This is a genomic window from Candidatus Dormiibacterota bacterium (assembly GCA_035544955.1).
In the GTDB taxonomy this organism is placed as follows: Bacteria; Chloroflexota; Dormibacteria; order CF-121; family CF-121; genus CF-13.
In genome coordinates, this window is sequence record DASZZN010000002.1 from 1 (window position 1) to 57,671 (window position 57,671).

Annotated in this window: 57 protein-coding genes and 2 tRNA genes (1 of these 59 running past the window's edge); 41 read left to right on the plus strand and 18 right to left on the minus strand. The window is 65.7% G+C overall.

Annotated elements, in window-relative coordinates:
* Positions 1-181 precede the first annotated feature (181 nt).
* The 9 genes from VHK65_00020 to VHK65_00060 form a co-directional block, all read right to left on the minus strand.
* Positions 182-865 carry a hypothetical protein gene (locus VHK65_00020; GenBank protein HVS04541.1) on the minus strand — a complete coding sequence of 228 codons (684 nt, stop codon included), beginning with the start codon at positions 863-865 and terminating at the stop codon, positions 182-184.
* Positions 866-953: 88 nt separating this feature from the next.
* A complete protein-coding gene (locus VHK65_00025; GenBank protein ID HVS04542.1) occupies positions 954-2,420 on the minus strand; it encodes an aldehyde dehydrogenase family protein in 1,467 nt (488 codons plus the stop codon).
* 18 nt (positions 2,421-2,438) lie between these two features.
* Positions 2,439-3,893: a trimethylamine methyltransferase family protein gene (locus VHK65_00030; protein HVS04543.1), complete on the minus strand. Its 1,455-nt coding sequence runs from the start codon at positions 3,891-3,893 to the stop codon at positions 2,439-2,441.
* Positions 3,894-3,897: 4 nt separating this feature from the next.
* Complete coding sequence (locus tag VHK65_00035; GenBank protein HVS04544.1) at positions 3,898-5,070, minus strand: iron-containing alcohol dehydrogenase; 1,173 nt, start codon at positions 5,068-5,070, stop codon at positions 3,898-3,900.
* A gap of 136 nt (positions 5,071-5,206) precedes the next feature.
* Positions 5,207-6,124 (minus strand): phosphotransferase, encoded by a 918-nt coding sequence (locus VHK65_00040; GenBank protein ID HVS04545.1) that lies wholly within the window; start codon positions 6,122-6,124, stop codon positions 5,207-5,209.
* Positions 6,099-8,546 carry an FAD-dependent oxidoreductase gene (locus tag VHK65_00045; GenBank protein HVS04546.1) on the minus strand — a complete coding sequence of 816 codons (2,448 nt, stop codon included), beginning with the start codon at positions 8,544-8,546 and terminating at the stop codon, positions 6,099-6,101. Before VHK65_00045 ends, VHK65_00040 begins: the two co-directional genes overlap by 26 nt.
* A 32-nt stretch (positions 8,547-8,578) precedes the next feature.
* Complete coding sequence (locus tag VHK65_00050) at positions 8,579-10,222, minus strand: APC family permease (protein ID HVS04547.1); 1,644 nt, start codon at positions 10,220-10,222, stop codon at positions 8,579-8,581.
* Between the two features lie 69 nt (positions 10,223-10,291).
* Positions 10,292-11,224, minus strand: coding sequence for a metallophosphoesterase (locus VHK65_00055; protein ID HVS04548.1), 933 nt, complete (start codon positions 11,222-11,224; stop codon positions 10,292-10,294).
* 9 nt (positions 11,225-11,233) lie between these two features.
* Positions 11,234-11,947, minus strand: coding sequence for a GntR family transcriptional regulator (locus VHK65_00060; protein ID HVS04549.1), 714 nt, complete (start codon positions 11,945-11,947; stop codon positions 11,234-11,236).
* 111 nt (positions 11,948-12,058) lie between these two features.
* On the opposite strand from VHK65_00060, the gene VHK65_00065 reads away from it, so the two are divergent.
* The 14 genes from VHK65_00065 (at position 12,059) to VHK65_00130 (ending at position 25,507) form a co-directional block, all read left to right on the plus strand.
* On the plus strand, positions 12,059-12,493 hold the full coding sequence (locus VHK65_00065) for an SRPBCC family protein (GenBank protein HVS04550.1): 435 nt from the start codon (positions 12,059-12,061) through the stop codon (positions 12,491-12,493).
* 72 nt (positions 12,494-12,565) lie between these two features.
* A complete protein-coding gene (locus VHK65_00070; GenBank protein HVS04551.1) occupies positions 12,566-15,082 on the plus strand; it encodes an FAD-dependent oxidoreductase in 2,517 nt (838 codons plus the stop codon).
* Between the two features lie 11 nt (positions 15,083-15,093).
* The gene (locus VHK65_00075; protein ID HVS04552.1) at positions 15,094-15,858 is read left to right on the plus strand and encodes an electron transfer flavoprotein subunit beta/FixA family protein; all 765 of its coding nucleotides are present in this window, start codon (positions 15,094-15,096) and stop codon (positions 15,856-15,858) included.
* Between the two features lie 2 nt (positions 15,859-15,860).
* Positions 15,861-16,868 (plus strand): electron transfer flavoprotein subunit alpha/FixB family protein, encoded by a 1,008-nt coding sequence (locus tag VHK65_00080; GenBank protein HVS04553.1) that lies wholly within the window; start codon positions 15,861-15,863, stop codon positions 16,866-16,868.
* 15 nt (positions 16,869-16,883) lie between these two features.
* A complete protein-coding gene (locus VHK65_00085) occupies positions 16,884-17,402 on the plus strand; it encodes a hypothetical protein (GenBank protein HVS04554.1) in 519 nt (172 codons plus the stop codon).
* 48 nt (positions 17,403-17,450) lie between these two features.
* Positions 17,451-18,239 (plus strand): IclR family transcriptional regulator, encoded by a 789-nt coding sequence (locus VHK65_00090; protein ID HVS04555.1) that lies wholly within the window; start codon positions 17,451-17,453, stop codon positions 18,237-18,239.
* Positions 18,236-18,952: a corrinoid protein gene (locus tag VHK65_00095; protein HVS04556.1), complete on the plus strand. Its 717-nt coding sequence runs from the start codon at positions 18,236-18,238 to the stop codon at positions 18,950-18,952. Before VHK65_00090 ends, VHK65_00095 begins: the two co-directional genes overlap by 4 nt.
* Before the next feature lie 4 nt (positions 18,953-18,956).
* Positions 18,957-19,331, plus strand: a complete 375-nt coding sequence (locus VHK65_00100; protein HVS04557.1) for a methylenetetrahydrofolate reductase C-terminal domain-containing protein — start codon at positions 18,957-18,959, stop codon at positions 19,329-19,331.
* Positions 19,318-20,271: a methylenetetrahydrofolate reductase gene (locus VHK65_00105; GenBank protein ID HVS04558.1), complete on the plus strand. Its 954-nt coding sequence runs from the start codon at positions 19,318-19,320 to the stop codon at positions 20,269-20,271. Before VHK65_00100 ends, VHK65_00105 begins: the two co-directional genes overlap by 14 nt.
* The gene (locus VHK65_00110; GenBank protein ID HVS04559.1) at positions 20,271-21,137 is read left to right on the plus strand and encodes a dihydropteroate synthase; all 867 of its coding nucleotides are present in this window, start codon (positions 20,271-20,273) and stop codon (positions 21,135-21,137) included. Before VHK65_00105 ends, VHK65_00110 begins: the two co-directional genes overlap by 1 nt.
* Complete coding sequence (locus VHK65_00115) at positions 21,134-22,960, plus strand: ASKHA domain-containing protein (protein ID HVS04560.1); 1,827 nt, start codon at positions 21,134-21,136, stop codon at positions 22,958-22,960. The genes VHK65_00110 and VHK65_00115 overlap by 4 nt, the downstream gene beginning before the upstream one ends.
* Positions 22,957-23,544 (plus strand): DUF1638 domain-containing protein, encoded by a 588-nt coding sequence (locus tag VHK65_00120; GenBank protein ID HVS04561.1) that lies wholly within the window; start codon positions 22,957-22,959, stop codon positions 23,542-23,544. Before VHK65_00115 ends, VHK65_00120 begins: the two co-directional genes overlap by 4 nt.
* Positions 23,544-23,834, plus strand: coding sequence for a virulence factor (locus VHK65_00125; protein ID HVS04562.1), 291 nt, complete (start codon positions 23,544-23,546; stop codon positions 23,832-23,834). The genes VHK65_00120 and VHK65_00125 overlap by 1 nt, the downstream gene beginning before the upstream one ends.
* Entirely contained in the window at positions 23,831-25,507 is a 1,677-nt protein-coding gene (locus VHK65_00130) for a formate--tetrahydrofolate ligase (GenBank protein HVS04563.1), read from the plus strand. Before VHK65_00125 ends, VHK65_00130 begins: the two co-directional genes overlap by 4 nt.
* A 21-nt stretch (positions 25,508-25,528) precedes the next feature.
* On the opposite strand, the gene VHK65_00135 is transcribed toward VHK65_00130, so the two are convergent.
* Genes VHK65_00135 through VHK65_00155 form a run of 5 tightly spaced genes read right to left on the minus strand, consistent with a single transcriptional unit; the run spans position 25,529 to position 30,759 of the window.
* Positions 25,529-26,098: a DinB family protein gene (locus VHK65_00135; protein ID HVS04564.1), complete on the minus strand. Its 570-nt coding sequence runs from the start codon at positions 26,096-26,098 to the stop codon at positions 25,529-25,531.
* Between the two features lie 9 nt (positions 26,099-26,107).
* On the minus strand, positions 26,108-26,695 hold the full coding sequence (locus VHK65_00140) for a sarcosine oxidase subunit gamma family protein (protein HVS04565.1): 588 nt from the start codon (positions 26,693-26,695) through the stop codon (positions 26,108-26,110).
* A complete protein-coding gene (locus VHK65_00145) occupies positions 26,685-29,303 on the minus strand; it encodes a 2Fe-2S iron-sulfur cluster-binding protein (GenBank protein HVS04566.1) in 2,619 nt (872 codons plus the stop codon). Before VHK65_00145 ends, VHK65_00140 begins: the two co-directional genes overlap by 11 nt.
* Entirely contained in the window at positions 29,300-29,542 is a 243-nt protein-coding gene (locus VHK65_00150; GenBank protein ID HVS04567.1) for a sarcosine oxidase subunit delta, read from the minus strand. The genes VHK65_00145 and VHK65_00150 overlap by 4 nt, the downstream gene beginning before the upstream one ends.
* 2 nt (positions 29,543-29,544) lie before the next feature.
* On the minus strand, positions 29,545-30,759 hold the full coding sequence (locus VHK65_00155; GenBank protein HVS04568.1) for a sarcosine oxidase subunit beta family protein: 1,215 nt from the start codon (positions 30,757-30,759) through the stop codon (positions 29,545-29,547).
* 27 nt (positions 30,760-30,786) lie between these two features.
* Between VHK65_00155 and VHK65_00160 the strand changes: the two genes are divergently transcribed.
* Positions 30,787-31,539 carry a class I SAM-dependent methyltransferase gene (locus VHK65_00160; GenBank protein ID HVS04569.1) on the plus strand — a complete coding sequence of 251 codons (753 nt, stop codon included), beginning with the start codon at positions 30,787-30,789 and terminating at the stop codon, positions 31,537-31,539.
* On the plus strand, positions 31,536-31,724 hold the full coding sequence (locus VHK65_00165) for a PLDc N-terminal domain-containing protein (GenBank protein ID HVS04570.1): 189 nt from the start codon (positions 31,536-31,538) through the stop codon (positions 31,722-31,724). The genes VHK65_00160 and VHK65_00165 overlap by 4 nt, the downstream gene beginning before the upstream one ends.
* A gap of 5 nt (positions 31,725-31,729) precedes the next feature.
* On the opposite strand, the gene VHK65_00170 is transcribed toward VHK65_00165, so the two are convergent.
* Both VHK65_00170 and VHK65_00175 read right to left on the minus strand, forming a co-directional pair.
* Positions 31,730-32,572: a methyltransferase domain-containing protein gene (locus VHK65_00170; protein HVS04571.1), complete on the minus strand. Its 843-nt coding sequence runs from the start codon at positions 32,570-32,572 to the stop codon at positions 31,730-31,732.
* A gap of 47 nt (positions 32,573-32,619) precedes the next feature.
* Positions 32,620-33,204, minus strand: a complete 585-nt coding sequence (locus VHK65_00175; protein HVS04572.1) for a hypothetical protein — start codon at positions 33,202-33,204, stop codon at positions 32,620-32,622.
* Between the two features lie 245 nt (positions 33,205-33,449).
* Between VHK65_00175 and rpsU the strand changes: the two genes are divergently transcribed.
* From rpsU to VHK65_00220, 9 genes are all read left to right on the plus strand, one after another.
* Positions 33,450-33,632 carry a 30S ribosomal protein S21 gene (gene rpsU / locus VHK65_00180; GenBank protein HVS04573.1) on the plus strand — a complete coding sequence of 61 codons (183 nt, stop codon included), beginning with the start codon at positions 33,450-33,452 and terminating at the stop codon, positions 33,630-33,632.
* Between the two features lie 38 nt (positions 33,633-33,670).
* On the plus strand, positions 33,671-35,899 hold the full coding sequence (locus tag VHK65_00185) for an HDIG domain-containing protein (protein ID HVS04574.1): 2,229 nt from the start codon (positions 33,671-33,673) through the stop codon (positions 35,897-35,899).
* Between the two features lie 80 nt (positions 35,900-35,979).
* Positions 35,980-36,312 carry a hypothetical protein gene (locus VHK65_00190; protein ID HVS04575.1) on the plus strand — a complete coding sequence of 111 codons (333 nt, stop codon included), beginning with the start codon at positions 35,980-35,982 and terminating at the stop codon, positions 36,310-36,312.
* 27 nt (positions 36,313-36,339) lie between these two features.
* Complete coding sequence (ybeY, locus tag VHK65_00195) at positions 36,340-36,801, plus strand: rRNA maturation RNase YbeY (GenBank protein HVS04576.1); 462 nt, start codon at positions 36,340-36,342, stop codon at positions 36,799-36,801.
* Complete coding sequence (locus tag VHK65_00200) at positions 36,798-37,226, plus strand: diacylglycerol kinase family protein (protein HVS04577.1); 429 nt, start codon at positions 36,798-36,800, stop codon at positions 37,224-37,226. Before ybeY ends, VHK65_00200 begins: the two co-directional genes overlap by 4 nt.
* Positions 37,223-37,576 (plus strand): nuclear transport factor 2 family protein, encoded by a 354-nt coding sequence (locus VHK65_00205; protein HVS04578.1) that lies wholly within the window; start codon positions 37,223-37,225, stop codon positions 37,574-37,576. The genes VHK65_00200 and VHK65_00205 overlap by 4 nt, the downstream gene beginning before the upstream one ends.
* A 2-nt stretch (positions 37,577-37,578) precedes the next feature.
* Complete coding sequence (locus tag VHK65_00210) at positions 37,579-38,763, plus strand: hypothetical protein (protein ID HVS04579.1); 1,185 nt, start codon at positions 37,579-37,581, stop codon at positions 38,761-38,763.
* A gap of 17 nt (positions 38,764-38,780) precedes the next feature.
* Positions 38,781-39,917, plus strand: a complete 1,137-nt coding sequence (locus VHK65_00215; protein ID HVS04580.1) for a response regulator — start codon at positions 38,781-38,783, stop codon at positions 39,915-39,917.
* 74 nt (positions 39,918-39,991) lie between these two features.
* Complete coding sequence (locus tag VHK65_00220; protein HVS04581.1) at positions 39,992-41,188, plus strand: MFS transporter; 1,197 nt, start codon at positions 39,992-39,994, stop codon at positions 41,186-41,188.
* Here VHK65_00220 and pth read toward each other — a convergent pair.
* Positions 41,175-41,822 carry an aminoacyl-tRNA hydrolase gene (pth, locus tag VHK65_00225; protein HVS04582.1) on the minus strand — a complete coding sequence of 216 codons (648 nt, stop codon included), beginning with the start codon at positions 41,820-41,822 and terminating at the stop codon, positions 41,175-41,177. The two genes, VHK65_00220 and pth, sit on opposite strands and share 14 nt — an antisense overlap.
* An 11-nt stretch (positions 41,823-41,833) precedes the next feature.
* Between pth and VHK65_00230 the strand changes: the two genes are divergently transcribed.
* The 11 genes from VHK65_00230 to VHK65_00280 all read left to right on the plus strand — a co-directional run bounded on the left by VHK65_00230 (position 41,834) and on the right by VHK65_00280 (position 52,063).
* Complete coding sequence (locus VHK65_00230; GenBank protein ID HVS04583.1) at positions 41,834-43,039, plus strand: DUF5317 family protein; 1,206 nt, start codon at positions 41,834-41,836, stop codon at positions 43,037-43,039.
* Between the two features lie 75 nt (positions 43,040-43,114).
* Positions 43,115-43,963 carry a D-alanyl-D-alanine carboxypeptidase family protein gene (locus VHK65_00235; protein HVS04584.1) on the plus strand — a complete coding sequence of 283 codons (849 nt, stop codon included), beginning with the start codon at positions 43,115-43,117 and terminating at the stop codon, positions 43,961-43,963.
* A gap of 28 nt (positions 43,964-43,991) precedes the next feature.
* The gene (locus tag VHK65_00240; GenBank protein HVS04585.1) at positions 43,992-44,585 is read left to right on the plus strand and encodes a class I SAM-dependent methyltransferase; all 594 of its coding nucleotides are present in this window, start codon (positions 43,992-43,994) and stop codon (positions 44,583-44,585) included.
* 104 nt (positions 44,586-44,689) lie between these two features.
* Positions 44,690-48,142, plus strand: a complete 3,453-nt coding sequence (mfd, locus tag VHK65_00245; protein ID HVS04586.1) for a transcription-repair coupling factor — start codon at positions 44,690-44,692, stop codon at positions 48,140-48,142.
* Positions 48,143-48,163: 21 nt separating this feature from the next.
* Positions 48,164-48,568, plus strand: coding sequence for a large conductance mechanosensitive channel protein MscL (gene mscL, locus VHK65_00250; GenBank protein ID HVS04587.1), 405 nt, complete (start codon positions 48,164-48,166; stop codon positions 48,566-48,568).
* Positions 48,565-48,957 (plus strand): RidA family protein, encoded by a 393-nt coding sequence (locus VHK65_00255; GenBank protein ID HVS04588.1) that lies wholly within the window; start codon positions 48,565-48,567, stop codon positions 48,955-48,957. The genes mscL and VHK65_00255 overlap by 4 nt, the downstream gene beginning before the upstream one ends.
* The gene (locus VHK65_00260) at positions 48,944-50,158 is read left to right on the plus strand and encodes an MFS transporter (protein HVS04589.1); all 1,215 of its coding nucleotides are present in this window, start codon (positions 48,944-48,946) and stop codon (positions 50,156-50,158) included. The genes VHK65_00255 and VHK65_00260 overlap by 14 nt, the downstream gene beginning before the upstream one ends.
* Entirely contained in the window at positions 50,151-50,918 is a 768-nt protein-coding gene (gene mazG / locus VHK65_00265) for a nucleoside triphosphate pyrophosphohydrolase (GenBank protein ID HVS04590.1), read from the plus strand. The genes VHK65_00260 and mazG overlap by 8 nt, the downstream gene beginning before the upstream one ends.
* Positions 50,919-51,017: 99 nt before the next feature.
* Positions 51,018-51,464 (plus strand): septum formation initiator family protein, encoded by a 447-nt coding sequence (locus VHK65_00270; protein ID HVS04591.1) that lies wholly within the window; start codon positions 51,018-51,020, stop codon positions 51,462-51,464.
* Between the two features lie 17 nt (positions 51,465-51,481).
* The gene (locus VHK65_00275) at positions 51,482-51,916 is read left to right on the plus strand and encodes a S1 RNA-binding domain-containing protein (GenBank protein ID HVS04592.1); all 435 of its coding nucleotides are present in this window, start codon (positions 51,482-51,484) and stop codon (positions 51,914-51,916) included.
* Between the two features lie 72 nt (positions 51,917-51,988).
* Positions 51,989-52,063 (plus strand) — tRNA-Met (locus VHK65_00280).
* A 34-nt stretch (positions 52,064-52,097) separates the two neighbouring features.
* Here VHK65_00280 and VHK65_00285 read toward each other — a convergent pair.
* On the minus strand, positions 52,098-52,850 hold the full coding sequence (locus VHK65_00285) for a methyltransferase domain-containing protein (protein ID HVS04593.1): 753 nt from the start codon (positions 52,848-52,850) through the stop codon (positions 52,098-52,100).
* A gap of 25 nt (positions 52,851-52,875) precedes the next feature.
* Here VHK65_00285 and VHK65_00290 point away from each other — a divergent pair.
* From VHK65_00290 to panB, 5 genes are all read left to right on the plus strand, one after another.
* Positions 52,876-52,947: transfer RNA gene (locus tag VHK65_00290), tRNA-Met, on the plus strand.
* A 5-nt stretch (positions 52,948-52,952) separates the two neighbouring features.
* Positions 52,953-54,146, plus strand: a complete 1,194-nt coding sequence (gene tilS, locus VHK65_00295; protein ID HVS04594.1) for a tRNA lysidine(34) synthetase TilS — start codon at positions 52,953-52,955, stop codon at positions 54,144-54,146.
* Between the two features lie 63 nt (positions 54,147-54,209).
* A complete protein-coding gene (ftsH, locus tag VHK65_00300) occupies positions 54,210-56,138 on the plus strand; it encodes an ATP-dependent zinc metalloprotease FtsH (protein HVS04595.1) in 1,929 nt (642 codons plus the stop codon).
* Between the two features lie 231 nt (positions 56,139-56,369).
* Positions 56,370-57,203, plus strand: coding sequence for a DUF2520 domain-containing protein (locus VHK65_00305; GenBank protein ID HVS04596.1), 834 nt, complete (start codon positions 56,370-56,372; stop codon positions 57,201-57,203).
* Positions 57,200-57,671, plus strand: the 5' portion of a protein-coding gene (gene panB, locus VHK65_00310; protein HVS04597.1) for a 3-methyl-2-oxobutanoate hydroxymethyltransferase. Its footprint extends 332 nt past the window's final position; only the first 472 of its 804 coding nucleotides appear in the window; its start codon is at positions 57,200-57,202; its stop codon lies off the right edge, out of view. The genes VHK65_00305 and panB overlap by 4 nt, the downstream gene beginning before the upstream one ends.

Genomic DNA, 57,671 nt, shown 5'->3' on the forward strand with positions numbered 1-57,671 from the left:
TCTCACTCGCCCGACGGATCGGCGGGACGCTGCTGAACCCGAACGACCCCGCGGGGCCGATCTCGGTGTCGATCGGGACCGCCGCCTTTCCGGTCGACGGCATCACCGCGGTAGGCCTGCTGGCGGCTGCCGATCGCTCGATGTACGTCGAAAAGCGGCAGCGAGTCGCCTGAGGCGGAGACTACTCCGCCTGGTACGGCTGCCGGACTTCCTCGGGCAACTCGTACCAGCTGACCCGATCGCCGACCCGGGCGCGCAGCTTCCATTTGAGCGATTTCGGCTGCGCATCGATCCGGGCCCAAAGCTCATCGAGCCGCTGCTCGATCGTTGCGGACGCCACCGGGAGCTCTTTTGCGGTTTGGCGAAGACGCGCCGTGTTCAACTGCAGCGTTCGGTACAGGCCCCAATCCTGCGAGAGCAAGCGGGACAGGTACACCGCATTGATGGCGTCGTTATCGTGGTCCGCGATCGGATGATCGAGGAGCAGAGCGACGGAATCGACGAGGTCCTTCATGTTCACCTCGAAGACCTGCAGCTTGCTGAGTAGCAAGTCGGCGGGGGTCAGGCAGGCGTCGTCGCCGCCCAGCCGGTCGGCCAGCTCGATGACGTGGCACATGCGCATTCGGTCGATGAAGATATCGATCTGCCGGCTGTTCACGCCATCCAGGTAGAGCAGACGCTGGTGCCCATTCAGCGTGTTGAAGCGGAGGTCTCCCTGGTAACCGAGAGATTCGAACAGCTTCTGGACCTGGGCTCGCTGCTTCGAGGGCGCGACGAAATCGAGGTCGCCGTACTTCCGCTTGAGGGGCGGCTGCCTGGCGCTGGGCGAGTGGAGGTTGACAGCGGCGCCGCCGACCAGCTTCACCGGAACCCGGGCCGTGCGCGCCGCGGCCGAGATGCGTTCAGCCTCGGCGATGACGTCGGCGACGGGGGCGCCGGTCTGCGCCGTCAGCTCATTGCTCCTGCACGTCCACGATGATCGTCTTGAGGTCGGTCATCTGCTCGATCGCGCGATAGCCTCCGACCCGACCGATGCCGCTCTCCTTTCCGGCGCCGCCGCCGAAGGGAATATGCGCCTCCCAGTAGTTTGACGACTCGTTGACATTCACCCAACCGGTCTCGAGCCGCCTGGCAAACCTGAGCGCGCGGTCGATGTCCCGCGTATAGACGGAGCCGAGCAGGCCGTACGGTGAATCGTTGGCGATGCGCAGCGCGTCCGCTTCGTCGTTAAAGGAAATCACGGGCGCGATCGGGCCGAAGGTCTCCTCGCGGCTGACGCGCATCCCAGGCGAGACATTACGCAGCACCGTCGCCTCGTAGTAGAGCGACGTCGGAAAGCCGCCTGCCCGGTGGCCGCCGGTCACCAGTGTCGCGCCCCGGTCGATCGCGTCGGCCACGTGTTCATCCATCTTCAACGCGACGCGCTCGTTGTTCAGCGGTCCCATGGTGGTTGCCTCGTCGAATGGATCCCCAAGGGTCACGGTCTCCATCGCGGTCTTGAGCTGCGCCAGGAAAGCGTCCTGGATCCCGCTCTGCACCAGGATGCGCTCGCCTGCCGTGCAGCTCTGTCCCGCGCAGAGGAAACACCCGGTGATGGTGCCCTCTGCCGCCCGTGCCAGGTCGGCGTCTTCGAAGATCACGATTGGGCCGTTGCCACCGAGCTCGAGCATGACATGCTTGCCTGCCGCGCGCCGCGCCACCGAGCGGCCGGTCTCGGTCGATCCGACGAACCCGACGCCGGTGGTCAGTGGGTGGCCGGCAATCTCGTCGCCAACTACCGAGCCCGGGCCGGTGACGAGGTTGACGGCGCCGGCCGGCAGGTCCGCCTCGGCCAGGCACTCCATCAGCTTGACCGAGATCGCGGACGTCGATGTCGCGGGGGCCCAGACGATGGCGTTGCCGCCCGCCAGGGCCGGGGCAATCAGCTCCGTTGCCATGGTCAGCGGCCAGTTCCAGGGAGTGATCAGCGCATAGACACCGCGGGGAACCCGAAGCGTGAAGACCAGCTTGTTCTTCGCCATCGATGGGATCACGTTCGTCTCGAGCCGCTTGATGTCCTCGGCCGCGATTCGGAAGTATTCGATCGCTTCGCCCACCTCGCCGACGGCCTCAGCCTTGTAGGGTTTGCCCTGATCGAGACTCAGCCAATGGGCGAGCTCGTCGCGGCGCGTCTCCATCACATCCGCGATCCGATGCAACAACCTGGCCCGGTCGAAGGCGCCGAGCGACGCCATTGCCGTGCGCGCCCGGTGCGCCGCCTCGACGGCGCGGCTGGCGTCGGCCCGGGTGCCCTTCGGCAAGTGGGCGATCACCTCGCCGGTTGCCGGGCTCCGCGCTTCGAAGGTTTCACCGCCCTCCGAGTCGACCCACCGGCCGTCGACGAACATCTTCAGCGTTTCGACTTTGTCGGCGACTTTCAATCCTTTCCTCCTGTTGACTCAGACCGGGGCGTGGAGAATCGCGTCTTTGCGCACCTCGATGAACGCCTGGAGCTGTTCATCGATGCCCGAGTCTATCCCCGGATCTTTATAGTCGGTCAGGAGCTGCTTCCACTTCTCGTTCGCAACCTTGTCAGCGGTCCGCGATCCCATCCGCTGCCACCGGTCATAGTTTTCGGTCGACGAGATCCACGGCCGGTAGAAGCCTGTCCGGTAGTTCCGCATCGTGTGCTCGGAACCCAGGTGGTGACCGCCGGGACCGACTTCGCGGATCCCGTCCATGGCGAAGCCCTCATCGTCGAACGGGATCCCCTTGGTGAGGATCCACTCGAACATCCGCAGGGCTTCCACGTCGATGACGAATTTTTCATAGGAAGCCAGCAGCGCGCTCTCTAGCCAGCCGGCGGCGTGAAGGACGAAGTGGACGCCACCCATCACGGTCGGCCACATGCACATCATCGATTCATAGGCGGCCTGCGCATCTGGGGACTTGGAGGAAGTCAGGGCGCCGCCACCGCGGAAGGGGATGCGGTAATGGCGTGCCATCTGCGCGCTGGCCAGAATTCCCATGGCCGACTCCGGCGTGCCGAAGGCCGGACTGCCCGACTGCATGTCGATGTTGGTCAGGAAGGAGCCGTAGATACACGGGGCCCCGGGGCGAATCAGCTGGACCAGGGCAATCCCCGCAAGGGCTTCCGCGGTCTGCTGTGCGATCGTGCCGGCAAGGCCCATCGGCGACATCGCGCCAGCCATCAGGAATGGTGTCACGATCGCGGGTTGGTTCGCCTCCGCGTAGGTGACCAACGCACCGAGCATCCGATCGTCGTAGCGGAGCGGACTGTTGACGTTGACGAGGGCCAGGAGGGCGGGCGTCTTCTCGATGTTCGCCCGGCCGCCGAACAGGATGGACGACATCTCGATGGAGTCGCGGGCTCCCTCCTCCGAAATCACGCTGCCCATGTAGGGCATGTCGGTCCACCGCATGTGCGAGTAGACCATGTCGAGGTGGCGCGTCTCGAGCGGGAGGTCCTCCGGCTCGACGATAGTCCCGCCTGCGCAGTGGATCTGCGGGGTCGCCTGCGCCATCTTGTCGAAGTTGGTGAAGTCGGCGATGGTCGCGCCCCGGCGACCCCGGTCGAGGTCCGTGATGAAGGGCGGCCCATAGACGGGCGCATTGACCAGGTGGTTGCCGCCGATGGTCACGGTATTCTTTGGATTGCGTGCCTGGACCTGGAAGGTCGCCGGTACCTTCTTGATCTGCTCCTCGATGAAGGCCGGCTCGAAGTGGACGCGGCTATCCTCGATCGTCAGCCCGGCACGACGGAACGCGTCGAGGGCGCGAGGGTACAGGAAGTCGACGCCGATCTCCCGCAGGATCTGCATGGCGTGGTCGTGGATCTGCTGAACCTGGTCCTCGGAGAGGATGTCGTACGGCTTGAATGTGTTGGTCCACATGGCTTCAGGAACCGGCGTGTGCCAGCTGTCGTGCGACCTTCCGGTGGCGTCCCGCCTCAAAAGCCCGCGCGTAGATCTTCTCGTAGTTGCCCGCGTCGACATCTCTCGGATTGCCGATGGTCTGCGAGTCGGCCTCGGCCTTCTGCGCCAGCAAGGGGATCTCCTCTTCCGAAAAGCCGAGCTCGTTCAGCGACGGAATATCGAGGTCCTCGGTCAGCTGATAGACGTACTCGACCGACAATTCGGCCGCTTTCCAGATGGTTTTGTTGGCAATGTCGAGGCTGAGCGCTTGCGCGATGCGGGCAAAACGTTCCGGCTCCCCCGAATAGTTGTACTCCATCACCGGTGCGAGCAACCGACCGGTGAGCGCCCCATGCGGCGCATCATGGACGCCCCCGGCGGACTGGCTCATCGCATGCGCCGCCCCCGCCGAGTCGGTGCCGTAGGCGAGGCCTGCGAGCATGGCGGCCATGCTCATGTGGTAGCGCGCTTCGAGATTGTGACCCTGCGAATAGGCCACCCGCAACCAGCGGCTGCAGTACTCCATCGCGTGGAGGGCCACGGCATCCGTGAACGGCTGATGATAGGCCATCGTGTAACACTCGATCGCGTGCGTGAGGGCATCCATGCCCGTGCCGGCCGTAACGCCGGCCGGCAGGTTGATGCTCAGCTGCGGATCGATGAGCGCTACCCAGGACGCGATGTTCGGGGTGCCGCCGACATTGAATTTGATTTTCCGGTCCGGATCCGTGATCACAGCCCACAGCGTCACCTCGCTGCCGGTGCCGGCTGTCGTCGGGACCGCGACCAGCGGCGGAATGCGGGAGTGGATCGGATCCTTGCCCCACTCGTACTGGACGATGCTCCCGCCGTGAACGGCGACGACCCCGATGCCTTTCGCGGAGTCGATGGAACTGCCTCCGCCAATGGCGATCAGGCCATCGCAACGCTCCTTCTTGTAGTACGCGGCGCCGGCATCGACCAGCGCGATCCCAGGATTGGCTCGCACCTGGTCGTAGGTCACCGGATCGAGGCCGGCGGAGCGAAGCGGCTTGAGGGCCTCATCGAGCAACCCCGCTTTCACGATCCCCTGATCGGTGACGACCAGCGGCCGCTTAACGTTGAGGCTGGCGGCTTCATCCCCGAGCGCGCTCAGGGCACCGATGGCATGCACCATTCGGGTTGGTGACTGATACGCCTTCAGGACATTGTCAAGCACGGCCAACGAATCTCATCCTCCTTCGGACGGGTTGCCGGCGACCTTTTGTATACGCCGAAAGTCTCTTCCCCGAGTGGGGCTCTGTCAAGGGCCCTCAAGGCGGTTGGCCGGCCTCCTTCAACCAGCCTTCAAAGCGGTCCGACTCCATGACCTTGAGTGCCCGATTCCATCGCGTCGTGTAGTAGTCGGTGAAATCGAAGTCCAGCGTCGAGATCTTGGCCTGGATGGCGCCCCAGAGCGTCCACCCGACGTCAGACATGAGCGCGAACAGGTTCATCCGGGCGAGTTGCTGCTGGTCCGGCCGGCCGAAGTACGCCTCGCACAGGACGGTTCGCAACTCATCATCAAGGCTCGTCTCCTGCGCTGTGTTGCCCAGGTCGAAGCAGGCATCGTTGTTCCCACTCAGTTCGTAATCGACGATCCGCAAGCAGCGCCCGTCGTCGATGAAGTTCTCGCAGAGCAGGTCGTTGTGACAAGAGACGCTGGGGAGCGCTCCAACCCGGGCCGCCCGCTCGATTTCCGCCAGCAGCGGCAGCCGTTCCCGATAATCCGAGGGGATACGGACCTCATGCTCCTCGACGATCCGGAGGTAGTCCTCGATCAGCCGGAACATGTCGAAGTCCTTCAAGAAGCGAGGCGCCGAGTGCAGGCGCTTGAACGACTCGGCCATCCGCCGTGCCATCGACTTCGATTGCAGGGTCCCGGCCGACATCGTCGGTCCGGGGATGAACTCGAGAACCATGATGTCGAGCTGCGGAATATGTTCCAGCACAGCCGGACCGATGCCAGTACTGGCCGCTGCCCTGGCGTTGTAGACCTCGTTCGCCCGGTCGATCGATAAGAGCTCCGTCGAGGTGCCGGGGAGACGCATCACGTAGCGTTCGCCGCCGGCCTCGACCAGGTAGTTCTCGTTGGTCAACCCGCCCGACAACGAAGAGATCTTGACGTCCTGGCCTCGCCAAAGCGAGACGCGTCCGACCGCCTCCTCAGCTCGCGACAGGCTTTGCATCATGGCCTACCAGTTGGTCGCGCTTCAGCGCGGCGTCAGTGCTGACCTCAGCCGGCACACGCCGCCCGAATACGTCCACCTCGACCCGCGTTCCCGGTACCAGACCGACCGGCAGGTAGCTGTAGGCAATGTTGCGCCGGATGGTGAACCCGTAGGCGCAGCTGCGGATCCGGCCGACGAGCGAACCATCGGCGTAGACGGCCTCGCCACCGTAGATGGTGAGGTAGTCTTGCTCGCCGACCAGCAGTGTGCGCAGACGCCGCTTGATGCCCGCCGCCTTTGCTGCGATCAGCGCCTCCCGCCCGTTGAAATCGCCCTTGTCGAAGCGAACGCAGAACCCAAGCCCGGCCTCCAGCGGATTGTCGAGAAGGGTGAGGTCCGTCCCGTAATAGCGGTAACCCTTCTCCATTCGCAGCGAGTCCAGCGCTCGGTATCCACCTGGCCGAATGCCAACGGTTTGCCCAGCGGCCATCAAGCGATCCCACACCTGCATCGCGACACGGGGCTCGATGTAAAACTCCCACCCCAACTCGCCGACGTAGGTCACACGCTGAGCGAAGACGTCGAATCCATCGATGCGGATGTCGTGTGCCTGCATAAACGGGAAGCCGTCCTCCGAGACGTCGTCATCGGTCACGCTCTCCAGCACCTGACGGGAACGCGGGCCCCACATCCCGACAACGCACAGCTCCTCCGTCGTCTCGCGGACGTCAACTGGTCTGTCCTCGTCGCGTTGCTCCAGCCGCAGCCACCCGAGGTCGCTGTTCACATATCCCGCCCCGGTGACCAACCTGAACCGGTCCGGGCCGAGACGGGTGATGGTGACGTCGCCGGCGATCCCTCCGCGGCGGTCGAGCAGCTGCGTGTAGACGACACTGCCCACCGGCCTGTCGATCAGGTTGCCCGCGACACGTTCGAGCAGCGCCAGCGCTCCCGGACCGTCCAGCTCGACCTTCCCGAACGACGTCATGTCGATGATCCCCACTCGTTCGCGGAAGGCGCGATGCTCCTCGGCCTGCAACTCGAACCATGGCGGTCGCGTCCAGCCGAAGCGGCGCTGGTCTGCGCCCGCTCGCCGCCACCCGCCCGGCTCAAAGTGCTCGGGTCGCTCCCAGCCATGTTTGGCTCCGAAGACCGCCCCGAGGTCTTGCATCCGATGGTGCAGGGCGCTCGTCCGGCGCGGCCGGCCCCACTCGTCGGCGTCGTACGGATAGCGGAGGAAGTAGTAGTAGCGGTACGTCTCTTTGGCCAGCTCGGCCACATAGCGATGGTCGCGGTGGACCGGGCCGAAGCGCCAGGGCCGGTAGGCATGGAGGTCCAGCTCGCTCTCCCCGGCCGTGATCAGCTCCGTCAGCGATTTCCCTATCCCGCCGGCGCCGCCGAACCCGTTTAGTGACAGCCCGGCCGCCATGAACAGCCCGCGTACGCCTGGTACCGGCCCCAGCAGGGGATTGGCGTCGGGGGTCATCGCGTCCGGATGGCAGACCAGTTTGATAATCCCCGCGTCACTGATGAAGGGAAACCGTCGCGCCGCCCCGGCCAGCAGGGGCTCGAACCGACGCTGGTCCGGAGTAACGGAGCTTCCGGCGTGCTCCCACGGAACGCCGTCGATCCATCGCGCGTTGGGGTTCAGCTCGTAGCCGCCGAGCACCACACCTCCCGCCTCGGCCTTCCCGTAGATGAGGTTGTCGGGGTCACGAAAGCACGGCATGGATTGCGGGAGCTCAGCGCCCTCAACCGCCTGCAATGCGGCGTGCTGATGATCGACCGGCGTAGACACGACGAACGCTCCGGCCATCGCGGCCACTTGCGGGGCCCAGATGCCACACGCGATCACCACTACCTCAGCCTCGATCCGGCCGGCCTCCGTCTGCACCGCCTGGATCTCGCCCCGCGAGGACAGCGCCAACCGGGTCACCCGCGTGTCCGTCAGCACCGTCACCCCTAAGTCGCGCGCCGCCCTGGCCAGTGCGAAGGTGGCGGTATGCGGATCGAGGGCCCCGTCCCCGGGCATCCAGACCGCGCCAAACAACGAATTCGTGCTGATGGCGGGCATCAACTGCGCGGCCTGCTCGGCCGACACCACCTCGACGTCGAGTCCGATCGCTCGGGCGCGACTCACACCCCGCTGCTGCTCCATCAGTTGCTCGCGACTCGAGGCGAAGCGCAAGCTGCCCACCGAGTCAAAGATGCCCAGCTCGCGATAGAGCTCGATGCTGTAGCGACGGAACCGCATCATCGTGGGGGAGGGATTGAACTGGGTGACCAGTCCCGCCGCGTGACACGTCGAGCCGCTGGTCAGGTCGGCTTTCTCCAGGAGCACCGTGTCTTTCCATCCAGCAAGTGCCAGGTGATAGGCAACGCTGGTGCCGGTGATCCCGCCCCCAATGACGACGGCGCGCGCACGGCTCGGTAATTGAGTCATGCGCGCGCCGCTCCAGTCAGATCGTCGAACGACTACTCAACGGGGATCTCCTGGTGGATGCGAGCCAGGTCGATACCCTGCCGCTTGCGCACCACTCGAGCGACCACGTAGATGGCGATGGCGACGAGGTAGGTTACCGCGAAGTATTGGAGCGGTAAGACGTTGGTCGTGAAGGCGGTCCCATAGACGGTGTTGAGGGACCACTCCACAATCATGAACGCGAGGAAGATCGCGCTGATCACTCCTGTGACCGTGATGACGGGGATGCCGGCGACGCGCCAGCGCGCGATGGGCGAGTTCCGGTAGATGTCAGCGCGCCGCCAGGGGAGGATGGCCGCAGCGATGACCGTCCCGAGGAAGGTCACCGCGATCACGGCCGTAGCGTCGAGGAAGATGACCTGGAAGTTCGCCCGGTAGGCGAAGAGGGCACTGACGACGAGCGATGGCACGATCATCAGGATCAGCGATCCGTAGGGGACGCGCCGCTTTGCCGAAATGTTGGCGGCCCACTCCGGGAGGACGCGGTCGAAAGCGGCCGCGAAGATAACGCGGGTCGACGAGAGGAAGAGGGTTCCTGCCCAGCCGAAGAACCACAGTCCCATGACCGCGATCAGCAGCGCCTGGAACAGGTGATTGCCGACCAGCCAGCCGGCGAACATGACCGGGTAGGGCCAAGTCGACACCGGCGCCGCAGCCCCGCCTGGTAGCAACGAGTTCCAGTACGCGGCATTTGCCGCGTAGTAGAAGTCCCAGCCGACCGTCTTGAGGATCAGCAGGATAATGACGGCCACCAGCGCAACCGTCACCCACAGGCCCCAGAACATGGCAGAGAAGACCTTGCGGTACTCCTTGGCGCCGCGCACCTCGCCGTACAGCGTGGCTCCCCAGACCGGCCAGAGGAGGTAAAAGGCGAGGAAAGGGAGAAGCAGCAGGGTTGACGTGAACCCGAAGTTGCCGAAGGTTACGCCGCTGGTGCCGCCCTTGGCCGCCGCGGCGATGGTGGCCTGGTAGGCGTTCCCGGAGGCGCCGAACAGTGAGGCGGCTTCCCGATTGAATGCGCTCACGAATGCGTCGTGGGTCGAGAAGAGCAACAGCCCGACCATGACGATAAGTCCGCCCATCCCCAGCCAGAAGCAGAACCGCTGGATCTTGGCGTAGCCCTCCATGCCCAGGGTGATCACGCCGCTGACAAACGCGAGCACGATCAGGCAGCTGACGAAGATGCCATTTGGACTGGTGAAGAACGTGGCCGCCCCCGTCCAGCCAAGGGTATAGGCGAGCGGCGCGAAGAACTGCAGGACCAAAATGTTGGCGTAGATCGGGGTCCAGAGCCAGAGCGTGAACCACCATCCGGTGATGGCCAGCACGAAGCCAATCCCGCCGCCAAGGATGCGACTCTGCCAGGCATAATCGCCGCCTGCCCGCGGCATCACGCTGACCAGCTGCGCATACGTTATGACGAGGAAGGTGACCAGCACACCGGTAAGCAGGACCGCGCCCAGGAGCTGCCCGTCCGGAATGGCATAGACGAACGACATACCGTAGAGGCCGAGCGTGACGAGGTTGACCGACCAGAATGCATATAAGAAGGCGTCGAACGTTGACCAGGCTTTGACGAGACCGGTGGCGTTGCGTAAAAACAGCGTTTGCCGAGGCGCTTCCGTCGTAGTCGCCATTTACTCCTCCTTCGAAATTTGATAGGGCGAGGCGGCGTCGAACCTGACTTGCTTCTAGCGCTTCACCTCCTAACCGTTGACAAGCTGGTAGTTCTTGACGCCTCTCTTCTGGTCGAGCTCGATGATCGACGCGAGCAGCATCCCTTCTTCGTAGGCACTGCCAGGGTTGATAGCGAGCGTCTTGCCCATGCGGGCGATGCCCTTGCCTTCGTGGATGTGGCCGTGCAGGGAGAGCATCGGTTGGTATTTGTCGATCGCGTCGCGCACCGCCGTCGAGCCGACGTGACGAAGCACGCGGCCACCATGCAACGGCTTCAAGTTTTCGTCCAGCGCCGGCGCCTCATCGAGCGAGGTGCCATAGGGCGGTGGATGGAAATTGAAGATGGCCCGGCTCATCTCCTTGATATCGCGCAGCATCGGCTCCATTCGTCTCGCCAGCTCCTCTTCGGGCGCCTCGCGATAGGTGTGCCACGGCGTGGGGTTGGCCCAGCCCGAGGAGATCATCTCGTAGCCCCCGATGTCGATCATCCTGCCTTCAGCGAGCTCGACGCGCGGTGCGTTGGCGATCACGTCGTCGATTTCCATCTCGTCGTCGTTCCCGGGAGCCACGAAAACGCGAACCTTGCTGTCCTTGAGCTTCTCCTGCGCCATCTGCATCCAGCGCTCGACGGTCTTGCACATCTGCTCGGTGAAGAGGGTCTGGACCTTGGCCGGGTCCTTTTCGAGCTCGGCCACCTGGGCCGACGTCATCCGGACCGGGTAATAGCCCTTGCGTTGAACCTGGCTTTCGACCTCGGCGACCTGGTCGCGGCCGACCCGCTGGGAGACGCCGGACAGCGTCAGCTCGTAGCTGTCACCATCCTCAACGATCGGAATCATGGCCTTGCCGGTCATATCCCCACCGCAGATGAGGACATCGGCGTTGTAGAACTTTGCCGCGTTGAGAAATTTCCGCCAGCAGACTTCGGAACCGTGCAGGTCGGTGGCGTAAAAGACTCTCACTGCTTCCTCCTAAAGAACCTTGCGAATGGCGTGCTCGAAGCCGGTGATGTGTTGGCGCATGACGGCCTCCGCCTTCTGGGCGTCGCGCGAAACAATGGCGTCCAGGAGCTGGCGATGCTCCTCGACGGCCTCCTTCAGCCGGACGCCGCGGTCCAGGCCAAGGAACCAGATGCGGAGGCTGAGGTTGAAGCACTCCTCCAACATCGTCTGCAGAAACGCATTGCGAGTTGCCCGGTAGACCTGCCGGTGGATCCGCTGGTCGAGGCGAATCAGGGTGTGGACGTCGCCCTCATCGATCCTCTCCAACTCTTGCATGAGCGCTTCCATGGCCGCGCGATCGCCGGTGCTGCCGCGCTCCGCCGCCAGTCGGGCGGCGTAGCCTTCCATTTCCACGCGCACCTCGGTCAGGCGATGGAGGTCCGTCAGGTTGATGTCGCAGACGAACGTCCCTCGGTGCGGCACAAAGGTGACGAGGTTCTCGTGCGCCAGCCGCTGCAGCGCCTCCCGGATTGGGGTGCGTCCCAGGCCGAGCTCCTGGCGAAGGTGCGCTTCTTCGATCACGGCCCCCGGAGCCAGCTTGAGGGTGACGATCTGGTCCCGTATCAATAGGTAGGCCCGCTCGCCCTGGGAGCGAACCGAAGCGCTCTGCAGGACGACTGTGTGCAGCGGCCTCTCCTGGCCGCTGCGTCGCAACCGACGAGCGGTCGTCAGTTCGCTCGCCAAGCTTCCCCTCCCCGTATATCGGCCGTACACCAGCGATATATCGGCCTGCGCGAAACGCTAGCACGGCTTCCGAGCGGGGTCAAGATCTGGCCTGGCGGGTTTAATTGACGGATGCCGACCGTGCGCTTCCAGGTGACAACCGACCTACCACCCGACCGCGTCCTGGGCGTGCTCACCGACTTCAGCGATCGCCGGCCGGACGTCTGGCCGAACATCGATCACGCTCATTTCCGTGTCCACGGCCAGGGGCCCGGCTGGGCCGACGTGACCGAAGGCAACGTCCTCGCCTGGGAGCGGAACTCTTACCAGTGGAATGCCGCGGCCGGCGAGGTCACCGTGACCGCGGTCGAATCGGACACGTGGGCGCCGGGGAGTCAGTGGCGGTACCGGCTGCAGCCCACCGCGACTGGCGGCACCCAGGCCGACGTCACCGTGGTACGGACCGGCCGTGGCCCGCGCGGCCTGGTAATCGGGGCGTTCATCACCTGGTTCGGCCGCCGGATCCTCCGCTCCAATATGGAGAAGGTGCTCGCGCGAATCCGCTGAGTGCGGATCTTTTCTGATTTCGTCTTCGTCGCTATGCTGGGAGCCAACGACGAAGCAAGAGGAGGGGAGAGGGTGAGCAGCCTGCCCGCGCAGGCGAGAGTCGTCGTGATCGGCGCCGGGATCGTGGGCAACAGCATCGCCTACCACCTGGCGCAGCAGGGTTGGAAGGAGATCGTCCTGATCGATAAAGGCCCGCTTCCCAACCCGGGCGGCTCGACCGGCCACGCCTCCAACTTCATCTTTCTGACAGACCACTCGAAGGAGATGACGCTCTTCACCCTGGACAGTGTGCGCCAGTACAAAGCCCTGGGGGTCTTTACGCAGAGCGGTGGCATCGAGGTCGCCCGCACCGCCGAGCGGATGGAGGAGCTCAAGCGGCGCATGGCCTCGAGCAAGGCCTGGGGTATCGACGCCGAGCTGGTGTCTCCGGCGGAGGTAAAGCGCCTGGTGCCCTACATCAACGACGACATCATCCTAGGGGGTTTCAGCACCTCGGGGATCGGCACGGTCGATTCACTTCGGGCCGGGACCTTGATGCGTGAGAAGGCGCAGGCGATGGGCGCGCTCACCGTCGCGCCGAGCACCGAGGTCGTCGGTATCGACGTCGAGAATGGGAGAGTCCGGCGCGTGCGAACCGACACGGGAGACATCGAATCAGAGGCGGTGGTGATCACCAGCGGAATCTGGAGCCCACGAATCGCGCGGATGGCCGGCGCGTCGATTCCCCTGAGCCCGGCCGTGCATCAGATGATCAGCGTCGGCCCCGTCCCCCTCTTCGCCGACACCGTTGGGGAGATCAAGTACCCGATCATTCGCGACATGGATACCAACGGGTATGAGCGACAACACGGTAGCGACATGGAGGTGGGCTCCTACGACCATCGACCGATCCTGTGGGAACCAGACGATATCCCATCCCTGGAACAGTCCAAGCTCTCGCCGACTGAGTTGCCCTTCACCAAAGAAGACTTCGACGAATCGCTCGAGCACGCGCTCGAGCTGATGCCCGACATCCTGGGCGATCCGCGGGTCGGCATCCGCCATGCGATCAACGGCCTGCTCTCCCTGACGCCGGACGGCTTCCCCCTGCTGGGAGAGACGCCGGAGGTCAAGGGCCTGTGGTCGGTGGCGGCGATCTGGATCAAGGAAGCTCCGGGCATCGCCCGCTGCGTCGCCGAGTGGATGACGTCAGGCGTATCGGAGATCGACCCCTCGAGCTCCGACATCGCCCGCTTCTATGACCATCAGAAGTCCCGCGCCCACATTCGCGGACGCACCGCCGAGGGATTCAACAAGACCTATGGCATCGTCCACCCCCGTGAGCAGTGGGACTCGAACCGCCGTGTCCGCCTCAGCCCCTTCTACGAGCGAGAGAAGGCGTTGGGCGCCGTCTTCTTCGAAACGGCCGGCTGGGAGCGACCGAACTGGTACGAGTCGAACAAGCCGTTGCTCGCGGAGTACGGCGAGCGGGTCATGCCGCGACGCTATGAGTGGGATGCCCGCTGGTGGTCCCCGATCATCAACGCCGAGCATCTTGCGATGCGCGACCGGGTCGGTATGGTCGACCTCTCGGCGTTCGCCGTGTTCGACATCGTCGGCACCTGCGCGCTCGACTACATGCAGAAGATGTGCGTGGTCCAGATGAACCTACCGGTTGGGCGGGTGATCTACACCTCGCTGTTGAATCCGGCGGGCGGGATCAAGGCGGACCTGACCGTGATGCGCTTGGGAACCAACCATTTCCGGGTGGTGACCGGTGGCGCCGACGGGATGCGCGATCGCAAGTGGTTCTCCGATCACCTCCCGCAGGACGGCGCGGTCCAGCTTACCGACCTGACATCGAGTTGGGCCACCATCGGCGTCTGGGGTCCGCGTGCCCGCGACCTGCTCCAGTCGATCACCGACGCGGACGTGTCGAACGAGGGCTTCCCGTTCGGGACCTGCCGCTTCATCGACCTCGGCCCCGTGCGGGCGCTGGCGTCACGGATTTCCTACGTCGGCGAGCTGGGCTGGGAGATTTACGTACCCTTCGAGCAGGGAGCGCGCCTGTGGGACGCGATCTGGGATGCCGGTCAGTCGTATCGGATCGCGCCAATCGGGATCGGCGTCTACGGCACGACCGGACGCTTGGAGAAGTGCTACCGGGCCTACGGCAACGAGCTGGAACAGGAGTTCAACCTGGTGGAAACCGGACTCGCGCGACCGCAGGTCAAGCCGCAGGACTTCATCGGCAAGGAGGCCTATCTCAAGCAACGCGCCGAGCCGCCCGCGGTCACCCTCTGCACCCTGACGGTCGATGACAACACCTCGCGATCCGGGTTCAAGCGGTTCATGATGGGGCGCGAGCCGGTCGTGTCCTCGCAGGGCACACGAATCGTCGATCGGCATGGACGCGGCTCCTACGTGACCAGCGCCGGGTCCGGACCATCGGTGGGCAAGACCATCCTGATGAGCTTCTTGCCACCGGAGCAGGCGAAGGTTGGCAGCAGGCTCGCGGTCGAGTATTTCGGCGAGCAATACCCGGTGACGGTCGCCGTGGTGGGACCCACGCCTCTTTTCGACCCGCAAAACGCCCGCGTGCGGAGCTAATCCCGCTGCCGATGAACGTTCTCGTCTGCGTCAAGCGTGTCCCTGCCACCGCCGGTCAGATCACGCTGACCCCGGACGCCCAGGAGATCGACACGCGTTACCTCGGGTTCACCATCAGCCCGCACGAGGAATGCGCGGTCGAGGAAGCGGTTCGAATGATCGAGGCGCACGGCGGGAGCTCCACCGTGCTCACCCTCGGACCCGAGGCCGCGGTCGACCAGCTCCGCGACGCGATGGCGCTCGGCATCGAGCGCGCGATCCTCCTGGAAACCGATGGTCGCGAGTGGGACCCGGTCGCCACCGCGGCCGCGATCGTGGAGGCGATCGAGGCCGAGCGCGCCGCAGGGCGCAGCTATGACCTCGTGATGTTCGGGAATGAATCGGCCGATAGCGCCGGGTACCAGGTAGGCGTCCGAGTTGCCGACGCCCTCGACCTTCCATGCGTGACCGGGATCAAGGCGCTGAAGATTTCGGACGGCCGCGTGACCGTTCGCCGCCAGACGGAATCGGGATGGGAGACGGCCGAGGCGCTGCTCCCCGCCGTGCTGACGGTAAAGGAAGGGCTCAACCTGCCGCGCTACCCCTCACTTCCGGGGCGGCTGAAGGCGAAGAAGAAAGAAATCGAGCGGATCGCGCCGCAGTGGCAGGATGGCGGGCTGGAGAAGATTCGCCTCAAGCTGCCGGTGCAGGCCGAACATACCGTCGAAATCCTCGGTAAGAACGGCGACGCGGGCGCCCAGCTGGTTGCAGTCTTTCAACGCTTGCGGTTGCTCTGAGTATGGTCCTTGCCTTTATCGAGCACGTCGATGGAGCGCCGACCATGCTCTCGCTCGAAGTGCTCACGATGGCCGGGCGGCTCGCACGCGACCTGGGCGTGCCCCTCGACGCGGTTGCCATCGGTCCAAAAGGCGCGGCGGCCAGCGGCATCCTAACCTCTTACCAGGTCGCTACATTGCATCTGGCCGATGATCTTCGGCTGGCGGAGTACGCGCCGGCAGCGTGGGCGCACACCATCGCTGAGCTTGCCGACCGGGTCAACCCCAAGGTCGTCATCGGGACGGCGAGCGACCGCGGTGGCGAGGTCATGGCCCATGTTGCCGCGCGGATGACGTTGCCGTTGGCGGCCAACTGCACCCAGATTGCGGCGGGTGATCCGTTCATCGTGACGCGCCAGCGCTGGGGTGGCAGCCTGCTCGAGGAGGCGCATCTCAGGGGTGCGGTCAAGCTGTTGACGGTCGCGCCTCATGCCCTGACGGCTGAGGCTTCCCCCAACCGCACCGAGGTCGCGACGCATTCGCTTGCGCCCGCGCTGGAAGACAAGGATTTTCGTGTGCGACTGGTTCCCCAGGCCGGGGCCGATAGCGGAAAGATCTCGCTCGCACAGGCACGCGTCGTGATCGGCGGCGGCCGCGGGGTTGGCAGCGCCGAGGGATTCGCCACACTCGAGGAGCTGGCTGATTTGCTCGGCGGCGCGGTCGGCTGCTCGCGCGTCGTGACCAGCCTCGGCTGGCGGCCACATTCCGACCAGGTGGGACAGACCGGGACCCGAATCGCGCCGGACCTTTACATCGCCTGTGGCATAAGTGGGGCGATCCAGCACATGGTCGGCTGCCGGGCGGCCAAGCACATCCTCGCCATAAACACGGACCCTAACGCGCCCATCGTGGCGCAGGCGGATTACGCGGTGATCGGCGATGTCCAGAAAGTGCTGAGCGCCGTCAACGCCGAAATCCGGCGGGCCAAGTCGGGTCATGAGCGGATGGTGACCGAAGCCCCGACCGCTTAGGCTCTTCCTACCGTCATGCCCTGGGCCGGAGTCGGCGCTGCCATCATCGCTGCGGCCGACGACATCCTGTACGTCGGCGCCGCGAGCAGTGACGCCCAGTTCCTCCGGGTGCCGTTCGTGGCTGGATTCATCGCGCTGATGGCGATCTGCACCGGGCTTTCCGCACGCGCATCGGCAACGCGCTGGCGACCGCCCCTTCTTGGCATCTCCGCGGCGGGCCTGCTGCTGCTCGGTGTCATCGGCATCTTGTCGATCGGGTTGCCGCTGCTAGTAGCCGGGCTCCTTGCCCTGGTTGGCCTCATCAATGCCCTGAGCCGCCCGGGGTCTGCTCCCGGACGTTCCGGCAGGGCAGCTGCCGGGATGGCGGCGGGCGGTGCTCTCCTGGCCGCGGTGGTGCTACTGGGCGGCTTCATCCTGACCGAGCTGGCGATTCGCTGCCCGACCCGTGGGGTTATGGGCGGTAGCGGTCCCAGCTTGATCGGCGGCTCGTACGCGTACAGCTGCGACAACGGCAAGTTGACCATCTCACGCTAGCCCGTGCCCTTGCGATGGGGCAAAATGCGAGGTATAGTTTGTTGTGCGATGAGCACCGGTTTCGCAACGCGCAACAAGGTGCAATCTCTAGACCGAGCGCTGGAGATCCTGAAGCTGCTCGGCAGCGAACCCGAAATGCGCGTCACCGACCTCGCCCGCCGGCTCGAGGTCCACAAGTCGACAGCGTTCCGCTTGCTCTCGACGCTTCAGGAGCACGGGCTGGTCGAGCAGAACCCAAGCACGGAGAAATACCGGCTCGGATACGGCCTGGTCCGCCTAGCTGCGTCGGTGGTCGGCGAGATCGACCTGGCCCGGGCCTCGCGGCCAGTACTGGAAGAGCTGGCCACCCGCACGTCGGAGACGGTGAACCTCGCGATTCTCCAGGGCGACCAGGTCGTCAACATCGACCAGATCGCCGCCCCGAACCTGGTCGTCAACGTCAACTGGGTGGGCAAGCAGACACCGCTGCATTGCACGTCGAACGGCAAAGTCCTGCTCGCGTTCCTGCCCGACCTGGAACGTCGCCGGTTGCTGGAGCAACCCTTGCATCGCTTCACACCCCGCACCATCACCGACATCAAAACCCTGGACAAGCAGTTGGGCCGCGTGCGCGACGACGGGTGGGCCTTCACACTCGAGGAACTGGAGATCGGCTTGAATGCCGTGGCGGCACCCGTACGCGGCACTGACGGATTGGTCCATGCCGCGGTCAGTGTCGCGGGTCCCTCGTATCGCGTCACCCCGCAACGGCTTGGCGAGCTGGGAGAAATGACAAAACAGGCCGGCGAGGCGATTTCGCAACGGATGGGTTACATCCCAGGAGGAGGCGAGGCATGAGTCGGGAAGAAGAGATTCGGCAGGAACTGTTCGATCACACCCTCAACGGGCACGCACCCGAGGTGAAGGCGCTGACCGAGGAAGCCCTCAAGCTCGGCATGGATCCGATGGACATCCTCTTCAAGGCGCTGATCCCGTCGCTGGAGGAGGTGGGCCGCCGCTTCGAGAAAGGCGACTTCTTCGTCCCCGAGATGCTGATCGCGGCGCGCGCCATGCAAGGAGCGCTCGTCATCCTGCGGCCGCTGATCGCCGAGACCGGCGCCAAGCCGATTGGAAAGTACGTAATCGGCACCGTCAAAGGTGACATCCATGACATCGGGAAGAACCTCGTGATCATCATGCTCGAAGGCGCCGGCTTCGAGGTCGTCGACCTAGGCGTCAACTGCCCACCCGAGAAGTTCGTCGAAGCCGTCCGGACGAACGAGCCACACATCGTCGGCTTCTCGGCCTTTCTCACGACCACGATGCCGATGTTCAAGGTCAACATCCAGGCCCTGGAGAAGGCCGGCCTGCGCGACAAGGTGAGCGTGATGGTTGGTGGCGCCCCCGTCACCGAGGAATACGCCAAGCTCGCTGGCGCCGACCATTACGCGCCCGATGCCTCGTTCGCCACCAGGATGGCCAAACAGATCGTCGGCGCGGCACAAGCCGCCGAGAATGCAGCACTCACGCAGGCCGTCGAACTCATCGATAAGACTCTGAAGAAAGGCTAGGGCAGTGCGCGTTCTCGAACGCCTGGTGCTCGCCGCCGAGAAGCCGCTGAAGGAAGCGATCTGGGATTGCCGGATGTGCGGCCAGTGCATCTTGCACTCAACCGGCCTGAGCTGCCCGATGCGCTGCCCCAAGAATCTCCGTAACGGTCCTTGCGGCGGCGTTCGTGCAGACGGCAACTGCGAGGTGTACGCGGACAAGCGTTGCGTCTGGGTCGAGGCCTGGGAGGGCTCGCGGCGCCTCCCGATCTTCAAGGATCACATTTTGCATCTACAGAAGCCGGTCGACTGGCAGCTGCAGGGCACCTCGTCGTGGATCAACCTCGTCAGTGGCCGAGACCAGGTCGCGCCAAAAGGTTGGGAGACCCATGCCGAGCGCTAGCCGACTCGCCGGCTTGCTACACGAGGGACGTTTCGTGGTCACCGCCGAGCTCTCCTCGAGCAACAGCGCCGATCCGGAAGCAACCTGGCGGCGCGCCGAGGTGCTGCGGGGATCGGTGGATGCCATCAACTGCACCGATAACACCGGCGCTCACGTGCACATGGCGTCGCTGGCGGCGGCTCACCTGCTGGTAGAGAAGGGGCTCGAGCCCATCATGCAGTTGACCGTCCGGGACCGAAACCGGCTGGCGCTGCAGGCGGACCTGCTTGGTGCCGCGGCCCTCGGCGTCCGCAACCTTGTCCTGATGAGTGGCGATGACGTGACGGCCGGCGATCATCCGGACGCTCGCCGCATCTATGACATCGACTCGCTGCAACTGGTGGAGGTTGCCACGGCCATGCGCGATCGCGGCACCTACCTGAGCGGACGAAAGTTGGAGCAGGCGCCGTCCTTTTTCATCGGCGCCGTCGAGAATCCGTTCGCGCCGCCACTGGAGTTCCGCCCGCTGCGGTTGCAGAAGAAGGTGCGGGCGGGCGCCGATTTCATTCAGACGCAGCTGGTCTTTGACGTCCCGCTCTTCGCCCGATTCATGGCCATGGTCACGGATCTTGGCGTGACGGACAAGGTCTTCATCATCCCCTCGATCGGAATCCCCCGTTCGGCCCGGGGCGCCCACTTCATGCGCGACAAGGTCCCGGGATTACACGTTCCGGATGAGCTGGTGGCCCGGCTCGAAAGGACGCCGCCGGCTCGGCAAGCCGACGAGGGCATCAAGATCGCGGTCGAGCTTGTCCAGGCCGTGCGCGAGATCCCCGGAGTTGCCGGCGTCCACTTGATCGGGATCAAGTGGGAGGAGGGCGTGGTGCAGGTGGCCGACGCGGCCGGGCTCCTGCCCAGGCCGACCCTGAGTCCGCTGGCCACGGTCGGAAGCAGCCGCTGATGGAGACCATCATCCGCTCGCGCTCGCGCGAGGTGATCGTCTCCGCCGACAGGCCCTTCGTGATGATCGGCGAGCGGATCAATCCCACCGGCCGGAAGGTGCTCGCCGCCGAAATGAAGGCCGGCGTCATGGACCGGGTCAAGGCGGACGCGATCGCCCAGGTGGAGGCTGGCGCCCAGGTTCTCGATGTCAACGCCGGCGTGCCACTGGTCGATGAGCCGGCATTGCTGGTGGCCGCGATCAAAGCCGTCGGCGAAGTGACTGACGTGCCGATCTGCATCGACTCATCGGTGATCGAGGCGCTCGAGGCCGCGCTGGCCGCCTATGAAGGCAAGGCGCTCGTAAACTCCGTGACCGCTGAGGACGAGCGCATGGATCGGATCCTCCCGGTGGTCAAGAAGCACGGCGCCGCGGTCATCGGCATGAGCAACGATGAAACCGGCATCACGATGCTGCCGCAGGAACGGGTGGAGATCGCGCGCCGCATCATCGAGCGCGCGAAGTACTATGGGATCCCGGCCGAAGACGTCATCATCGACCCGATCGCGATGACGGTTGCCGCCGATCCGCTCGCCGGCCTGGTGACGCTCGAGACCATGCGACTCATCAAAGAGCAACTCGGCAACAACATGACCTGTGGCGCGTCGAACGTGTCCTTCGGCTTGCCCGACCGGCACATCCTAAACGCCGCCTTCTTTCCGGTAGCCATGCACGCCGGCCTGACGTGCGCGATCACCAACCCGCTCGTGGCGGAGGTGCGCAAGGCCGTGCAGGCCTCCGATCTTCTCCTGGGCCACGACGAGTACGCGATGGCCTGGATCTCGGCGTTCCGTGCCGATCAGAAGAAGGCGGTTGCCGCGTCGTGATTCAGAAGAAGCTCGAGGTCCTGTACCAACCGTTCGACAAGACGACCCGGGTGCCACCGGGCACCACCCTCTTCAGCGCAGCGCACTGGATTGGGCTGCCGATCGACTCCACCTGCGGTGGCCGCGGCACCTGCGGCAAATGCAAGGTGCAGGTGCTGCAGGGTGGCCTGGAGGTCACGCCCTCCGATCGGAAGCAGCTTCGTCCCGGTGAGTTGGAGGAGGGCTGGCGCCTCTCCTGCCAGGCGAAGGTCTACCTTGACACCATCGTTACGGTCCCCGAACTGCTTCGGGTCCCGAAGGCCGCCACGATGGGCGTCAACCGGTTGGTGCTGCTCGACCCCAACGTGCGGAAGGTGTTCGTGGAGCTGACCGAGCCCGATCTCGAAGACCAGCGCAGTGACATCGAGCGGCTCCGCGATGCGCTGACCGCCGAAGGCTTCGACATGAAGGCCGACCTACGCGTCCTGCGTACGCTCCCCGGGCTGTTGCGCAGCGCCGAGTTCAAGGTGACCGCCGTGCTCGGCGGCGATCAGCTGATCGCCGTGGAGGCGGGCGACACGCGGGAGGCGACCTACGGTGTCGCCTTCGACCTCGGAACCACGACCGTCGTCGGCACACTGATGAACCTGCGGACCGGCATGGCCGAGGCCGTCCGCTCGACGCTCAACGGCCAGGCGCCCTTCGGGGCCGATGTCATCTCCCGAATCAGCCACGGCATGCAGGGCGATGAGGCGAAGGCGGAGCTCCGGGAGGCGATCCAGCGCACGATGAACGCGGTCCTGCAGGAGCTCTACGATGCGGCCGGTGTCGAGCGGGAGCGCGTCTACGAGGCCGTGGTCGTCGGCAACGCGACGATGCTGCACCTGTTGCTGGGCATCGACGCGACGCCGATCTCGATGATGCCGTTCACCCCCGCCTTCCGCGAACCCCTCTACCTTCCCGCCCGTGAGGTCGGCCTCGACATCCACCCAGGCGGATACGTCCAGACCCTGCCGGTGATCGGGGCCTATGTCGGCGCCGACATCGTCGCCGGCGTCGTCGCCACCGGCCTCGCCCGGGAGGACAAGCTGCGGGTCTTTGTCGACGTCGGCACCAACGGCGAGATCGTGCTCGGCTCGGTCAAGCGTGTTCTCTGTACCGCCGCACCGGCGGGCCCCGCCTTTGAAGGCAGCCAGATCCGCTGCGGCATGCGGGCCACCGACGGCGCCATCGAAGGCGTGACATTGAGCGACCACATCGAGCTCCAGATCATCGGGGGCGACATCGCACCCAAAGGGATCTGCGGCTCGGGGCTGGTCGACACAGTGGCGCAGCTCCGGCTCGTCGGCCTGCTCGACGCCGGCGGCAAGATGCGAAGCCGGGAGGAGGTCCCGGAGCATCCGCTCTCGGACCGGCTGATCACGATCGACGGTGTGCGGGCGTTCCTCCTCGCCGAGAATATTTACCTGAGCCAGCGCGACGTCCGTGAGCTGCAGTTCGGCAAGGGCTCGATCGCCACCGGCATCAAGGTGCTGATGGACGTCATGGGTATCACGGTGGCCGACCTGGACGAGGTCCTGCTGGGCGGGTCGTTCGGGTCCTACTTGAACCCCGAGAGCGCGAAGATCATCGGCCTGGTGCCGCCGGTCGACGTCGATCGCATCCTGTCGGTGGGCAATACTGCGGGCGAGGGCGCGAAGATGTCGCTCCTGTCCTTCCGCGAACGCCAGATCGCTTTCGAGCTACCCGACAAGATCGAGTACGTCGAGCTTTCCGGACGCGCCGACTTCAACGACTCCTTCGTTTCGGTGCTGGCGTTTCCCGAGCTGGAGACGTTGCGGTGAAAGACGTCGCCCTGCTCATCTGTGGAGCCCTCGGCAAGGAAGTCAAAGCGATCGTCGACGAGCACGGCTGGGACGTCGACATCTATGGGGTGCCGGCGATGCATCACTTCTATCCGAAGAAAATCGTGGAAGCGGTCGATCGCAAGCTGGACGAACTGTCGCCTGGTTATCACAAGGTGGTGGTGGTCTATGGCGACTGCGGCACGGCCGGCGCGCTCGAGCCGGTCCTCGAACGCCACGGGGCGGTTAGGGTGCGCGGACCGCACTGCTACGAGATGTTTGCCGGCACCGACTTCGACCGGATCACGGACGAGCGCCCGGCGACGTTTTTCTTGACCGACTGGCTGGTGCGGAATTTCGAACGAGCCGTCGTTCGCGGGCTCGGCCTGGACCGGTACCCCGAGCTCAAGCCTGTCTACTTCAAGCACTACACGGACCTGCTGTATCTCGCGCAGTTCGCCGACTCCCGGTTGCTCGCGAAGGCGTGCGAGATCAGCGACTACCTAGGCCTCCCGCTCGAGGTCAGGCACGTGGGGTTCGGCGAGCTGGAGACGCGACTGGCGGAGCTCGTCGAGGCGGCCTGATGGCGAAGTACCAGGTGATGTTCTGGAAACACATCCCGGCCCAGGTCAAGGCCTGGGACGAGGGCGGTGAGGTGAAGCGGATGCTGCCCGACCGCTTCCAGGCGGCGATCGACGCCTTCGCGATGAAGGACGGGTCGGCCGAGATGGATGCCTACCTCGACGGCTGGCGCTGGGGCGACCCGCAGGAGCGCTCAGGTGCAGCGGAAGAGGTGGCGACCGACGTCGTTAAAGAACTTGACGTGGCGAATCCGAGATCAAAGCTGATGAATCCAGGCCAGGAGGGAGCATGAGCCAGACCGCCAAGACGCTCGAAACCGTTCGGCCCCACGGCCTTCGGCCGGTGTTGGACGTTGGAAGAGATTTCGGACTTCTGGATTCGGAAATGATTTCCTACGGGCCCTACAAGGCCAAGATCAGCCTCGATGCCTTGAAACGGTTGAAGATCAGGCCGGACGGCAAGCTGGTTGTGGTCACTGCGATTACGCCCACCCGGGCCGGCGAGGGGAAGACGACCAGCGCCATCAGCCTGACGCAAGGCCTTGGACGGATCGGTACCAACGTTGCGCTGTGTCTCCGGCAACCGTCGACAGGTCCGCTGTTTGGCATCAAGGGTGGCGGTACGGGCGGCGGTATGGCGCAGATCGTCCCGATGGAGGAGATCAACCTTCACTTCACCGGCGACATCCATGCCGTCGAGGCCGCCCACAACCTTCTGGCGGCGGTGATCGACGCCGCGCTCTTCCATGGGCAGCTCGAGATCGGCCCCAGTTTCATCACCTGGCCGAGGACCCTCGACGTCAACGACCGCGCCCTGCGCCACATCGTGACCGGCCTCGGCGGCGACGAGCACGGGATAACGCGGGAGTCGAGCTTCATCATCGCCGCGGCTTCGGAAATCATGGCGATCCTGGCACTCGCCGCCGATCTCGAAGATCTGCGGAAACGGATCGGGCGAATCATCGTGGCGCAACGCAAGGATGGGAGCTTCATCACGGCCGAGGACCTGCGGGTGGCCGGCGCGATGACGGTGTTGCTCAAGGACGCGCTGCTGCCGAACATCGTGCAGACGATGGAGGGCCAACCGGCGCTCGTGCACGCCGGTCCCTTCGGCAACATCGCGCACGGCAACAACTCGCTGCTCGCCGACCAGATCGCCCTCAAGCTGGCGGACGTCGTCGTGACGGAAGCGGGTTTCGGCGCCGACCTGGGGCTCGAGAAGTTCGCCCACATCGTGGCGCGCTACGGCCATCTGAAACCGGCCGCGGCGCTGGTGATAGCGACGGTGCGCGCGCTCAAGTCGCACGGCGGCGTGCCCCTGGCGAAGCTTGGGGCCGAGGACCTCGAAGCCTTGAGGCGCGGTGCCGAGAACCTCGCCGCCCATATCGATATCGTCAAGGCGTTCGGCATGCGCTCGGTCGTCGGTGTCAACCGATTTCCGACCAACACAGAACGGGAGCTCGAACTGTTGACCGAGCTGGCCCGCGAGTTTGGCGCCGACGCGGCGGTCGTCAATGATGGCTTCGGTCACGGCGGGGAAGGGGCGGTCGACCTGGCCGAGGCCGTACTCGCGGTCACAAAGAATGGCAGCAACTTCGCGCCGCTATATCCGCCCGAGACGCCTATCCGTGAGCAGATTCAGACGCTCGCACGGCGAGTCTATGGCGCGGCGGACGTCGAGTTCCTGCCCGAATGCCAGAAGCGCATCGACTGGCTGACCGAACGTGGGATGGGGACCTTGCCGGTGTGCATGTCGAAGACGCACCTCTCACTCTCGCATGACCCGGCGCTGAAGGGCCGGCCGCGCGGCTTCACGCTGCCGGTCCGCAACGTTTATCCGTCAGCCGGCGCCGGCTTCGTCGTGGCGCTCGCGGGCGACATCCAGCTGATGCCCGGGCTGGGCAAAGAACCGGCCTATACGCGGATCGATATCGAGCCAAGCGGACAGATCACCGGCCTGACCTAGGGTCCATCGTTCGAAGCCCGGCTAGTTGGTGGCGGTCCCGGCGGTCCCCTGGAGACCGCGCAGCGCCTCGATCATCCCGAGGTGTCGCTGGACATGATCCAGGTAGAGCATGGTGTTATGGGCATAGGTGTCGTTGTCAGGATCGTCCGCGATCGGCGTAAAGATCCTTGCCTCCGGCAAGGCCTCCAAGATTGTCCGCAAGCGAGCGAAGACGCGTCGGGCGTAGTCGATGACCGCCGCTTTCTCCGGTAGCCGAAGCGCGTCGGCGGCCTCGTCGTCCATTTCCGTGCCAGTGTCGCGGCGGCCCATGTGCCCGATCGGCAGGCCCCACTGTTTCGCCAGCGATTCAGCCGCCCAGATCTGCTGGGGCGGTCCGAACCGGCCTGCGAGCTCCGGCGTTTTCTCGACAAGGATCTCCGCGTAGCGATCATCCCAGCGGGCGATGTGCCAGACCTGCCATGCCACGCTGTGGACCCGCGTTCCCACGGATTTCGCGAATTGGCCATCGTCCGTGGCGTCAGCGGACTCGATGACCCGGCCGTGCGCGATGGCGTAGTTCTTGACGAGCAGGCTGAGGGCGTTCTCAGGCACCCTGAAACACTACTCCGCCGCGGCGTCGAGGAGCCAGTTGGCCAGGTAGCTGGCAAACGAGGAGCGGACGTAAAGGTGAAATGCCGTTTCCTCGTCTCGCCGCTCGACGATGACCTGGGCCTTCGCCAGCAGGGTCTGGGCACAGCAGCCGGGGCCGAACGAGCGTGGATCGAGATCGATCGGGACCCCGTGCGCCAGCAGGTCGCGCGCCTTGGTGCCGCGGATCTCGAGTAGCGTACGGTTGGCGGATACGTCGACGATCGAACCCAAGGCACCGTTGAGACCATTGCGCAGCGCCTGTTCCAGGGCTTCGTGCTGACTGTCGGAACCCAGGACCAGCCATTCGTCAGGACCCAGCCATAAGGCTCGGCGGTCTTCCCTTGAAGCGGCCGTGTTCGGCACCACCGGCAAGGCGAAACCGAGAGCCGACTCCAGTTGCTGCATCAGGCCCGCGGCTTTGGAGTCAGCCCGAAGGTTGATTTGCGAGAGGAACGGAAGCTCGCGGATGGAGACGTCGCCACCGTTCATTGCTGACAGGGCGGCGAAGCGGTCCGCGTAATCGGCGAGCGCGCTGCGCCGAACCGCCTCAGCTATCACGGCGGGTGTTTTCCTTGTCGTAGAAGATCGGCTCGGTCACGATCGCGGCGACGACATGCCCGTTCAGCGGCGCGTGGACGGTGCTGCCCAATCGCTCACGCCCACCCTGCAGCATGGCCAGCGCAAATGTCCGGCCGAGCGTCGCGCTCCGATAGCTCGATGTCACGTGGCCGGCCATCTTGACGGGCACTACAGCGTCGGGTTGCTGAGCCAGCTGCGCACCTTCCGGAAGAAGCTGATTCCCGTCGACCGGCAGCAGACCGACCAGGTGCTTCCGATCCGTCCGAGCCGTATCGCTCCGCCGGTGGGAGCGCTGCCCGATGAACGGTTTCTTCTTCGACACGATCCAGCTCATGCCCAGGTCCTGTGGCGTCACCGTGCCGTCAGTCTCCTGGCCGCAGATGATGTAGCCTTTTTCGGCGCGGAGCACGTGCATAGTCTCGGTGCCATAAGGCGTAATCCCAAACGGCTCGCCAGCCACCATCACGGCTTCCCAGAGCTTAAGTCCATACCAGCTTGGCGTCCAGAGCTCGTACGCCAGCTCGCCGGAGAACGTGATCCGGTGCAGACGCACGGGAATGCCCGCGGTTTCGCCCTCGCGAATCGCCATAAACGGGAAGCTCTGCGCATCGATGGCAAGCTTCGGAAAGAGCGCTGATACAACCTCGCGCGAACGCGGACCGACCACGGCCACGTCGGACCACTGGTCCGTCACGGATGTGAGGCGAACGCGGAGATCGGGCCACTCGGTCTGTAGCCACTCCTCCATCCAATCGAGCACGGCCGCCGCGCCCCCGGTCGTGGTCGTGGCAAGCCAGTGGTCCGGCCGAAGGTGCATCACGACGCCGTCGTCGAAGACCATGCCATCCGCCTTGCACATCAGACCGTAGCGGCACGAGCCGACCTTGAGCGTGTCAAACGCGTTGGTATACATCCGATTCAGGAACTCGACCGCATCGGGCCCCTGGATGTCGATCTTGCCCAGCGTCGAGGCATCCATCACCGCCACGCCCTCTCGTGCTGCGTGGCACTCGCGCAGCACCGCCGCCTCCGTGTCCTCGTCATGTCGCGGGAAATACCAGGGGCGCTTCCATTGGCCGACGTTCTCGAAGACGGCTCCATGTCCGACGTGCCAGGGATGGATGGCGGTTACGCGAATCGGATCGAAAAGATCGCCGCGATTTCGGCCGGCCATCAGGCCAAACAAAACCGGCACGTACGGTGGGCGGAACGTTGTCACGCCCACCGCGTCGACGGGCTGCCCGAGCTGCGTGGCCACGATGGCGGTCTCGTTGATGCCCGCTGTCTTGCCCTGGTCGCTGCCGGTGCCGATCGAGGTGAACCGCTTGACGTGCTCGACCGACTGCATGCCGGTGCTGAGGGCTCGCCGCACATCCGCCACGGTCACGTCCCGCTCGAGGTCGACGAAATGAGTCGACCAGTCCCGTCCATCGCCGGGGACCACCCAGTAGGGCATGATCGTGCCCTGGCCGCGCCCACCGAGGTCTCCGGTCGCGGCGCCGACGACGTCAACGTTAGGCAGCGCGCCATCCGGCACGAAGCACGCAAGACCCTGGTCGTATCGAAGGCGACCTTGCGCCTGGCTGAACAGATGCAGCGTCGGATTGAAACCACCCGAGACGCATAGCAGGTCGCACTCGATTTCTCGTGTCGCATCCGGTCCCCTCAGCGAGCCGATCAGGACGCTCCGGAGGCCTTCCTCGTCGCCACCCGTATCGACGACGGCTTCTCCGGCCCGAACGTCGACGATCGCCTCGACGCTGATGCCGGCACTCTTGAGGTCGGCCGCGACGAGATTGGTGCTGTCGTTGTTCGTGAAGATCACCGCCCGCGTTCCGGGCGCCACCCCGTAGCGGTTGACGTAGGTCCGGGCCGCGCCCGCGAGCATGACGCCGGGCCGGTCGTTGTTCGCGAACAGCAATGGCCGCTCGTGGGCGCCGGTCGCGAGCACGATCCGTTTCGCCCGGACCTGCCAGAGGCGGCCGCCGCCGGGCCGGCGCTGCGCGACCAGGACCAGGTTCTGCTCGTAGTGGCCAAAGGCCGTCGCGCGGGTTAGTAGCCGGACGTCCGGTTGTGAATGAAGGGTCGCGAGACTCGCGTCGAGCCAATCGCTCCAGCCGGCACCCAGGAGCCGCCCGCCCAGCTCCGCCTGCTCATCGACCAGGATCACTCGGCCGCCTGTCTGGCTGGCATCGAGGGCTGCGGTGATGCCGGCTCGACCGCCTCCGACGACCAGCACCTCGCAGTGGGCGTAGACCTTGTCGTATCGGCCGGCGTCCGGCTCAGCGCTCAGCCGCCCGAGGCCGTTCAGCCCGATCGCCTCCAGCCCATCGAACAGCTCGACCTGCGTGGCGCGAAGCATGGTGTCGTGGCCGACATGCACGAGCGCATTCGGTTCCTCGACGCCTGCCGAGAAAACGCCGCGAGGACGTTCGTACGTCACGCTGTGGGCGATCACCCGCACGTCGTTCGCCAGCAGGGCCGACGCCAGGGTGTCGCCGTGGTACGCGCGGTATGGCGAGCCATTGAAGCTGAAGCGAATCGGGCGCGCGCGGTCGATGCGGCCGCCCGAAGCCAGCCGGCTCATGCTGGCGTGATGGTGTGCGTGACCGTGTCGCGAATGAGGCTGAACCAGCGCCGGCAGCCGGCGGTGTGCACCCAGCGCTCGGCCATCGTTCCCTTCGGATTCGGCCGGAAGAAGATATAGCGTGCCCAGTGCGCGTCGTCGGCCGACTCAGGATCCGTCGGGTAGGCGACCTGTGCCGCGCCGCCGTACCGGAACTCGATGTCCTCGCGGTCGCCGCACCAGGGGCAGGGGATGAGCACGGCTAGTGCGCCACCGCCGCGGCGCCATGCTCGTCGATCAATGCGCCTGTGGTGAAGCGCTCGAGCGTAAAAGGCGCGTTCAGCGGATGCGCTTCGCCATGCGCGATGGTGTGCGCATACACCCAGCCCGCTCCCGGTGTCGCTTTGAACCCACCCGTGCCCCAGCCGCAATTGATGAACAGGTTCTCGATCGGCGTCAGTCCCAGAATGGGCGACGCGTCCGGGGAAACGTCGACGATGCCGGCCCAGGTCCGCAGCACGTGGGCGCGGCTGAAGACCGGGAACAGCTCGCAGGCGGCCGCCAGCTGGTACTCGATGACGTGCGGAGAGCCGCGCTGCGCATAGGAGTTGTAGGGATCGATCCCGGCGCCCATGACCAGCTCGCCCTTATGCGCCTGGCTGACGTAGACGTGAACCGCGTTCGACATGACGACGCAGTTCAGGACCGGCTCGAGCAATTCCGAGACCAGAGCCTGAAGGGGATGACTCTGGATGGGGAGGTCGAGGCCGACCATGTCGGCCAGCACCGTTGAATGCCCGGCGGCGCAGAGCGCGACCTTGTTCGCCGCGATCAACCCGCGGTTGGTGTGCACGCCACGGACCCGATCGCCGTCGAGGTCGAAACCGGTGACCTCACAGTTCTGAATCAAGTCGACCCCCATCTCATCGGCCTTGCGCGCGAACGCCCAGGCAACGTAATCGTGTCTGGCGATTCCACCCCGTCGCTGCAGCGTGCCCCCGATCACCGGGTAGCGCACATCGGGCGAGACGTTGACGATGGGGCAGAAGGCTTTAATCTCGGCGGTTGTGAGCCATTCGGCATCGATCCCGTTCAGCCGGTTCGCGTTGATGCGCCGCAGCCCTTCGCGCCGGTCGCCCAGGCTGTGTACCAGGCTGAGCACGCCGCGCTGGCTGAACAGGATCTCGTAATGGAGCTCGTCGGCAAGGTGCTCCCAGAGCTTGAGGGAGTGCTCGTAGATCGCGGCGCTCTCGTCCCACAGGTAATTCGAGCGAATGACCGTGGTATTGCGGGCCATGTTGCCGCCCGCCAGCCAGCCGCGCTCTAGCACCGCGACGTCGGTGATGCCGTGATTCTTCGCGAGGTAGTAGGCCGTGGCCAGGCCGTGGCCGCCCGCGCCGACGATGACGACCTCGTAGGCGCGTCTTGGCTCCGGGTTGCGCCACAGATGTTCGGGATGCGGGTGCGGTTCGCCCATTGTTGTGCTGGCCCTTATATATAGAGGATGGTGGAGCCGGATTCAGAATGGTGGCGGAGCTGGTTCGGGCCAGGCTACCTAGCCCTCTACGACGACTACCTGGCTGAGCGGACACCAGTCGAGATCGATCGGCTGGAAGCCCTGCTTGCCTTGTCGCCGCCGCTGCGCATCCTCGACCTCCCGTGCGGCCAGGGCCGGCACGCGATCGAGCTGGCGCGCCGAGGCTACGACGTCACCGGCGTCGACCTGTCGCCCTTCCTCCTGAAGGTGGCGGAGGAGCGCGCCCGGACGGATGGCGTCCGAGTTCGGTGGCTCGCGGGCGACATGCGGGAGCCGATTGCGGGCGAGCGGTTCGACGTCGTCCTCAACCTCTTCACCAGCCTCGGCTACTTTGCCGATGAGGCGGATGATCGCAAGGTGGTCGACGCCGCCGCGGCGATGCTCACGCCCGGCGGCCGCTTCCTCCTCGAAGTGATCAACGGCGAGCGGCTGATGGCCAGGTTCGAGGAGCGAGAGTGGTTCACCGTCGGCCAGGCCGCGGTCGTCGAGCGGCGCTCCCTCGATCGCACCGCGCGGCGAATGGTCGTCGAACGAACGGTGACCACCCCCAACGACACCGAGGTCAACCTCCACGCGATCCGGCTGTACGACGGACACGATGTCAGCGCGATCCTGCGGAGCGCGGGCTTCGGCCGCGTCGACCTCTACGGGGATTGGAGCGGCGAGCCGCTCACGTCCGAGAGCCTTCGGGTGCTCGCGGCCGGTACCATGGCCCGGTGAAGCTCCTGCTCGAAATCGTGATCTCCGCCATTCTGCACCCGCTGGCCTACCTGCTTGCGCTCATCAACATCCTGGGTCGGAGTGACCTCAACGCCGGCCAGAAATTGATCTGGGCGATCATCTGCATCGTTTGGGGGGTCGGGCCGATCGTCTACATCCTGATCGGCGGCGGCGAGCTCTGGTAGCTCGATCACACGGTCGCCCGCAGCACGTTGGTCGCGCCGGCGATCTGGAGCGGTCCCGTGCCGAGCTCCGCCTCGATCGCATGAACGCCGCGCGCCAGGATGGCCACTCGTTCCGTCGGGGGGATGGCGTCGAGACGGACGGCCATTGACCACCACCCCGAGGCCCTCTCGATGAAATGTTGCGGGCTCGTCCAGGTGGTCGACTCGTCGAATCGCACGACGCTCGCTTCACGAAAGCCGGCCTGCCGTGCGACGGTGGCGAAGGCGCGCTCGTCCTCGACCGTCCGTCGGGTGTTGAACTGATCGTGGGCCCTCGGCGCCGGCGGCAGGTGGCCGCCGACCGCGCGCTCGAGGATGGCTTGTGCCCCACTGGGCTGTGAAGGATCGATGGGCACGCTTGCCGCGAACCGGGCGTCGGGCTTGACGACGCGCCGCGCCTCGGTCAACGCTCGCAGGAGATCGGGGACAAACTGCAGGCCGTGGCCGCACACGACCGCATCGAAGTGGGCATCAGGAAAGCGAAGGTCCTCCATGTCCATTAGCTCGAAACGCAACGGAAGGTCCGGCGGTGCGTCTGCCCGGGCCAGGTCGATCATGCCCGGGGCCAGGTCGATCCCGACGACTTCGCCATCGGGCGACACCTCACGCGCGAGGCGGTAGCTCAGCGTGCCCGGCCCACAGGCCAGGTCGAGGATCCGCTTGCCTGGGGTGGGATTGACCCACTCGATGACGGCGGCTCGGCCGCGCGATTCGCTGCGAGCCATCACCTCATCAAGGCGCTGCTTGTACGCCGCAGCGTGGCGGCTGAAGGTGCCCGGGTACAGGTCCTTGGCGGCTGGCTCTTCCAAACAAAAAGGGCGGGAGCCGCGCTCCCGCCCTTCAGCATAGTCAGCGGTTAGTCGCCGTCGCGTTCGTCGGGCGGCGTCGTGCAAGGTACCGTCTGCGTGATCGTGATCTGGATCGTCTCCGTGATCGTGATCAAGACGGTCTGGCAGGTCACCGTAACCGTGCCGGTCGAGTGACCATCGCCCAGGGCGATGATCGCGATCGTGTTGAGCTCGGCGAGCTCATTCTCTTCGTCTTGCGGCGTCACGAACTTCAGATGGGCGAAGCGATCCTCGTCCGCCTTGATGGCGGTGACGATCGGCAGGACGCTGCCGTGGATCTGCGACTTCGCGGTCGCCAGTGCCGGCTGGACCTTGGCCGCGACCTTCGAGGTCGAAACCGCCTGCGTCACCTGCGTGCTGCAGCCGTTTTCGGCGGTGTTGAGCTTGGCGATGACGGCATCGCCCGCCTTCTTGACGGCGCTCACCAGCACCACCTTCTGGTGCTCATCGGCCGGTTGGACGACGGCGATGGTGTTGTGGTCGTCGTGCGAAACGATGATCAGGGTCGTGGGGACAGCCGCGACGGTCAGCACGCTCACCGCGGTGACCGTGATGATTCGTTCGCTGATCCACGTCGTCAGGATCGTAAACATTACGGGGCGACCTCCTTGAGGATCGGATCCTCTAGCAAGATGAACGCACCATAAAAGTGGGCCATCGAGCCTCCCCGGCGCCTGTTACAGGGTTGTGCGCCCGGCGGCCCCGGGTGCGACCGGGTTGTGGGCCGGTCGTGACCTGAACCGGCTCCGGAAGATCGGCGTTTGTGTTGACGCCTAAACTCGAGCGCGGCTATACTTCTGCCCAACAATGGACTCCGGGCAGAGGGGGTGCAATCCAGTTGTCGGAGATCAAGGTCCGCGAGAACGAGACCTTCGAGAGCGCCCTACGCCGCTTCAATAAGAAGATCAAGCAGAACGGTGTTCTCTCCGAGGTTCGGCGGCGTGAGCACTACGAAAAGCCCAGCGTAAAGCGCAAGAAGAAGATCGCGGCGGCGCGTAAGCGGCGGGCTCGCACGACGTAATCGGCCCGTCCTGAGGGGACACGATCCCTGCTGAAGAGATGAGACAGCGCAGCTCATCGGCGATCGACCAACTCCGGCGGCGCGGGCGGCTCTTCGCACGCGACCTTCGGTTGGGGCACATCGGCGCGGGCAGGCGCTGGCCGCCCTACCTTCGGCCTGCAGCGATCACCCTCATCCTGGCGCTGGCGACGGCCCTCGTCGTCGCCCAGAACTTCCTGCCGAACCGGCTCAACCTGCGCGCGGGTGAGGTCTCCAGCCAGGACGTCGTCTCGCAACGGTCGGTGCGCTATGAGAGCCAGACCAGGCGTGACGAAGCGCGGGCCGCCGCCGCGGCACAGGTGCCGGACCAGTTCGATGGCTCGGTCAGCATCCAGCAACGCCAGGCGATCGATTCACTCGCGACCAAAGTTTCCGACCTGCGCCGGTCGTCGGCCTCTGGGCCCGACCGTTCGGCGCAGCTAAGCCTTCTGGAGCCGCAGCTCAGCGATGCGCAGCGGCAGTATCTCCTGCAGGCAGACGAGGGCACCGTGGCGACGGTCTTCAAGAGCGCGGGCGACATCCTGCAGCAGCTCGAGAGCAACGGCATCAAGGCCGACACACTGAAGAGCGCCTCGGACACCGCGCAGACGCGGGCGGCGGCCCTCAAGCTGGATGCCACCGGCGCCTCAGTGGTGGCCACCCTCATTCGGGCCAATTTGAAAGTCAATTACCAGCCGACGGAGACCACGCTCAAGCGACAGCAGGCGAGTGACGCCGTGCCCGCGGTCTTTGTGACCGTCGCCCAAGGACAGACGATCATCCGCTACGGCGACCTGGTCACGCCATTCCAGCTTGAGGAAGCCCAGGCGGTCGGCCTGCTCGCGCCCAAGACGGACTGGGCACGCATCCTGGCCGTCTTCATGCTGGTCATCATCCTGTTCGCGGTCGCCCTCGGCTACCTGATGCAATTCCGGCCGGCGATCCTCCGAGACCCGCGACAGCTCGCCACCCTCGGGGGATTGATGCTGGTCCTGCTGCTCGTGGCCAAACTGGTTGTTCCGATCAACCCCAACACGCAATACCTCGTGCCGATGGCGGCCGTGCCCCTCCTGGTTGCCGCCTTGATGGATGCCGGGCTGGGCATCATCGTCGCGATGGCTGTCGGTTTGCTGACCGGCATCGTCGCCGATAACGTACTGCCACTCACGCTGGTCGGCTTCCTGGGCGGAGCGATCGGCTCGATCTATGTCCACCGGCTCGAGCGCCTTGGCCAGTGGGTCACCGCCGGCATCCTGGTCGCCGGTGCCCAGTTCGTGACGCTGGTGTCGCTCTCACTGATCGAGCGGCACCAGTCGCTCGACGAGATTCTCACCATTGGTGGCCTCGCGCTGATCAACGGGCTGGTCTCGGCCCTGATCGCGGCCGGCCTGCTCACCTGGCTCGGCGAGATCACCCGTGTCATCACCCCGATGAAGCTGCTCGAGCTGATGACGCCGAACAATCCGCTCCTGAAGCGCTTGATGGTGAGCGCCCCGGGAACCTACAACCACTCGATCGTGGCCGCCAACCTGGCCGAGGCCGCTGCGGAGGCGGTCGGCGCCAACCCGGTGCTGGCGAGAGTCGGCTGCTATTTCCACGACATCGGCAAGATCCGGCGGCCGCACTTCTTCGTGGAGAACCAGGCGGACATCGGCAACATCCACGAAAACCTGTCGCCCACGACCAGCTCGGACATCCTGAACGCGCATGTCACCGAAGGCGTCGAGCTGCTCAAGCAGTATCACTTCCCAACCACGGTCCGGGAAATCGTCCAGCAGCATCAGGGGACGACGGTCAAGCGCTATTTCTACCGGCAGGCGCTCGAGCAGGGGCTTGATGTCCGCGAGGACGACTTCCGCTACCCCGGCCCCCGCCCGCGCTCGAAAGAAGCGGCCATCGTCATGATCGCGGACACGGTCGAGGCGTCAGCCCGGACCCTCAAGGATCGCAGCACGGAAGGGATCCGCGATCACGTGCACCGCATGCTCCAGGGGTTCGTTCGCGACGGCCAGCTCGATGAATGCGATCTGTCCTTCCGCGACCTCCGCCTGGTGGAAGAGGCGATGGCCAACATGGTCGTCAGCATCTACCACGCCCGCATCGAGTATCCCGCCGCGGTGGCCGAAACGGCGGTCGCCGGAGCCGCCGTCGACACGACGGGTGGCGGGCACGACGGGACCCTCGACACCGAGGACAAGACGATTCCCTTACCCCGACCGGCGACGCGTCCGCGGCCGAGCCCCTCCTAGCCCGCCGCCAGCTCAAAGCTGGTGTCAGCCGCCGTCAGGTGCAGGTGCAAACTTCCAGCTCCTGCTGCGATATTCAGGTAGTGCTCCTTTCGGGCTCGGTCATCGTGCTTGCCTATGTCGCGGCAGCTGCCGTGATCATCCCGGCCGTTTCGATGATCGGCTTTGGCAAGGTGCCGAAATTCCTGCGTCGCAATCCCGACCCTGGCAAGACGCGCACCCGGATGGAGGGCACCGGCCTGCTCCTGATCGGAATGTTCATTCTTGCCGACGCGCTGGCGGCCGACCTCGGCCGGCGGTCATCGGTCCCGCAGGACTGGATCCTCCTGGTCTGGGTGCTGCTGGCGGCCGGCTTGATCGGGCTCCGCTACCTCGCCGGCCGTACCGACCCGAAGTCCCCCAAACCCACGGCGTAACCGCCCCGGCCCGGGTACGATACTGCCGTGCTCATCCAGATGAGCCGTTTGGGTCCCGCGTCCATTACTTCGGGAGTGGATCTGGATGGGCTGAAGGTGGTGCTGCAAACCGCGGCGCGGACCATGAAGGTACCCGATCGGACCGTGACGGTCGTGACGCTCACGAGCGACGAGCGTCTGCGCGAGTACAACAGCCGCTATCGCGGGCTCGATGAGCCGACCGACGTGCTCGCTTTCGCCGCCCGCGAGCAGCCGACCGACCGGCGCTTTCAGCCGCCACCGGGTACCGAAGATTGGCTGGGGGACATTGTGATGTCTGTGCCGCTCGCGCGACGCCAGGCGCGCGAGGCCGGTCATCCGGTCGATGACGAAGTGCGGCTTCTCGCGGTGCACGGCTTCCTCCATTTGCTCGGCTACGACCACGCCGAGTCCGCGGAGGAGGCCGCCATGACGGCGCTGACCAACCGGATCCTGTCCAAAGCGCCATGACGCCGCACTCCGACGCCGAGTTCGAGGCGGAGCGGATTGGTAGCCCGAGCCGAGCACGCCGCGTCGACCTGCGCCGCACGATCTACAGCTTCCGCCATGCGGGGCGCGGCTTTGCCTGGGCGCTCTCTTCGCAGGCGAACTTGCGAGTGCACCTCCTCATCGCATTCTTGGTGCTGGTGGCGGCCCTGCTCTTTCGATTCACCGCCATCGAATTCGTCGGACTCGTGCTGTGCTTTGCGGTCGTGATCGCGGCCGAACTATTCAACACGACGCTCGAAGTGCTGATCGACTACGCATGGCCCGAGCACCATCCGATGATCGGTCGCGCCAAGGATGTTGCAGCGGCGGCGGTGCTGGTCGCCGCGGGCGGTGCCGCTCTGGTCGGCGCCCTCCTCTTTGCGCGCCATCTCTTCCACCTGTCGTGACGGCAGCCACGGCCGTCGTGACGGCGGCCCTCGATGCGCTTCGCGCGCGCGACTGGGACGGCTTTGCCCGCCGGCTCCATCCCGACGTCGTGCATCGAACACCCGGGGTGCCCGAGCCCATCCTCGGCCGGGAAGCGTTCGTGCTGCTGAGCCGCCAGGCCGTGGCGCGCACGCCGGACGTAACGTTTGAGGTCGAACGGCTCGTGACGGAAGGCGACACGGTGGTCGTTATTGGCGAATGGACCTATACGGGTCTCATGGGGAAGGTTCGCCAGCCTTCGGTCAGCGTCGTCGACGTTCGCGACGGCCAGATCTGGCGCGACCTGGAGTACGTCGGCCTGGCGATCTAACGATGGGGGCAGCCTGGCGACGTCTCGTCGCCATCTGGCCGCGTCTCGCGGTCACCTTGATCTGCCTTGCGTTCTGGAGAATCCTCGCCGCCATTCCACTCCCGGTTGCGGGTCTCATGGACCTCAGGCTCGCATCCGGGCAATTCTCTGCCGACAGCGGTCTCCTCTCACTGCTCGTCGGGAACCCACTCGAGCAGGACAGTCTCGTGGCGTTGGGGCTGGAGCCGTTCGTTGGCGCGTTCGTCATCTTTTGGCTGTGGGCCGCCGGCAGCGGCAATTTGCGAAGGTCGTTGAGCGACGAGCGATCGATGTGGCGCTCGCTAGCGTGGCTCACGGCGGGACTCGCCCTGGCCCGCGCTTTCGGCGTGGCCCTGCTTTTCCTTGGCGGCCGCGCCGCGATGCTGACTTCCACCGCTGGGCTTCTCAGTATCTTTGGCCTCCTGCTCGGCACAATGGTTCTCTTCGGTTTGGGCCGGGTGATCGATCGATTTGGCGAGCCGGCGGGTTACGGCGTCTGGTTCCTGTACGGAGTTCAGACCTTGTTGCAGGGAACGCATCACGTTGCCCGTTGGATTGCCGCCGTCCGGGGCGACCCGGCCTTACCGACGATCGTCATTGCCTATGCGGTGATTTCAGTCGTCGTTCTGGCCTCGGCGGTCCTGGTGTTCGAAGCCGTTCGAAACGTGCCAATGCGTGACGCCGGTGGCAAAGGCAAGGAAGTGAAAGAGAGGATTGTCCCACTGCATCTGCTCGGCGGTGGCGTCATCGTTCCCATCGTGCTGGCGAACTTTGCTGTCAGCTTCATTCCGACGATGGTTATGACGACCGTGCTTCGCCTCTCGGACCAGCAGGCACTGATCTCCTGGTCGGGACTCAGCCCTCGGCCTGTCGTTGTGATCGGCTATCACGTGACGTACTTCATCGTTGTCGTGCTCGCCTGCGTCGTCACCACCGCGCTCACCGTGAATCCTGGAGGGCCGACCGGCCGGAACGTGAGCCGGGTCAGTAAGATCCTCGCCCTCGTGGGTGGCGTATGGATGGCCCTCGCCGTGGTCTGCGTCCCACTTGCGTTCCAGTTGGCGCTCGGTCCATCGCGGCCACGGCTTCCTGTCGGGGGCGCGCCCTTCGCGATCGGCGCCGCAATCCTCATTACGGCCATCCAGCGAGTCCGCAGGCAAAATCAGTAGCCGAGCGTTACAGCTTCGTGACGTCGCGCATCGCAGTCATCGACGACGAGGCGCCCAACCGCTCGTACCTGCAGACGCTCCTGGGGACGGCCGGCTTCGATGTGCAGGTGGCTGCCGGCGGCAACGAGGGCGTGGCGTTGGTCGAGAAAGAGCGTCCTGACCTCGTCCTCGTCGACCTGATGATGCCGGAGGTCGACGGCTTCATGGTGTGCGAGCGCATCCGCAAGGGACCGGCGGGCGCCGACATCCAGATCGTCGTCCTCTCCGCGGCTGACGGGCTCGACGGGAAGGTCCGGGCGCTCGAGCTCGGAGCCGACGATTACCTGGTCAAGCCAGTCGAGTCGCGCGAGCTGATCAGCCGCATCAAGGCGATGCTCGAGAGTGGTGCGCGGCTCCGGCTCCGTGGATCGCAGGCGCGCGGTCGGCTCACGGTTGTGGCCGGCGCCAAGGGTGGGATTGGCACGAGCACCGTCGCCATGAACCTGGCGGCCCTCTACGCCGGCGGGAAAGGTGCCGACACCGTCGTGCTCGCGGACCTGGCGGTCCCGGTTGGCACCCTGGGCAGCATGCTCAACATCGAGGTGCCCGATCGCTGGGCTTGGGGGGAGGTCCTCAACGACGGCGCCGCCAGTGCCCATCGCCTCTCCAACTACCTGATGCGCAACCCGCAAGTGCCGCTTCGGCTGCTGCCCGGCGTGCGCCGCGACTCGGCATACCGCGACGTGCCACCGGAGGCGATCAGCAGCTTCGCCACCTCGCTGCGCGGGCTGGCGGCGACCATCGTCATCGACCTCGGGAACCAGCCCTCCCCGTTCGCGCCACCGCTCTTACGAGAGGCCGACGTCATCTTGATCGTCGTCGAACCGGAAATCATCTGCGTCGAGCTCACCCGGCAGTTCCTCGATCGCTTACACGAAACCGGCATACTCAGCCACCGCATCCGGCTGGTCATCTGCAACGCGCACGGCAGCCTGCAGTTGAGTCGCACCGAGACCGCGGCTGCGTTGAAGATGGAGGTGGCAGCGATGATCCTCTACCAGCGCGACGAGTTTTCCGCGGCAAGCAAACGGCGGGTCCCGATCGTCATCCACCATCCGCAGGCGCAGGCCACAACGCAGTTCAACGAGTTGATGCAGGCCCTGTCCGCGGTCTGACGGGCCGCACGCAAAGTAGACTGACGATCATTCCCGCCACTCCTTCTGTTGTTGAGCCGCGCCGCCGCGCCCTCGTGCAGGTTTCCGCCCTTCAGTACCCGGAGTTCCGCCGCTACTTTGTCGGACAGTCGGTGTCCGTGGTTGGCACCTGGATGCAATCGGTGGCGGCTGCCTGGCTCGTCCTCCAGCTCTCGCATGATTCGGCAGTCGCCCTCGCGCTCTTTGGCGCCTGCAGCTATGGTCCCGTGTTGCTCTTCGGTCTTTACGCCGGTACCATCGTCGATCGATTCGCCCATCGGGACGTACTGCTCCTCACGCAGATCGTCTCGCTGGTCGGCGCCGTCCTCTATGCGGTGCTAACCGGTACGCACACCATCGTGCTGCCCATCGTCCTGGTGCTGGCCGCCGCGTTGGGGATCAACCAGGCGCTCTATTTCCCCGCGCGCCAGGCGACGGTCCTCGAGATGGTCGGTCGCGGCGAGCTGGGCAGTGCCGTCGCCCTGAACTCGATCGCCTTCAATCTCGCCCGCATCGTTGGCCCCGCGCTGGGTGGCATCGTGATCGCGACCCTTGGCGTGGCGGCGTGCTTCTGGATCAACGCCATCACCTACCTGGGCGTGATCGTGGCGCTGTTGACGATTCGGCGCCGGCCGCTGACGCCCGGCCCCCCGCAGACGGCGCTTCAGCTCATCGGCGAGGCTTTGCGCTACGTGGCGCGCACCCCCGCTCTTGCCGGACTCTTCGCGCTGCTGTTCGTCGCCGGAACCTTCGGTGCGAACTTCAACCTGGTGCTGCCGCTGTTCACCCGCATCGTCTTGCACGCCAACGCGGACACGCTCGGCTACCTATTTGCTGCGCAAGGCGTGGGGTCGTTGATTGGCGCGCTGACCATGACGCTCGCCGGTGCAGTCTTGCTCGAGCCGCGCCGGATCGCGCTGGGGGCGCTGCTCTTCGCCGCCATGGAGCTGCTGTTCGTCGTGGTCCCAGACTTCACCCAGGCGGTCCTGCTGTTACTCGTGATCGGCTGGTCGTTCGCCGTCTACTCGATCGGCACCAACACCTTCGTGCAGGTGCGCTCTCCGGACCGGATGCAGGGTCGGATGGTGAGCCTCTACTCGGTGTTGTTCATCGGCGTCACACCGATTGGCAATGTCTTCGCCGCCATCGTCGCCCACTTCCTGGGCCCGTCCGCGGCAGTGTGGCTCGGCGGAGCGCTCACGGCGGTGGCCGGCCTCGCCGTCCTCACCTTCTTCCTCTCTAGACCCGATTGAATTCGGTCATGGCCCGCTCAAGACCGTGCTCGATCGTGAAGAGCACGGCGTCAGCGACGCGCGACACCACGTCCGGCATCTGCGCTTGCTCGCCGGCAGTAAAGGGACTCAGGACGTAGTCGGCGCCGTCCCCCGGAGGGCGGCCGATGCCGACTCGAAAACGGATGAAGTCCTGGCTGCCGAAGGATGCGATCAGCGAGTCCATCCCGTGGTTGCCGGCGGAGCTGCCGCCCTTGCGGATGCGCATCCGGCCGAACGGAAGGTCGAGCTCGTCGTGGACGACCAGGGTGCGTTCCAGCGGCACCCCGTACTTTGCCCGCAGGGCTTTGCCCGCCGACCCGGAAAGATTCATCATCGTCTGCGGCTTGGCGAGCACCAGCTCGCGGTCGCCCGCGCGGACGCGGCCGGTGAGCGACTTGGCGGCCCGGTCTGTGACCCTGGCGTTGCTCCTTCGAGCCAGTTCGTCGACGACCAGAAAACCCACGTTGTGCCGGGACTGCTCGTAGTCCTGGCCGGGATTGCCCAGCCCGATCACGAGCCAGCGGTCCGAGGGCAATGGGAGGGCGGGTTTGCGGCGGAACATCGCCCCGTAGCGTAAAGCACGCAAAAGGCGGCCCTGCTGTCGCCGTTGCACTCTCGCCAGCCTTGGGTTTCCTGCACGGTCGCGTCAACGCCCGATCGATTCGCGTCCTCTTATGGGTCGCGGGCCTGTCGTCCCTGCTCCTTGCGATCGCCGGCTGGGTGCTGCCCGCACAGCCGTACCAGGCGCCCTGGGCATGGATCAGCTTCATCGGCATGTGCATCGTTGACGACTTCCTGCTCGGCTCCAAGGAAGACGCCCGTTGGGGCGAGCTTCCCAAGATCGCCCTGTTCGCGGCCATCATCGTGTTCCGGCGCCATCCCGAGATCTCCGTTCTGGTGGCTGGTATGGCCGCGCCGCTCGGCAGTCTCCTGAAGGGGCAAACCTGGTCGACACAGCTGACGGCGACCGCGCAGTGGATCCTCGCGGCGGTCATGGGGGCGGTCACGTTCCGGCTGGTCGGCTTTGATGACACGCCCCATTTCCTGGCCGCGACCGCGGCGTTGATGGTCGTGTACTACGCGCTGGGGCCGGTTCTCAGCGCTCGGCTGCAGGCCACGCTGACCGGAATCGATTTCCGGAGCGCCTTTGCGGTCCATCGGCGGCTCGCCATCACGCTCCTGATGGCCGGCGCGGTGCTCGCCCTTGCCTGGCGCACGACCTCGCTCGAGCCGGCGGCGCTGAAGGTTGCCGACGGCGCGCTCGTCACGGTCGCGGGGATCTTCGTGGGTTTCCTCTTCGGCGGCCGAGCGAGCCGAGTCCTGGCGCCGGGGGCGCCGATTCCGGTCCTGCCGCTCGTGGGCGCGGGCACTCTTCTGTTGCTGAGCGAGGTCACCCCAGGCCCCCTCTCGTGGCTGCTTCCGCTGGGCCTGGCCGTCGTCGCCGCCATCTGGGCGGTCTGGAGGCACATCTACCCGATCGCCTGCGGATCGCTTGGCGCCTATTGCAACGAGGTCGTCCGGGCGGCGAATGGAGGACGGATGCCGGTTGACGGGCACGATGTGCTCTCGGCGGTCACCAGCCGCGCCAAGACCTATGTCCTTGCGGGTTCCGACACGAACTTCGCCTGGCTGGACGATCGCTTCACACTGCCGCCGCCGTTCCCCGGCATCGCCAGTGCGGGGGACATCTTGATCGCGGTCGCTATGGCCTGGTTCGTGGCGATGCTGATGCTGCGCCGTCCGCAAGCGGTTGCCGCCGCGGCCGACGACGCCGAGGAATCCACGGAGCTCGACGACCGGCCAGCAGGCGCCGCGGCAGCCGCCGCCTGAACCCGGATCGAGCCGTTGTCGTTGGTCCGCCCGGCCCTTGTGTGAGGGGGCCGCGCGTGGTTCTTTGATCGGCACATGCGGATCTGGCTGTTGCTGCTCGCGCTCCTGATGCCGGTCGAATCGCACCTTCCGGTCACAGGGTCGGTCCCGGTCGAGCTCTACGAGCTGGCGCCAACAGCGCCGCCTCCGCCGGTGATCAAGGCGCGCTCGGCGATCCTGCTCGACATCGATAGCGGCAAGGTCCTGTTTCAGGTCGATCCGCACGGTCACCACGCCCCGGCCAGCCTGACGAAGGTCGTGACGGCACTCGTCGCTCTCGATCACCTTCGGCCCGACGAGACGGTCGGCGTCCCGCCGTCGATCAACCAGCTTCCCTGGGATTCGACCCGCATGGGACTGCGCGCCGGCGAGCGGCTGACCGTGCGCGACCTTCTCTACGGTTTGTTCCTGAATTCGGGAAACGACGCCGCCATCACCCTGGCCGAGGCCGCCATGCCACGAGCGACCTTCATCGCGCTGATGAACGCCCGGGCGGCCAGGCTCGGCATGGCCGACACGCACTTCGTCAACCCGATCGGTCTCGATGATCCCGACCACTACACGTCAGCCGCCGACCTCGCCAGGGCGGCCACCGAGTTGATGCGAAATTTCCCGGAGGTCGCGGCGATGGCGGCAACGCCCACGGTGACCCTGCCGGCGACCGCCACGCACCACGCCTACGCGCTCTATAACCTCAACGAGCTGGTTCGGAAATATCCGGGCGCCACCGGGCTCAAGACCGGGTGGACCAGTCATGCGGGTGGATGCCTCATTGCCACGGCGGCTCGTGGCGGCCGCCATCTGATGGTGGTCCTGCTGGCGTCCCCTCGCATCTTTGACGAGGCGGCCGCGCTGCTCGATTACGGCTTCGCCAGCTCGTCGTAGCGCCGGCCGGCCCTAAGCTGGCCCTGGTGTGAGCCTGATCTCCAACGTCTTCTTCCGGGTGATGTACCGACGGGGGTTCACTCCGTGGGACAGCGGCGTCTCGCCGCCGGAGCTGGTTGGCGTGATCCAGGCTGCGCCGTCGGTGGCACCGGGCCGTGCTCTCGACCTCGGCTGTGGTACCGGGACGACGTCGGTCTACATGGCGAGCCACGGCTGGGATGTGACGGGCGTTGACTTCGTACCCCGGCCGATTCGCGTCGCCCGCGCCAAGGCGGTGGCGGCCGGGTTATCGGTCGCGTTTCTCGTGGGCGACGTCACGCGCTTGCATGAGCTCCCGATCGAGCCGGGGTTCGACTTGCTCTTCGACCAGGGATGCTTTCATTCGTTGCCGGATCGCGCCCGTCCTGCCTATGTTCGCGAGGTCAGCGGAACGGCTCGCTCCGGGGCGACCTTCCTGCTCTATGCGTTCGGGCGCCAGCCGGATGCGCACCGCCGCCGGTTCTTTCCGAAGGGCATCACACCCGAGGAGGTCCGGGCTCTGTTTGGGGACTTCGAGATGCTCGAGGCGACACCCGGCACCGATCCCTTTGGCTCGCACTGGTACACGTTGCGCCGCCGGTGATGTCCTCAGATTTGATTCGTTTGAAGCGACAGGACCGATGGTAAGCTGACCTGCGCACGCCCCGGCTCGGTGCCGAGGGCGCTTTTCTGCATGGTTCGAAATCGATGACGCAGACCCTGCTCGAATTGCTCGACAGCCTCCCGGCCCGCGACCGGCTCGAGGGCTGGTGGAACGCGCCGGTCGGCACCCTGGACGCACACGGACTTCCCTCCAGCGCCCTGCCGGTCTTCGCGGTCTGGCTCGCGATGCGCGCCCGGCGCCCGGTGCTGGCCCTCGTGCCCGACCCGGAAGGGTCGTTCCAGGAAGCAGGCGCCTGGTTCCGCGAGGATGTCCGAACAGTCGTGTTTCCAGCGGTCGAGACGCTGCCCTTTGACCGCCTCGCGCCCGACGAGGAAACCGTCCGGCGGCGGCTGGAGGCGATCGACGCGCTCGGCGCCGGCGGACCGGTCGTCGCCTTCACGTCCTGGACGGCGATGACGCGACCGACACTGGCGCGCGAGGCGTTGCAGCGCTGGGGCTTCACGCTCAAGCCGGGGCAAACGTACGCCGTCGATGACCTCGTCCGCCGCCTGACCACGCTCGGGTACCGGCGCGAGCCGCTGGTCCAGGGTCGCGGCGAATTCAGCCTCCGCGGCGGCATCCTCGACTGCTTCCCGCCCGACCGGCGGCGCCCGCTCCGCAGCGAATTCTTTGGGGACGAGCTCGAGTCGCTGCGCGAGTTCGAGGTGGAATCGCAGGGTTCGGTCGCTGACATGGCAAGCGCGCGCGTCCTTCCCGCGGCGGAACTGATCCTGACCCCTGAAGCCGTGGCTGGCGCCGATGGGCCACTGGGCGAGGTCGACTTCAGTCGCACGCTTCCCGAGGTGCGCGACCAGTGGCTGGCGGACATCGAGCGGGTGAGTTCGGGCGCCTACTTCGATGGTATCGAGGGTTTTCAGGCGTACCTCGATCCATCGCAGCCGACGCTCTTGAACCATCTGCCGCCGGACGCCGTGATCCTTTCCCTCGATGGGCAGCGATCGCTGACGCAGGCCGAACAGCGCGAGCAGGAACTCCAGGAACTGGTCGCGGTCGAGATCGAGCGCGGCGAGCTGCCGCAGAAGCTGCGGCCGGGGCTGGTGTCGATCAAGACCCTGCGGCACGCCGCCGGGGGATGGCGCCGGCTCGAGATCATAAGGGGGGCTGACCTCGGCACCCTCGACCTCGGGTTCGAGCCGGTGGACGCATACGCCGGCCGGATCGACGCCTTCTCCGACCGGGTGCGGACGGACGCCCGCGCAAAATCGCGGGTGCTGATCGTGACCCAGCAGGAACCCCGGCTGCGAGAGTTGCTCGAGGATCGCGATGTCTATCCGGCCGGCGGCGTCTTTCTCTGGTCGCAGACGCCGCTCGTCCCGGGTCTGGTCGTCCTCGGCAACCAGCCGGTGCCGCAGGGCTTTCGCGTCCCGTCGCAGCAGCTCGAGGTCTACGGCGATACCGACCTCTTCGGCGGCATGCGCCAACGGGTCCGCCGCGGCGTGGTGCGCGCGCGCTCGGCCACCTGGGAGCTCGAGTTCGAGCCCGGCGACCTGATCGTCCATGTCGATCACGGGATCGGTCGCTTCACCGGCATGCGGCTGATGGGGGAGGACGGCCAGGAGCGGGAGTACATGCAGCTGGAGTACGCCGAGGGCGACAAGCTGTATGTGCCCGTCGAGCACCTGGAGCGAGTCCAGAAGTATGTGGGCGGCGGCGATGCGACGCCGAAGTTGCAGCGCCTCGGGACCGGCGAGTGGGACCGGGCGAAGCGCAAGGTCCGCGAGTCCGTCGAGGAAGTCGCACGCGATCTGCTGGAGCTGTACTCGAAGCGGCAGCTCGTCGAGGGCCATGCCTTTTCGGAAGACGGGCCCTGGCAGCAAGAGCTCGAGCAGTCCTTCCCGTACGACGAGACACCAGACCAGATCCGCGTCATGGAGGAGATCAAGGCGGACATGGAGGACTCGCGCCCCATGGACCGGCTTCTGTGCGGCGACGTTGGCTTTGGCAAGACAGAGCTCGCGGTGCGTGCCGCATTCAAGGCGGTGATGGACGGCAAGCAGGTTGGCGTCCTGGTGCCGACCACGGTGCTTGCCCAGCAGCACTACCTCACCTTTCGCGACCGCTTCCAATCGTTCCCCGTCAAAGTCGACATGCTCTCGCGCTTTCGCTCGGACGCCGAGGCGACCGACGTCCTGCGCCGCTTGATGGTCGGCGAGGTCGACGTCGTCATCGGCACCCACCGCCTGCTGCAAAAAGACGTGCGCTTCAAAGACCTCGGCCTGGTCATCCTCGACGAGGAGCAACGTTTCGGCGTCATGCAGAAGGAGAAGCTCAAGCAACTCCGTGCCTCGGTTGACGTGCTCTCGCTCTCGGCGACGCCGATCCCGCGCACGCTACACATGGCGCTGGCCGGCATTCGCGACCTGTCCGTGATCCAAACGCCACCGGAGGAACGGCTGCCGATCAAGACCTTCGTGACAGCCGACGACGACGACCTGATCAAGGAAGTGATCCAGCGCGAGCTGCAGCGAGGCGGCCAGGTCTTTTACGTCTACAACCGGGTGCAGACGATCAAGAAGGCGGAGGAGCGGGTCAAGCGGCTGGTGCCTCAGGCGAGGGTGGTGGTGGGCCACGGACAGATGCCGGAGTCGACGCTGGCCGAGGTAATGCTGAAGTTTGTCAAGGGCGAGGCCGACGTGCTGGTGTGCTCGACCATCATCGAATCCGGGCTCGACATCCCCAACGCGAACACGATCGTCGTGGTCGACGCGCACCGGATGGGCCTGGCCCAGCTCTACCAGTTGCGCGGGCGCGTCGGCCGAGCGGGGCAGCGCGCCTACGCCTACTTCCTCTATAACCCGTTGCGCTCCCATTCGGAGAACGCCGACAAGCGGCTCGACGTCATCTCGGAGCTGCACGACCTGGGCTCAGGATTCAGGCTGGCGTTGAAGGATCTCGAGATCCGTGGGGCGGGGAACCTGCTCGGCACCGAGCAGCACGGCGCGATCGCGTCGGTGGGCCTGGAGCTCTACAACTCGATGCTGCGCGACGCCGTCGAGTCGCAGAAGACCGGGACCCCCGTCGAGATGCCTGCCGGGCTCACGCTCGACCTGCCGATCGAGCACTTCCTCCCGAAGGAGTACGTGCCCGACGAGAAACTCCGGCTGCAGGTCTACCACGACCTCGCGGCCGTCGTCGACGAGCAGGGGCTCGAGGCGGCCGAGCGCAACCTGGCCGATCGCTTCGGTAAGCCGCCCGCGCCGGTGCGCAACCTTCTCTATGCGCTTCGCATCAAACTGCTCGCCCGCGCGGCCGGGGTCGCGGCTGTCGAAACGGACGGTGACTGGCTGGTGATGCGACTGCCGGCTGGCTGGAATGGCGACGAGCGACGCCTCGAGTCACAGTTCCGCTCGATCCTCTACGTCCGGTTCGGGAAGGTGCGGATCTCAATGACCCAGGCCGGTCCGCAGTGGAAGGGGCGGCTCATCGATGTCCTCGGGGAAATCGATCGGCTCGGCCGGATCGCGGTCGCGGTCTGAGGACGTAGACTACGCGGGAGCATGGCGAAAGAGTTCAAGGCCTTTCTGCTCCGCGGCAACATGCTCGACCTCGCGGTGGCCGTTGTGCTAGGGGCCGCCTTCGGCGCCGTCATCGCCGCCCTGGTCAGGGATTTGATCACGCCATTGATCGCGGCATTCGCGGGCAAGCCAGACTTTTCGAGTCTCACTTTCACGATCAATCACAGCGTCTTCCGCTATGGCGACTTCGTCAATGCCGTGGTGGCCTTCCTGCTGGTCGCCGTCGCCGTTTTTTTCTTCGTGGTGATACCGCTCAACCGGTTGATCGCCCGATTGCGGCAGGATCCACCGGCGGACCCGACCACCCAAAAGTGCCCTGAATGCCTGAGCGAGATCCCGATCGCAGCGCACCGCTGTAAGTTCTGCACCTCGCCCGTCCCCGCGTGAATCGCCAGGTCTTCACAACCGGCCGCAAATGGGAGCGCATCGTCGGCTACGCGCGTGCGGTCCGGATTGGTCCCTTGATCGAAATCTCTGGCTGCGCGCCGACCGCCGATGACGGCTCCACGGTGGGTAAGGGCGACGTCTACGAGCAGACCCGGCAATGCCTGCGAGTCATCGGCGAGGCTCTTGCCGGGGTGGGGGCTGGTTTCGACGATGTGACACGCACCCGGATCTTCACCACCGTGCCGCGCCGCTGGCGCGAGATCGGCCGGGCGCACAGCGAGGTCTTTGGTGCGATCAAGCCGGTGACTTCACTGATCGGCGTGCGTGGCTTCCTCGAGGCCGATTGGCTGGTGGAGATCGAAGCCAGCGCCTATCGTGCCGGCGACTAGAAAAGAGCGGCGCCGCGCGCTCTGGGGCATCATTGCCGCCGTCTTCCTCGTGGGCACCGGCGTAGGATCCGTGTTGCCCATCCTGCCGCTGTTCCTGCGCGAGCGTGGGAGCTCGTATGCATTGGTCGGCATCATCGTGGGCGCCAACCTGGTGGCGCAGTTCATCGGACAGTACCCAGCCGGACGTCTCTCGGACCGGTTCGGCCGGGCTCCATTGATGATCGGTGGCCTGGTGGTTGCCAGCCTCGCGATCGCCGCGTTCGCGCTGCCACTCTCGATTGGCTGGCTGATCGCGCTTCGATTCATCCAGGGCCTGGGCGCGGCCGCGTTCCGTCCGGGAGCTCGCGCGGCGGTCGCGGACCTTGTTCCCGAAGGTGAGCGCGGAATCGCCTATGGCTGGCTCGCGGGCGCCGACATGGCGGGACTCATTGTGGGGCCCGCGCTGGGCGGCGTCCTCGCGGTCTTTGGTCGTGCGACCGTCTTCGAAGCCACCGGGCTCGCCGTGCTGCTGGCGGCGGCCGTGGTGGCCATTGGGCTGGGCCGCCGGCGCAGCTCGATCACGGTCGAGCCGATCAGCGGACCTCTCATCCTCGGTGACCGGCTGCGGGCCGGTGCGGCCGCGGTTCGCGGCCTGCTCATGCTGTCGATGGGGATTGGGTTCCTATACGGCGTTTACAACGTCGTCTGGAGCCTGTTCATGAAGTCGATCGGCGCGACGGACTGGGAAGTGGGTTTGTCCTTTTCACTCTTCGCCTTGCCGCTGGTCCTGACCGCGCCCCTTGCCGGCTGGGCGGCCGACCGCCTCGATCGCCGCTGGTTGAGCGCCGGCTCGACCGCTTCGACGACCTTGATCGCTCCGATCTATCCATTCCTGCACAGCGTGCCGGCGGTGATCGGCGTTGGCGTGCTCGAGGCCACGACGACCGCCTTTGCCGAGCCCGCCATCAATGCCTTCTTGATGAGCGCCGTCGCGCCGGATCAACGCGGCCGCGCCGCCGGCACCGTCGGCACCGGGGAAACCGCCGCGAAGGCGGTCGGCGCGCTGATCGGAGGCGGCTTGTTTGGCCTGGGCGTCTGGGTGCCGTTCGTCGTGTCGTCGGTCGTGGGACTCGCCCTCATCCTTTTGGGCCTCCCCTCACTGCGCGCAGCCGGGGCCGACTTACACCCGCGCGCCGCCTTGATGGTGGCTGAGCATGGCTGACGACGTCGAGCGCATCCGGCAACTGGTCGACGTGGTGCGGCGCCTGCGCTCGCCGCAGGGGTGTCCGTGGGACCGCGAACAGACCCACGCGTCGCTACGGGCCACGATGTTGGAGGAAGCCTATGAAGTCCTGGAGGCAATCGACGAGCAGTCGATGCCCAAGCTCCGCGAGGAGTTGGGCGATGTCCTGCTGCAGGTGTTGATGCAATCCGACATCGCCGCGGAGGCCGGTGACTTCACGCTGGGCGACGTGGCGGACGCGGTCCGGGAGAAGCTGGTGCGCCGCCACCCGCATGTCTTCGGGACGACCGTCGTCAGCGGTTCCGACGAAGTCGTTCGGAACTGGGAGGCCCTGAAAGCCGCCGAGTATGGCCGCGAGTCGGCGCTCGACGGCGTGCAGCGGTCCTTGCCGGCGCTGCAATGGGCCTGGTCACTGCAACGGCGAGCCGCCAATGTCGGATTCGACTGGCCGGACGTGAATGGCGCCCTGGAGAAGGTCCGGGAGGAGCTGGAGGAGCTACGCGAGGCGCCCACCGTCGAGGCCCGGGAGGCCGAGTTTGGCGACCTGCTGTTCAGCCTGGTGAACGTGGCCCGCAAGTTGGGCATGAATCCAGAGGACGCGCTCCGCAGCGCGACGGGTCGCTTCGAGGCGCGCTTCCGGATGATGGAGCAGAAGGCCAGGGCCGAGGGACGGGAGCTCAAAGACCTCCCAATCGAGGAGATGGACCAGTACTGGGAGGCGGCCAAACGCAACAAATGACGCCCTTAGGAGTTGTCGGCCTTGCCAACCCCGGTGGCCGTCCCTATAATCGGTCCGTTTTCGGGCCGGCTTGATCTTGCAACAATCCCAGACCACGTCTTGAGCACTTCCGAACCCAAAGCCTCCCGCGCGAAGGTCCACCTCGCCGCGCCCGATCGGCTGATCTGGCTCGTCGTTGGGGCGATAGTTCTCTGGGGAGTGTGGGCGTTCGGATCGGAATTGGTACTCAACCTGCGGCTGAATCACGAGGTGCAGACGCTGCGTGACGGAAACGCGCAGCTCGCTGCCTCCAACGAGCAAACGCGGAAGGAGCTCGCCATCGTTGGCTCGCCGGGCGCTATGGAGGAAGCGGCCCGCAAATCCGGCTTTGCCCGGCCCGGCGAGCAGGTTTATGTCATCGTTAAGCCAAGTGACTCGGCAGCGCCGGCCGCGGCTGCGGCATCGGCATCACCGGGAGCGGCATCGACCGCGAAGCGATCGACAAGCAAGAACGACGGCGGCATAATCGGAGCGATCGAAAACTGGTGGAGGAATTTATGGCATTAGGAGGGTCTGCGGGTTAGGTGGCTGTAACGCCTGGAACGGTAGTAGAAGGGACGGTCGTCGGGATAACGAACTTCGGGGCTTTCGTACAGATCGAGGGATCGGGGACAGGACTGGTTCATATTTCTGAGATCGCGAACGAGTACGTCCGCGATGTCAACAACCACGTGAAGATGAACGACAAGGTCAAGGTCAAGGTCCTCAATGTGGACTCGACCAACGGAAAGATGGACCTTTCGTTGAAGCAGGCGGCCGTGCCAGACGGCCCGGTCGGAATGTCCGCGCCCGTCCTGCCGCGTTCGTACCGGCGTGGCGGCCGCGGAAAGCGTGAGCTGCCGGAAGGCGCCGACCCGGTCTTCGAGGAGAAGCTCTCAAAGTTTTTGAAGACCAGCGAAGAGCGCCTGCTCGACATCAAGCGCAACATCGAAGCCAAGCGGGGCGGCCGTTTCAAGTAGCGCCTGAGCTCGGCTTGACGGGGGAGACGGGACCCGCCTAGAATGACGCTCTCGCCTCGACGTGGGGCTGCGCGCGGCGTGGAGCAGTGGAAGCTCGTCGGGCTCATAACCCGAAGGTCGCGAGTTCGAATCTCGCCGCCGCAACCAAGCGAACAACAGAGGAGCCCGTCGGCTCCTCTTTTCATTTCCGGGCGGTGAAGATCGCCCACTCGGAGCGCTGCGTCAGCCGGATCGTGCGATCCTGCGCCAGCATCTCCTCGAGTTGCTGCAGACCCAGTCGGTACTCGAGCGGCGGCAGCATGGCCAGCGTCGAAATGTAGCGGCCGCGCACCCGGTCGACGACGTCGGCGATGTCCAGTTGTCGGGGCTCGTCCATCACCTCGATCCGCACCTCCTCGAAGCCGGCGCGTCGCAGCTCGGCGCTCAGCACCTTCACCGAGGGAAACCGTGGCCGGTCGATCACGGCGATGCTCGGAAAGTAAGGATTCAGATAGAACTCCTCGACGTGCCGCGGGGTGAAGGTCCAGAGGCTCAACTGGCCACCGGGTCGGAGGATGCGCCGCGCCTCCGTAAAGGCGCGCACCCGCTGGCGCAGCAGATGGACCAGCATGACCATCATCACCAGCGCGGCGGCCCCATCGTCCAGGGGCAAGCGGTAGGCGCTGCCACGAATCCAATCGATACGGCCGGCGGCGTCTTTGGCGCGCGCGACATCGAGCATGCGCGTCTCGGTGTCGACCCCGGTCACACCGGCCGGCGTCATCGCCGACAGGGGCAGGATCATCCGCCCCGTACCACAGCCGACCTCGACCACCGAGTCGCCGGGCTGCAACGCCGCCTCCTGCAGCATGGTTTGCAGCCGCGCATGGTCGCCCGCAGAGAGCGGCCGCAGCGCGTCATATCGTGGTGCGATCTCGGCAAATGACGGGGACATCCTTGCTAAACTAACCGATGCTCTGGGCGGAGTAGCTCAGTGGTAGAGCAACCGGCCCATACCCGGTATGTCGCAAGTTCGATCCTTGCCTCCGCCATTTCCATGATGCTCCCCAGCAGGGTCGCCATCGCCATCAGCCTCCATCACGTCTTCGAGCCGGGCGAGCGCGTCGTCGTCGCGGTCTCGGGCGGACCAGACTCGCTCGCACTCCTCTCGATCTTGCGGGAGATCCTTCCGGCCGTTCCCCTGCACCTCACCGTGGCCCATTTCGACCACGGCTGGCGTGCCGACAGCAAGGACGACCGCGACTTCGTGGCGTCGATGGCGGCGACGTGGGGTTACGCGTTCCATACCGCTCGCGCGGATGACGACACACCGCACACCGAGAGCGCCGCGCGCACCGCCCGCTATGCCTTCCTGCGACAGACGGCCGCCGAGACCAACAGCACAGCCATCGCCATGGGGCACACGCAGGACGACCAGGTCGAAACGCTCCTGCTCCACCTCCTGCGCGGGAGCGGCTCCCGAGGGCTTGGGGCCATGCGACGGCGCCACGCCGACCTGGCGCGGCCACTCCTCGACATCTCGCGAAAGGACATCGAGGCCTACCTGTCGCGACTCCACCTCACCCCACGCCGCGATCCGAGCAACGAGGACCCGCGATTCACCCGCAATCGCCTCCGGCAGCAGGTTCTCCCCGCGATCGACGCCTTTGATCCCGCAGCGCGGGAGTTGTTGGCGCGCACCGCCGACATCCTTAGCGAGGAAGACCGCTTTCTCGACGACGCCATCGCCCAGGTGCCGGCCGACCTCGCGCGCGACCGGGTCGCGTTCGCGAAGCTGCCACCTGCGCTACAGCGCCGCGTCATCCGCCAGCTGGTTCCCGATGCTGGTTTCGTCGAGGTCGAAGCGCTGCGCCGCGGTGAGCCGCCGGCGGGCGCGGTACCGAACCCTCAACCACCCGCCCGTCTGACGGTCAGAACCTGCACCTGCGACCCGGTGGCCTTCAGGGCGCGCGACCAGGTCGGACACCTCGATGGCGACCTCGTCCAGCTACCGCTGGTCGTCGCCACCCGCCGGCCCGGCGACCGGATGCGTCCACTCGGGCTGGAGCAGGCCAAGCGCCTCCAGGACATCCTGGTCGACGCCCACGTCCCGCGACATCTCCGTGACACACTGCCCGTGGTTTCCGACTGCGAAGAAATCGTTTGGATCCCCGGTGTTACGGTCGCCGAGAGCAAGCGCGTCACCTCTGCGACACTCCGCCAGCTGCACCTCGAAATAGAGCGCCGCTGAACTCGTTCTACTTCGTGTTGGTTAACAGGATTCTTAAAAATCCGGTGTTAAGATAGCGTGGCCATGAGAGGCCGAAACCGCAACATTTTCTACTTCATCCTGCTCGCTGGTTTGCTGGCAATCATCTGGGCGAGCTACAAGAGCTTCAACAGCATCGCCGCGCCAGCCGATAGGACGACCTCCGAGCTGATCAAGGCGGCGGACGCTGGCGATATCAAGCAGGCCGTGATCAAGGGAAACGGGACGGAGGTCGATTGGACCGACAACAGCGGCAGAAACTTCAAGACGACCTTCCGCGACACCTACCAGATCGAGACGAAGCTGATCGCAGACAACGTCAACTTCAGCACCGAGCAGCCGAGCTCGTCCAACCTGCTGCTCTCGGTCATCCTGCCGAACGTCATCCTCTTCCTGGTGATCGGCGGCTTCATGTGGTACATGCTCCGCCAGACGCAAAGCGGCAACAACCAGGCGATCTCGTTCGGTCGCAGCCGCGCTCGTCTGCTCAGCGGTGACAAGCCGGCCGTCACCTTCAACGACGTCGCCGGGGTGGAGGAGGCCAAGCAGGAGCTCACAGAGATCGTCGAGTTCCTCAAGTTTCCGGAGAAATTCACCGCGCTCGGCGCCCGCATCCCCAAGGGCGTGCTGATGGTCGGCCCGCCCGGCACCGGGAAGACGCTGCTGTCCAAGGCGGTCGCCGGCGAAGCGGGCGTCCCCTTCTTCAGCATCTCGGGCTCCGAGTTCGTCGAGATGTTCGTCGGCGTCGGCGCCTCGCGCGTCCGTGACCTCTTCGACCAGGCGAAGAAGAACTCGCCGTGCATCGTCTTCGTCGACGAGATCGACGCCGTGGGCCGCCAGCGCGGCGCCGGCCTCGGCGGTGGCCACGACGAGCGCGAGCAAACCCTCAACCAGCTGCTCGTGGAGATGGACGGCTTTGAGACCAATACCCACGTGATCGTGATCGCGGCCACCAACCGGCCGGACGTCCTCGACCCGGCGCTGTTACGGCCCGGCCGTTTCGACCGTCATGTGACGCTGGATCGACCCGACATCCGCGGCCGCCGTGCGATCCTCGAGGTGCACGCTCGCAACAAGCCATTCGATGGACAGGTCGACCTCGAAGTCCTGGCTCGCCAGACGCCAGGCTTCAGCGGCGCCGACTTGAGCAACCTTATTAATGAGGCGGCGATTCTTGCTGCCCGCAACAACAAGAAGGCGATCGGCCAGCTCGAGCTCGAGGAAGCGATCGCGCGTGTCATCGCGGGCCCCGAGCGGAAATCGCGGATGATCACCGAGCGGGAGAAGAACGTGATCGCCTATCACGAGATCGGCCACGCGCTGGTGGCGAAGTCATTGCCGAATGCCGACCCGGTGCACAAGGTCTCGATCATCTCGCGCGGCATGGCCCTCGGCTGGACGATGCAGCTGCCAACGGAGGACCGCTACCTGGTCTCTCGCAGCGAGCTCAACGATGACATGGCCGTCATCCTCGGCGGCCGCGTCGCGGAAGAGCTCATCTTCGGCGACATCACGTCGGGCGCCTCCGACGACATCGGCAAGGCCACCAAGCTGGCGCGCCGCATGGTCACCGAATGGGGCATGTCCGAGAAGCTCGGTCCCTTGACCTTCGGGCACAAGGAAGAGCTCGTGTTCCTCGGTCGCGACCTCGGCGAGCAGCGGAACTACAGCGAAGAGGTCGCCGGCGAGATCGACCAGGAAGTGCACCGCCTCGTCGATGCCGGCTACCAACGCGCCAAGAAGATCCTGACGGAGCGCCGCGACAAGCTCGTCCAGCTGGCGGAGTACCTGAAGACCGAAGAAACGATCGAGGGCTGGCAGATGGACGCTGTCATCAACTCGCCCGACGGCAAGGTGCCGCCCGTTCCCGAGCGGCCCAAGGCCGAAACGCCGCGCCCGGCCCCCACCCAGCCGAAGGCCGACGATCGCGGGCCCGAGATCCCGCCCGGCCGCCTGGAGCCCACGCCCGCTTAAGGGAGGGTAGGGGTGCTGTCCTTCGGACACTGGTACATCCTCGTTTTCGCTCTCGTTTTCTTTGGAGCGCTGATCGTGTTGGCAGTGTGGCTCGTACTCTGGGCGATTCGCATTTCTCCGCGCGGAATCCGGCCGGATAAGCGGTAAACCCTAGCGGGGCAGTAGGACAACCGACCATTTCCGCGTTATATTGAAAGCGCCCGCTTGGATCCCTGGGACCGAGACGGAATCATGCAGAAACCGACGATCGCCATCATCGGACCCGGCCGCGCCGGATCGGCGCTGGGGCGTGCCCTCCATCAGGTCGGCTACACCATCGCCGCCATCGGCGGCCGCAACCCCGACAACGTCCGCAACCTGGCGGACGAGCTGGGCGCCCGGGCCTGCCAGAGCCCAGCGACCGCGATCGACCTGGCGGACCTGACGATCGTCGCCGTCCCCGATGACGTCATCCTGCCCCTGGCGACGGACATGGCCGAATCGCTCTGCTCGGCGGCAGGAAAGGCCGCCGTCCACCTCAGCGGGGCCCAGGATCGCAGCGCCCTGCGGCCCCTCGCGCAGCAGGGGAGCCTCCGAACCGGCGTCTTCCACCCGCTGCAGACATTCCGCCGCGGACCGGAGGCCGTCCAGAATGTCGCCGGCACCTACTTCGGCATCGACGCGGACGCGCTGCTGCGCGACCAGTTGATGCAGCTGGCGCGCGATCTCCACGGCCATCCATTCGATTTGAGCGGCATCGACCTCGCCCTCTACCACGCCGCGGCCGTCTTCGCCGCGAATTACCCGATCACGCTGCTGGCGGAAGCGATCACCCTCGCCGTCGAGGCAGGTCTGGACGGTGAGACAGCGCGCCAGGGCATGACGACGCTGCTCGCCGGTGCGGTCAACAACCTCCGAGACCTCGCGCCTGCCGACGCGATCACCGGACCCGCCTCGCGCGGCGACCAGGGCACCATCGAACGGCACCTGGAGGCGCTGAAGCACGATCCCGAGCTCCAGCGGCTCTATCGGCTGCTCGCCGACCGTACGAAACTGCTCAACGCCAACAAGGAGGCCGCCGCATGACGACCAGCGTCCGTGACCTGCGCAAGTGGAAGACCGAAGGCACGAAGTTCACCATGCTGACGGCCTACGACTACACCACGGCGCGCTGGCTGGATCAGGCCGGCATTCCCGTCCTGCTGGTCGGCGACAGCCTGGGCACGACGATGCTGGGCTACCCCGACACCCTCAGCGTGACGATGGACGACATGATCCGCTATGCGGGCGCGGTCGTCCGCGGGGCACCGAACGCCCTGGTCGTCGGCGACATGCCCTTCATGGCCTATCACGCCTCCGCGGAGGACGCGATCCGGAACGCCGGCCGTTTTCTACAGGAAGCCCGCGTCTCGGCGGTGAAGATGGAAGGGGGAGGGCGCGTGATCGACTACACGAAACGACTGACGGCGATGGGCATCCCGGTGATGGGGCACCTCGGGCTGACGCCCACCTTCGTCAACCAGTTTGGCGGCTACCGGGTGCAGGGCCGCAGCG

Coding starts and splice junctions, on each gene's coding strand:
- VHK65_00130 (HVS04563.1), top strand. CDS start 23,831: ATGAGCCAGACCGCCAAGACGCTCGAAACCGTTCGGCCCCACGGCCTT.
- VHK65_00160 (HVS04569.1), top strand. CDS start 30,787: ATGGTGGAGCCGGATTCAGAATGGTGGCGGAGCTGGTTCGGGCCAGGC.
- VHK65_00065 (HVS04550.1), top strand. CDS start 12,059: ATGCCGACCGTGCGCTTCCAGGTGACAACCGACCTACCACCCGACCGC.
- tilS (HVS04594.1), top strand. CDS start 52,953: ATGATGCTCCCCAGCAGGGTCGCCATCGCCATCAGCCTCCATCACGTC.
- VHK65_00040 (HVS04545.1), bottom strand. CDS start 6,124: ATGATGCAAAGCCTGTCGCGAGCTGAGGAGGCGGTCGGACGCGTCTCG.
- VHK65_00175 (HVS04572.1), bottom strand. CDS start 33,204: ATGTTTACGATCCTGACGACGTGGATCAGCGAACGAATCATCACGGTC.
- mfd (HVS04586.1), top strand. CDS start 44,690: ATGACGCAGACCCTGCTCGAATTGCTCGACAGCCTCCCGGCCCGCGAC.
- VHK65_00045 (HVS04546.1), bottom strand. CDS start 8,546: ATGACTCAATTACCGAGCCGTGCGCGCGCCGTCGTCATTGGGGGCGGG.
- VHK65_00075 (HVS04552.1), top strand. CDS start 15,094: ATGAACGTTCTCGTCTGCGTCAAGCGTGTCCCTGCCACCGCCGGTCAG.
- VHK65_00085 (HVS04554.1), top strand. CDS start 16,884: ATGCCCTGGGCCGGAGTCGGCGCTGCCATCATCGCTGCGGCCGACGAC.
- mazG (HVS04590.1), top strand. CDS start 50,151: ATGGCTGACGACGTCGAGCGCATCCGGCAACTGGTCGACGTGGTGCGG.
- VHK65_00125 (HVS04562.1), top strand. CDS start 23,544: ATGGCGAAGTACCAGGTGATGTTCTGGAAACACATCCCGGCCCAGGTC.
- VHK65_00210 (HVS04579.1), top strand. CDS start 37,579: ATGGGGGCAGCCTGGCGACGTCTCGTCGCCATCTGGCCGCGTCTCGCG.
- VHK65_00105 (HVS04558.1), top strand. CDS start 19,318: ATGCCGAGCGCTAGCCGACTCGCCGGCTTGCTACACGAGGGACGTTTC.
- VHK65_00080 (HVS04553.1), top strand. CDS start 15,861: ATGGTCCTTGCCTTTATCGAGCACGTCGATGGAGCGCCGACCATGCTC.
- VHK65_00200 (HVS04577.1), top strand. CDS start 36,798: ATGACGCCGCACTCCGACGCCGAGTTCGAGGCGGAGCGGATTGGTAGC.
- VHK65_00050 (HVS04547.1), bottom strand. CDS start 10,222: ATGGCGACTACGACGGAAGCGCCTCGGCAAACGCTGTTTTTACGCAAC.
- VHK65_00110 (HVS04559.1), top strand. CDS start 20,271: ATGGAGACCATCATCCGCTCGCGCTCGCGCGAGGTGATCGTCTCCGCC.
- VHK65_00235 (HVS04584.1), top strand. CDS start 43,115: ATGCGGATCTGGCTGTTGCTGCTCGCGCTCCTGATGCCGGTCGAATCG.
- ftsH (HVS04595.1), top strand. CDS start 54,210: ATGAGAGGCCGAAACCGCAACATTTTCTACTTCATCCTGCTCGCTGGT.
- VHK65_00285 (HVS04593.1), bottom strand. CDS start 52,850: ATGTCCCCGTCATTTGCCGAGATCGCACCACGATATGACGCGCTGCGG.
- VHK65_00305 (HVS04596.1), top strand. CDS start 56,370: ATGCAGAAACCGACGATCGCCATCATCGGACCCGGCCGCGCCGGATCG.
- VHK65_00185 (HVS04574.1), top strand. CDS start 33,671: ATGAGACAGCGCAGCTCATCGGCGATCGACCAACTCCGGCGGCGCGGG.
- VHK65_00035 (HVS04544.1), bottom strand. CDS start 5,070: ATGGTGCATGCCATCGGTGCCCTGAGCGCGCTCGGGGATGAAGCCGCC.
- mscL (HVS04587.1), top strand. CDS start 48,164: ATGGCGAAAGAGTTCAAGGCCTTTCTGCTCCGCGGCAACATGCTCGAC.
- VHK65_00155 (HVS04568.1), bottom strand. CDS start 30,759: ATGGGCGAACCGCACCCGCATCCCGAACATCTGTGGCGCAACCCGGAG.
- VHK65_00095 (HVS04556.1), top strand. CDS start 18,236: ATGAGTCGGGAAGAAGAGATTCGGCAGGAACTGTTCGATCACACCCTC.
- VHK65_00030 (HVS04543.1), bottom strand. CDS start 3,893: ATGTGGACCAACACATTCAAGCCGTACGACATCCTCTCCGAGGACCAG.
- VHK65_00090 (HVS04555.1), top strand. CDS start 17,451: ATGAGCACCGGTTTCGCAACGCGCAACAAGGTGCAATCTCTAGACCGA.
- VHK65_00145 (HVS04566.1), bottom strand. CDS start 29,303: ATGAGCCGGCTGGCTTCGGGCGGCCGCATCGACCGCGCGCGCCCGATT.